This is a genomic window from Pseudomonas sp. UMAB-40 (assembly GCF_900095275.1).
GTDB lineage: Bacteria > Pseudomonadota > Gammaproteobacteria > Pseudomonadales > Pseudomonadaceae > Aquipseudomonas > Aquipseudomonas mandelii_B.
Map to the genome: position 1 here is coordinate 1 of NZ_LT607553.1, position 57,180 is coordinate 57,180.

Here is a 57,180-nt window from a genome sequence, read left to right on the forward strand (position 1 = left end):
ACCCCTATCTGCGTATGCAGGTAGGGGTTTTGTTTTGTCCGCAGGAAAGTCTCCTCAAGTTACAACACAATTTTGCACAGTTATTTTCGACTCATGACACTAGAATAGGTCCAACTTTTTCGGAGCCAGAGCCCTTATGCCAGATCCGGTTGACGCCCCCGGGCTGTCAGAATTACCGCTGGACGACTTGGTGGCGTGCCATGAGTGTGACTTGCTGATGCGCAAGCCCGAACTCGCCCATGGCGAGAAAGCCCTGTGCCCGCGCTGCGGTTACGAACTCTACGCCCATCGGCACAACGTAGTGCAGCGCAGTCTCGCGTTGGTCATCGCCGCGCTGTTGTTGTACATCCCGGCGAACTTTTTACCCATCATGCAGCTCAATCTACTCGGGCAATCGTCGCAAGACACCGTCTGGACCGGCGTTGTCGGTCTGTTCGATACCGGCATGCAAGGCGTCTCGGTGATTGTGTTCCTGTGCAGTATGGGAATCCCGTTGCTCAAGCTGCTCTGCCAATTGGCCGTGCTGTTGAGCATCCGGTTTGATATCGGACGCAGCTATGGTTTGCTGCTTTACCGCATTTATCACCATCTACGGGACTGGGGGATGCTCGAGGTTTATCTCATGGGCGTACTGGTGGCGATCGTAAAACTGGCAGATATGGCAGCCATTACCGTAGGTCTTGGTTTGGCCTGCTTTATCAGTTTGTTGTTGGTCCAGGTCTGGCTGGAGGTCGTGATGTCGCCTCATCAGGTCTGGCAGGCTTTGTCAGGAGAGGATGCCCATGCGGGCGATTGATGCAGGCATTCTGATTTGCACCGAATGCCATGAATTGAACAAGCAGGAAGCCGACACCGACGAGCAGTCCTGCACCCGTTGCGGTGCGCTGGTGCACGCCCGTCGCCCGAACAGTGTCATACGGACCTGGGCGCTGCTGGTCACCGCAGCGATTCTCTATATCCCGGCCAATGTGCTGCCGATCATGACCGTCAGTTCATTGGGGCAGGGCGATCCCAGCACCATCATGTCCGGCGTTATCCAGCTGGTTCAACACGGCATGATTCCCATCGCCGCCGTGGTTTTTATCGCCAGTATTCTGGTACCCACTTTCAAGCTGGTGGGCATCGCGCTGCTGCTGTTTTCAGTACAACGCCGCCAGCCACTCTCGGCACGCCAACGAATCTGGATGTACCGCTTTATCGAGTTCATCGGCCGCTGGTCGATGCTGGACATCTTTGTGATCGCCATCCTGGTGGCGGTTGTGAATTTCGGACGGCTTGCCAGCGTCGAAGCCAATCTTGGCGCCATCGCTTTCGCCAGTGTGGTGATTTTGACGATGCTTGCTGCAGTTACTTTCGATCCCCGACTGATTTGGGATAACACGGAGTCGGACGACGACCATGACTGATTTGCCTACAGCTAAAACCCGACCGGCTTCGAACTGGTCTGCCATCTGGGTGTTGCCCCTGATCGCCTTGATCATCGGCGGCTGGCTCGGCTGGCGTGCCTACAGCGAAACTGGCATCGAAATACAGGTGCGTTTCGAAAGCGGAGAAGGCATTCAGGCCAACAAGACTGAAGTCGTCTACAAGGGTATGCCAGTCGGCAAGGTGAAAACCCTTAAGCTCGATGACGAAGGCAGCTCCAAAGGGGTGATCGCCACCGTCGAGATGAATAAGGACGTTGAGCAATACCTCAAGACGAGCACCCGTTTCTGGCTGGTCAAGCCGAGCGTGACCCTGGCCGGTATCACCGGACTGGAAACGCTGGTGTCCGGCAATTACGTGGCCATCAGCCCCGGCGAGGGCGAGCCTACCCGCAAGTTCAAGGCTCTGGCTGAAGAACCACCTCTCTCGGACTCCCAGCCCGGTCTGCATCTCACCATCAAGGCTGATCGTCTCGGTTCACTGAATCGCGGCAGCCCGGTGTTCTACAAACAGATCAAGGTCGGCCAGGTCAAAAGCTACTTGCTGTCGGAAGACCAAAGCACAGTCGAACTCAAAGTGTTCATTGAGCCTACCTACGCCAATCTGGTGCGCAAACACACACGTTTCTGGAACGCCAGCGGCATCAGCATCGACGCCAACCTGTCCGGCGTGAAAGTGCGCAGCGAGTCTCTGGCCAGCATTGTTGCCGGTGGTATCGCCTTCGCGACGCCGGAGAACCGCAAGGACAGCCCGCCCACCGATCCGAGTCTGCCATTCCGTCTCTATGAGGATTTCGATGCAGCGGCCGCCGGTATTCGGGTCAAGGTCAAACTCAGCGACTTCGAAGGAATGCAGGCCGGTCGCACACCGGTTATGTATAAAGGCATCCAGGTCGGCAATCTGAAAGCGCTCAAGATCGATCCAGATCTATCCAGTGCCACCGCCGAATTAACCCTCGATCCACTGGCAGAAGATTATCTGGTTGAAGGCACTCAGTTCTGGGTGGTCAAACCCTCGATCTCGCTGGCTGGTATCACCGGTCTCGAAGCGTTGGTCAAAGGCAACTACATCGCCGTGCGTCCGGGAGACAAGGGGGCCGCACCGCAGCGCGAGTTTGTGGCACGGCCGAAGCCACCGCCGCTCGACTTGCGCGCACCCGGATTGCACCTGGTGCTGTTCACCGAAAACCTTGGTTCACTGGAGGTCGGCAGCCCGATTCTCTACAAGCAGGTCAAGGTCGGTTCAGTCCAGAGCTATCAGTTTTCGCGTACCAAAAAACAGTTGGTGATCGGTGTCCACATCGAGAAGGAATACGAGGGTCTGGTCAATGCCTCGACACGCTTCTGGAATGCCAGTGGCATCACGCTCACCGGCGGGCTGACCGGTGGAATCCAGGTCAAAAGCGAGTCGCTGCAAAGCCTGATGGCCGGCGGCATCGCCTTTGAAACACCGGAAGCCAAAGCCCCGCTGCAAAAGAAGATCCCGCGTTTCCGTCTGTTCGCTAACCATGACGAAGCCAATCAGAAAGGCACCGTGGTCACCATCAAGGTCGAGCGCGCCGATGGCTTGCGCAGCGGCACCCCCGTGAGATTCAAAGGCCTGGATGTCGGCAAGATCGAAGATGTCGACCTCAGTGATGACCTTCAATCGGTGATGCTCACCGCACGAATCACCGAAGTGCCGGAGCGCATTGCCCGGGTTGGCAGTCAGTTCTGGGTGGTCAAGCCTGAGTTGGGCCTGATCAAGACCTCTAACCTGGAAACGCTGGTCACTGGCCAATACATCGAAGTGCAGCCGGCAGCGAAGAATCTGGGTCCGCAGAAGAACTTCGTCGCCCTGGCCACACCACCGGAATCAGCCAGGCAAGAAGCCGGTTTGAGTCTGGTGTTGAGCGCCGCTCGCCGTGGTTCACTGAAAACCGGTGTGCCGGTGACGTACCGCGAGGTCACCGTGGGCAAAGTGACGGGTTATGAATTGGGCCAGACCGCTGACCGTGTGTTGGTGCACATTCTGATCGAGCCGAAATACGCGCCATTGGTGCGCAGCGGCACGCGTTTCTGGAACACCAGCGGTTTCGGGTTCGACTACGGCTTGTTCAAAGGCGCGACGGTCCGTACCGAATCGCTGGAGACGCTGATTCAGGGCGGCATTGCCTTCGCCACCCCGGACGGCGATCGCATGGGCAGCCCGGCGCGGGCTGAGCAAACCTTCCCGCTGTTCGACAAGTTTGAAGATGAATGGCTGACCTGGGCGCCGAAGATTTCTATAGGCAAGTAGTTTATTGGCGTCTTTCATGGCGCCTTCGCGGGCAAGCCCGCTCCCACAGGGATGTATGGTGTCGCATAAACTGCATTGACACCGCAGATCCTGTGGGAGCGGGCTTGCTCGCGAAGAGGCCCTGAAGTCCACTACAAATCCCACGCTATGAAAAAGGCCGCGATCCATTGGATCGCGGCCTTTTTCGTATCTGACGGTTTAACTCAAACCGCATCCAGCTCCGGCTCGTCCGCTTCAACGTTAACGGTAGCCTTCACCTCATCATGCCGGCGAATGTACTTCCAGTCCGCCTCGTCAATGTAGATCCCGTTCGGCCCGCTGCCACCTTCCAGGTCAATCGCCACACTGGCGCAAACCTGCGGCTTCACACTCGCCAGGATCGGCACGAAGCCCAGTTGCAGGCTGGTTTCCAGCAACGCTGCCTGGTTCTTCTCGTCGATGTCCGCCGCCTCGTCGAGGTAGTACGGCAAACGCACGCGACCAGCCTGGTCGCGGTCCATCAAGTGCAGCAACAAGTACATGTTGGTCAGCGCCTTGATGGTCATCGTGGTGCCGTTTGAAGCCGCACCGTCGATGTCGGTGTGGATAACTGGCTGGCCATTGACCTTGGTGATCTCGAAGGCCAGTTCGAACAAGTCCTTGAGGCCGAGCTGGTTGTGGTTCGCCGCCACCAGCCGCGCCAGGTACTCCTTGGCTTCTTCGTTCTTGTTGTCCTGATCGGCGCTTTGGCTCAAGTCAAACACGGAGAGGGTTTCGCCTTCTTCGTACTGGCCGGCGCTGTGGATGATCTGGTCGATGTGCTTGAGCGCTTCTTTGTTCGGCGCGAGCACGATGCGGAAGCTCTGCAGGTTGGAGACCTGACGCTTGTTGATCTCGCGGTTGAACAGTGCCAGTTGATGCTCAAGGCTGTCGTAGTCGCTGCGGATGTTGCGCAGGGTCCGGGCGATGTCAGTGACCGCCGCACGGCGCGCCTTGCCGAGGGTCAGGGCTTCGTCGGTGCGGTGTGCGTAAGCGTTGATCAGCAGTTGCAGGCGACGCTCCATGTCGTCTTCGCTGTCGAACTTGGCCACGCCCTTGAGACGAACCTGCGCGTAAAGCGCCTCGATCTGGCCATCGCTGCGCTGCAAACCCTGCCAGCTGTCCTGATAGTCGTTGAGCAACGGCAGCAGGTTGTCCATGGAATCGTCGATCGGGTCCATGAACGGCGTGCCGAACGGCAGGTCTGCCGGCAACAGCTGACGGCGGCGCAGGGCGTCGTCGAGGGTGCGCTGCTTGGCTTCCATGTCGCCGATCTGCCGGCCGACCAGTTGCAGCTTGGCCGACAGTTGCTGGACGCGCTCGGTGAAGGCATCGCTCGAGCGTTTCAACTCGTCTTGCGCCGCTTCCATCTGCGCCAGTTGTTCCAGCTTGTCGCCTTCCTCGGCGCTCAGGGTTTGCGCGCGCCGGAAATCTTCCAGGGCTTTCTGCGCATCCAGCACTTGCTGGTACAGCGCTTCGGTCTGGGTCTTGCTCGCCGCGCGGTCGGCGACCACGGCAGCCTGGGTTTTCAGTTGCTTGAGCTCTTTCTCCAGGCGGTCTTTCTGATCGCGCAATGCCGCGCGGTCGGCCAAGGCTTGCAGGGCTGGTGGCTCAATGTGCGAGATGTCGATGGCCAGACCTGGTACTTCGAAGCGCTCGCCTTTGAAGCCGTCGAGGATCAGCTCCAGGGATTTGACCCACTGACCATCGTCGTCCAGCGTGATGCCATGCTCGCCCAGCGGCAAGCTGAACAGCGCGCTGTTGAACAGGCGCATCAGGCGCTCGACGTCCTGTTGCGAGAACTCTTCACGCAGTCGGGCGTAGCTGTTGTTGTCGGCGTGATCGAGTTGCTGCTTCACCGACTTCAGACGTTTTTCCAGATCCCGCAGACGTTCTTCAAGGTCTTCGGCGCTGAACTGCCGCGACTGGGCCAGCGCACCGGCCAGTTCGTCGTGCGCGTCCTTGGCCGCGAGCAGTTGTTGCTCCAGCACTTTGACGTCATCGACCAAAGCGAAGCGATTCTTCAGCGCGGACAGTTCGCCAAGCCAGCGCTGGATGCCGGTGATTTCCCGTTCCAGGCGCATCAATTCCTGAGTGCCGCCGCGCTGATCGTTTTGCAGCGCGTCCTGCTCGTTGCGGTAGTGCTCGGCCTGAATCGTCAGCTCTTCCTTGCGCGCACTGGCGTAGTCCGACCAGGTGCCAAGCAGGGAATCGAGAAGCGGCGAGATGCGGTGCAGTTTGCCGCGCAGGATATTGCGCTGAGTCACGCCGGCTGCAAGGGCTTCAACCAACGGGCCGGCAGTGACCAGCGAGTTGTAGTCCTGCTCCATGCGGCGTACATCGCGGAACGCTTCTTCGCACGCAGCGATGTAATCGACGCTGCCGGAACGCAGGCTGTGTTCAAACGCATCGAGGAACAGCTGCTTGAGCTTGGCGGCGGTAATTTCGCGCATGTGCAGCAAGTTGATAAACAACGCGCGGAAAGTCTTCAGGCTCTGCTCGCTGGTGGAGCGCAGCGGGATCAGGGTCAGGTCCAGCGGAATCGACGTGTGACCGCCGACCAGCAAGCGACGCAGTTCATCCGGCTTGAGCTCGTAGGCTTTCAGGCCTTCGCGCTCAAGGTTGGTGAACAGCTCTTTCTGCCGCAGGCAGGTGTCGTTCTTCTGGTAATGCGCCAGATCCAGTTTGCCGGCGTAGGCAAAGAACTGGTGACCGAAACCACCGCCCGGACCACGGCCGACCACGCCGATCACGTGCGGACCGTGGGGCAGCGAAACCTCGACCAGGATGTAACTGGTGTCCGAGGCGAAGTAGAAACGACGGGATTGTTCCAGGCTGTACTTGCCGAAACTCATGTCCGACATGCGCGCCAGGATCGGGAACTGCAAGGCGTTGATCGAGGCGGATTTACCGAGGTTGTTCGCGCCGTAGACCGACAGCGGTTCTTCCAGCGGAAACAGACCGAGGCTGTAACCGGCGGTGTTCAAAAGGGCAAAGCGGCGAATGCCGTAGCGTTCCTTGCTCATGCGTCGGTCTCCTGTTCTTCGGCAATGGCGCGGGCCATGGCGTCTTCTTCGCTTTCTTCTTCGAAGTCGCTCAGATCGAGCGGATCATCGGTTTGCAGCAATTTTTCGTCGCTGTCGTCGTCGATCAACACCGGGACTGGCAGAGGCAGCACGCTGTGCAGGCTGGCCGCCAGATCGCGATCCTGCTGGACCGACAGGCAGACATCGAGGAAACGGTGCATCGGCGGCAGGAAACGGTAGACACCGTTTTCTTCACCGGCAAAACCGAGTTGAGTCATGCGGCGCATGATTTTTTCTTCGAGTTCTTCGACGGTCTGCACTTCGGCCTGGATGAACAGGTCGCGGTATTTTTCCAGCAAGGACGGCAATTCATCGCGGCCAAGGCTGCCACCATCCAGCACGGCGACCGGGTCTCGGCCCTGATCCGCCAGATGCTCGACGAGGATGAAGGTGAACAGCGCCAGACGCTGCGCTGTCTTGTTCACCGCCGCAGCGGCCAGGTCCGGCACGAAGTAGTAGAAACCACGGGTGTCGCAGACCAGCTCATAGCCCAGCGCCCTGAACAGCGTGCGGTACTGGTCCTGGAAGTTCGACAGTTGCGCGTACAGCTCCGGATCGCGGCGGCTGACGTGGTAGCCCTTGAACAGTTCGCGGAAGATCGGCGCAAGCTGGGACAGTTCGGATAGATCAAGATGCATGTGGGATGCTCGCAGAATCCTCGGCGGCGGTGTCGCGGGCCGAGAGCAGGGCGAAGGAGCGCAGGCTGACCTGATGCTCGTGAGTGTGGTAATCGCGGCGTTCCAGACGCTCGCGTTTGAAGCGTTTTTCCCGAGACAGGCGCGAGAACCAGTACAGCAATTCGTCGGTGGCGCCGTCCGGTTCCTGCTCCAGCAGCCAGGTCATCAGGTCCGGCATCGGCAGGGCGTCTTCGCAGCGTTCGAGCATTTCGCGAACCGTGCGTGGCGCGCGCGGGGCTTCGCCTTTCTGAGTCTTGTGGGCTTTGGGGAAGCGCGCCGGTTTCGGTTCGAATCGGGCCAGCGCATAAACGTAGGCTTCGACCTGACTGGCGCTGCCGAGGAACGTGCTTTGTGGCCGAGTGAACATCGGCATCGCCGCTTGCGGCACCGCATCGATGCCTTTGCGACGTATGGCCGACAAGGCCAGCGCCGCGCCACGGGTCACGGCGTTATGCCGACGGGCCTCTTCACGCAGCGGCAGCAACAACTCGCGGGCATGGCGCAGGGTCAACTGGGCGCTGGTCTGCATTTCGAGGATGCGCGCGTGGGTGCGCAGCAGCATGTCGTCATCGACCAGGTGACCGAGGCGCTGTTGTTCGGTGAGCATGCGCAGCAGCACATTCTCGACCTTGCGCACGCCTTGCTCGAAGGCGCCGTCGGCGTTCACCAGCTGAATCATCGGCTCGACGTATTCGTCCCAGGTCGCCAGTACTTCGGCGTAACGCTGACGCAGCGGGATCTGCCGGTCGCTGGTCTTGGCACGTTCGGCGACGGCCACCAAGGCCTGTTCGTCGTTGGCCAGTTTCTTCAGCACGTCGCGCACACGCATGTCGAGCAGGCGCAATTGCCGCGCCAGGTCGTGGCCGTCGCGGATGTCGAAGGCGTCCTGGATGTAACCGGCCAGGCGTTCGAGGTGGCGCAGATAGGCTTCGATCTCCAGGCACAGGCCCAGACGGTGCTCACGGCGCAAGTAAGCGAGGAAGTCGTGGATTTGCGCGTTGAGCTCGAAACGGTTCGGGCTTTTCGCCACAGGAACCAGAATGTCGAGGCGGATCCACACGTCCAGCAGGCTGGTGATGTCCTGCGGCGTACTGTCGAGTTGCTGGGCGGCCAACTGTGAACGCAGTTCGTTGAGGCTCAATGTGCCTTGGTCGAAGTGCTCGCACAGTGGCTCCAGAAGTGCCCAGTGTTCAGCGAGGGCGCGCAAGACGCGCTTGGGTTCGATCATCGGAATGGCCGGCTGGTTGGCGATTAAAAGCCGCGATTGTACTGCATCAGGACCGATGCGATTCACTCTCGGGACGGGCTGTAGCTGTTTCTAAGGGAAAGAGTATCGATCAAGCGCGGGCGATCTTGAGCGAAGGGCGGTAGAATCAGCGCACTTTAGTTATCCACAAGTGGCCGACCTTTGCTAATCGAGTCCCGTCGCCGCGCTTATTTGACTGCCATGCAGGTGGTCAACTGGCTGCCGCGCACCGAATTGCCCTTTGCTGCGCCCTCGCGTCCCGAGCTGCTGGAGGTGCCGGAACCGCTGGTCGTCGCGCCGGTGGTGCCTGCTTCTGCGCCAGCGCCTGCCGCCAACGCCGCCGCTGCGCCGGTAGTGACGCCGACGGAACGGGTGAAAATCGAGGTGCCGCGCCCCTCGTTGGCCAGCACGCGCACGAACGCCAAGGTCGAAGAAGAGGCCGCGCCGGTCGTCGCCAAGGCTGTGCAAGTGCCGCCACCGCGTTTTTCCCTGCAGTTGCTGAGGGCTGGGCGTTGCCTGCTGCTGGTCGAGTTACCCACAGGCGAAACGTTCCAGACCCGCGATCCTGCTTATCTGCTGCTCAAGGACATGCTGCGCGCCGCCGGTCTGCCGGACAGCCCGCAGATCATCGGTGAGCCGGTACGCTGGCCGCTGCTGGTCCGGGGCACCATGGATCAAGGCCCGGAGGCTGCTCGGGATTTCGTGCAAGGTTTTCTCTCGGCCCGACTGGAAGACGCTCCGTGCGTCTGCGTGTGGCTGATCGGCCTGCCAGCGGTGCGTTTTGCCGGTGAAGCGAACGCCGAATCCTTCAACCGTGAACTCCAGGTCGAAGGCCTGGGCTCGGTCTGGGCCCTGCCGGGCCTGGAATTATTAATGGAAGAGCCACAGCGTAAGGCTGATGTCTGGCAAGCCATGCGTCGGCTGATGGCGCGCTGGAAAGAATCGAATGAGTGACGCTGTATCGTTCCGCCCGATGACCGAGGCGGACCTGGACGCTGTACTGAAAATCGAATACGCGGCGTACAGCCACCCCTGGACCCGCGGGATTTTTCTGGATGGGCTGGGCAAGTACCAGATCTGGCTGATGTTCGAAGGTCAGCAACAGGTCGGGCACGGCGTGGTGCAGATCATTCTGGATGAAGCGCATCTGCTCAACATCACCGTCAAGCCCGAGAATCAGGGTCGTGGCCTGGGGTTGACGCTGCTGGAACATTTGATGTCCCGGGCGTATGACGCCAAGGCGCGGGAGTGTTTTCTGGAAGTGCGCGACAGCAACCGTGGCGCGTTCAGGTTGTATGAGCGTTACGGGTTTAACGAGATTGGGCGTCGTCGGGATTATTACCCTGCCGTTGGTGGGCGAGAAGATGCCGTGGTCATGGCCTGCACCTTGGTTGACTGAGTCGCTTTAAAAGCATCGCGGGCAAGCCTGCTCCCACAGTGGATCGGCGTTGTACACAAACTCTGTGACCGACACAAAAACCTGTGAGAGCGGGCTTGCCCGCGAAGGCGTCCTGACTGACATCACCGATTACCGATTACCGATTACCGATTACCGATTACCGATTACCGATTACCATCCATCGGATCCTTCCGCGCCAGTTCCTCTTCATCCAGCCCATTTCCCCCGCCAATATCGTCTTCATCGACAATGCTCAAATCCCAATCCGCCTGATTGCCTTCACCGGCCTCATGGGCATCCCGCGCACCGTCTTCACGGATCAACGTTTCCGGGCTCATGTCATCATCGGTAGACTCATGGTCATCGGTCGAGGCCCCCGTCATGCCCGCTTCACGCACACGCTCCCGAGGCATCAGCCGTTCGCGCTCGTTTTCCGGCAGTTCGTCGCCAATTTTCGCGCTGGGTTCTGCCTCGTCGAAATCCAGCTCGTGCATCGAACCCATGCGGTCTTCGTTGTCGTCGATGGGCTCGGGTTGCACCGCATCGAAAGGACGTCGTGAATCAGTCATGGCAATTCCTCATACTGTGGGCCTTACTACGGTGGACCCACCGAACCCCTGAGAATTCCACCGGCACTACTTGCATCAAGCGCGTGACCCCGACGGGCGGTTGTCTGTCAAACCAGCGCATCATTCTTGAGGCTTTACAGCATGAACGAATTACAAGATCTGATTGATAACAACGAACGCTGGGCCGAGGCGATCAAGCAGGAAGATCCGGACTTCTTCTCCAAGCTGGCTCGCCAACAGACGCCAGAATACTTGTGGATTGGCTGTTCCGACGCCCGGGTGCCTGCCAACGAGATCGTCGGCATGCTGCCCGGCGACCTGTTCGTCCACCGCAACGTGGCCAACGTGGTGCTGCACACTGACCTCAACTGCCTGTCGGTGATTCAGTACGCGGTCGACGTGCTCAAGGTCAAACACATCCTTGTCACAGGCCACTACGGCTGCGGCGGTGTACGGGCTTCGATGCAAGATCGCCAATTGGGCCTGATCGACGGCTGGCTGCGCTCGATCCGTGACCTCTATTACGAAAAGCGCGAAGAACTGGCCGAGTTGCCGACTGAAGAAGAGCGGGTCGACCGTCTCTGCGAGCTCAACGTGATCCAGCAAGTGGCCAACGTCGGCCATACCAGCATTGTGCAAAACGCCTGGCATCGCGGGCAGAACCTGTCGATCCACGGTTGTATCTATGGCATCAAGGACGGTCGCTGGAAAAGCCTGAACACGACCATCAGCGGTTTTGAGCAATTGCCGCCGCAGTACCGACTGCGTCCGGTCGAAACGCTGTAAAACGGTTCAACAGAGGCTGCGCCGACGCCAGTGGTGGAAATACAACTGGCCGTCGGCGTTCGGCGATTCGTCGTAGCCGCAGATCCAGCCTCGACACGACGGGGACCCGCACTGACAGGCGAACTGGCGCAGCAGTTTATCTTCGGTCGTGGCGTAATCCATCGTCAGGGTGTCGCCTTTCTTAATATCCGTCAGTGCCCACAACCAAAGTTCGCTCATGTCGAAAAAGACATTGGCGTCGCAAGAGTGACTCAGCAGCCCGCTGAAGTGTGGGTCGTAGACGTGGATACCAGGCGCCAGTTGCCGGGTATGTCGATGGCGATAAGGCAGGAGATGCCCCGACACGCGGCAGATTCGGCTGATCTGTGGAAATTCGCGCAGAGCTACGATGGCCACCGCCAATCCATTCGCGTTGTAGATAATCTCGAAATCGACCCGTGAGGGGAATCCAAGGCTCAGCGGTAGCTCCGGGAAGGGATAGATTCCATCGGGAGGTTGCGTTGTTTGTCTATGCAGGGGATGAGGTTTCATAACAATCCTTGTCGGCAGCGCGTTGCGACTTCCCAGACTGACGTCCTGTCAGCCTGCAGCACTGGGGTTTACCTCAAGATCTCGCAAATGATACGACGGGTCTACTGTCAGAACTGACAGGAGGAAAGCGCGCTTTTGCGCGTAAGCCTTCGCTCACGCGCAAAAGTGCAAAGCCGATTACAGCGCAGGTGCCGGAGCCGCTGTCACAGGTGCCGGGGCTTGCAGCTGTTTGAGCTCAGACTGGATCGGCGTCGTCGCGCACTTGGCCACGGCTTGTTCAGGCGTCAGGTTGCGGATCGAGGTGTAGAACAGCTCGCAGGTTTTTTCTTTCTGGGTCACTTGCCACGTCTGTGTACAGCCTTTCAGCTGAACGGTCGGGTCAGTCCCGGGTTTGCTGCCCATACCGGCCTGCCAGCAGGCGGCGCTCAAATCCTGGCCCATGACTTTCAGGCCCGCGGCGTCGGCCTTGGCCTGAGCATCGTCGCCGGTGTAGCTCTCCGGGTTGGCGGCGTACCAGATGTAGCTTGGGTGGTTGGAGCCCAGCACCGGCACTTTCACCCCGGCGCTCGGGCTGATCGTGGCCAGACCCAGCACGTTCACGGTCGGCCCGTATTGCTGCTTGATCCAGTTACGCACCGGCGCGCCGAACGCGACCATCGGCAATGCGGCACCGCGAGCGTTCTGGCTGACTTCCTTGACCATGGTGGTCTGGTAGTCCTTGAAGTAGTCGTAGACGCCTTCCAGATCCTTGCCCGCACTGGCCGGCGCCGCAATCGGCGCGATATCAATGATGGTCTGGTAACCCGGCGTCTGATCGGCGGGGATACCGTTGTCCGTCAGCAGCGTGGCCCAGCGATCCGTGGTGGCGGAGCGCAGGTAGTCCTGGGCCTGTGTCAGCGAGTAATCCGGCGGGAAATGCAGCAGCTCGACGCTCTTGCGGTTTTCCAGGGCCATGCCCAGCGGCAGGAACAGATACCAGCTGTAAGCCCACTTGCCATCTACGTTGAGCTTTTTGGCACCCGTATAGGCCAGATCACCGGCATTGAGCAGCGCGGCCAACGGTTTTTCGTAACCCTTCGGCACGCCGCTGATGTCGGCGTAGAGCTGACCGTAATCGGTTTTGACTCGCACTTTCGCGGTGCTGTAGCCATCGCGCTGCACGCTTTGGGTCAGGTAGTGCTCGACGGTTTGCTCAAGCGTCCAGTTACGGAAGCAGATCACGTTGCAATTGTTGGGATAGGCGAATAGCCGGGTGACGCGTTCGGTGCTGCCCAGCTTCAGATCGACATCGGCGTGGGCGGCGGCACTCAGGGTGAGGGCCGCGAGGGTAAGTCCTGTCAGTTTGAACATGCTCAGATCCTTTTCAGCGTGGGTCCGCGTTGATCGCGGGCGATAGTTACTTAAGCAGATCGGCCGGCAATCGCTCACCTGAACATCAAATGCGTGAGGTGATACTCCGGGAAATACATCCGGCGCACGAAGATGACGCCGACCATCACCAGCAAAAACACCAACTGCAACGGACTGAAGTGCGTCCAATGCAGCGCGGTCAGCCATGGACGCCGGGCGGCCAGTTCAGGCGCGAGCTGACCGATTCGGCGCTTGTGCAATAGACCGATCAGCATGAAACCGACATAAGTCGCCATGCCCGGCCAACCCAAGAGAAGCCCAAACAGCAGCGTGAGGACGGCTTGCGGAACACCGTGTCGCATCACTAGCCAGCGGGTATCCGGGTTCCAGTGTCGGGGGACCAGTCCTTCGGTCAGCCACAGGTCCTGGACAATGACATGCGAGACGATCGGAACCCACCAGCTCATGGCGAAACGGAGGAACCAGACCGGCACGCATGCGAATGCAAACGGGATGAATATCATCGGGATGCTTATGCTGAAACCCTTGGATTTGTATTCAGTCGGGAAATAAAACAAAAACAGCGCCAGCGCGATGCCCGCCCAGACGCGCACCCAGGTTTCGTCGGCGATCGGGCGCGGCAGGAAACGTCGCCAGTGAAAAACATCGGCGTGGGGCAGCCTTAAACGCAATTCCGGGTAACGCCACTTAAGGGTTTGCGCTAGGTCATGACAGGCCTGCCACTCGTTCTGGCCAAAGCCGTCGATCATTTTCTTCTGTTGCCCGGGCTTCATCGGGTTCATCAGCAAATGGGCGGCCTGAACGTCAGCGGCCCAGGTCCGGCTGTCTTGCGCCTTGGCCTGCAGGCTTGCGTAGAAGCTTTCCTGATTGCAGCGCTCGATCAGTGCCTGCCAGAGCGACGCCGGTTCAGGATGAATGCCTTTTTTTTCGTCCCAGCCAAACACCTGACCGACGCGGTCGAACAGCGGCAGGCTCCATTCGGTGTCGTTGAACAGTTGCAGGAGGATTCGCTGCCACTCCTGACGTCGATCGAACACCTGCAGCCAAGGTTGTGCGGTGTAGCTTTTGAGCAGGGAGAGAAAGTCACGTTCTTTCTTGTCTTCGAGCAACTCCTGCAGCGCCTGCCGATAATCTTGCAGCAAACCACTGGCCAGAGCGTCTTGCTGCCAATCGGTCATTTCGACGTTTTGCCAGGGCGCGAGCCAATCGAGGTGCTGGACCGCCCAGGCGGCAATCGAATTGCGCAGGCCCGGATGATCGAAGCACAACGCCAGCAACGACTGCTCAAACGCCTTGGCGCAGTGCTGTTGTTGCGCCTGCGCCCAACGCTCGGACAGATTCTGCTCGGAGAGCCCGTCGAGCAAGGCACGCGCTGCCAGTTCGTCCGGCGCAGCAACCGGTTCGTGCAGGGGCTCGGGGTTGGACGGTGCAAGGTTCAGCGAGCGGAGAGGGGGCGGGCTTTCAAGGTTCAAGGGCCGAAGTGGAGGCGGACTTTGAAGGCTCAACGCACGCACGTCGAGCACATCGGACCCTGCCTGGAGGTCGGTGTGATTGGGCTTTTCGACAACGTCGGCCATTGCGACTTCACGTTCTTCGGCGGCGTTTTCGGCCCGCCATTGCGCCACACTCAGCGCCTCCTCATAAGCCTCGCGCACACGCTGAAAGCCTTCGGGATCTTCATCGGGGCGGAAGGTTTTCAGCAGCCGCGCGTAGCTTCTTTTGATAGTGCGCGCATCAGCGTCTTCGGGCAGTTCCAGCACAGACCAGCAATCCATGTTGCCGCTCCTCAGTGCCAGAGGCCGTTGTCCAGCGTGCCCAGTTGCTGGATCAGTTCGCTGCGCGCTTCACGGATCCGCCGTTCGTCCTGAGAATCAAGCACGTGCTGAAACTGTTTGGCCCAATGAGCGATCTGCTCACGCATCTGCCCCAGACTTTCCTGATAGAGACGCTCAAGACGTGCGGTCAACACCGTATTGACCTGCTGATCGCGCGGATGAATCTTCAACAGCGCCAGGCCCTCCAGTCGCTGCTGGATCTCCTCGGGTGTGAGCACGCCGGGATTGTTCTCGATGACCAGCGAATGCTTGTCGCCCGTCAGCGGGATGACCACTTGGGCTTCGAGCAAACCGTTGTTGTCGTAGGTGAAACGCACGTCGAGGGCGACTTCGCCGGCCTTGCGTTTCGGCACTTTGATGTCCAGTTCGCCCAATGCCACGTTGTCTTTGACCAAACGGCTTTCGCCCTGAAAGATCTTCAGCAGCACGTGCTCTTGGTTATCTTGCAGTGTATACACCGTCTTGACCCTGCTCACCGGCACGATGCTGTTGCGCTCAATAATCGGCAGGTAATGCCCGCTTTCGTACTGCTGGCCGATTTGAGTCGTCGTCTCGATGCCCAATGTGTAAGAACAGACGTCGGTCAGCACCACTTCTTCCAGCGCGGCGGAGCGTGCTTTCAAGGCTGCCTGGATCGCCGCACCGTGGGCCACGACTTCGTCCGGGTCGAGACTGATTGAAGGGAAACGCCCAAACAGGCCGGCCGCGAGTTTGCGCACCAGCGGCATGCGCGTCGTACCGCCCACCAGCAGGATTTCGTCGAGGTCACTGACCCGAATCCGCGCGTCTCTCAGCGCCCGTTCGATTGGCGTGCGCAGGCGTTCGAGCAGCGGCGTGTAGAGCGTGGCCAGTTGCGCTTGGGTGATGGTTTGCGTCCATTGCTGGCCGTCGACCCGCAGGCTGAATTCGGCGCTACTGTCCTGGCCCAGGGCTTTGCGCACACGCTCGGCCTCGCGACGCAACGGCTGGATGATGCTGTTGCGGTCAGGAAAGTTGTCGGTGTTGCGATGGTGCTCAAGGAAATGCTCAAGCAGCACGCTATCGAAATCCTCGCCGCCCAGGAAGTTATCGCCGGCGCTGGCGCGCACTTCCATGACCCCATCGAACAGCTCCAGAATCGACACGTCGAAGGTGCCGCCACCGAGGTCGAACACCAGGAACGAAGTTTCCTTGTCCCGTTGATGCAGCCCATAGGCCAATGCTGCCGCGGTCGGCTCGTTGATCAGTTTTTCAACCTTCAGACCGGCCAGCTCACCGGCAATCCGCGTGGCCTTGCGCTGGGCATCGCTGAAGTAGGCCGGCACGCTGATCACCGCTTCCTGCACGGTTTCGCCAAAGGCCCGTTCGACGTCTTCCTTCAGGCTTTTGAGCACCAGCGCGGAAAGCTCCTCGGGGCGGAATGATCTGTCTCCCAGGCGCACTTCCGTGGCGCTGCCCATGTGCCGCTTGAACAGCGAAGCGGTCTGGCGCGGATGGGTGTGCAAACGCTCGCGGGCGGCCTGGCCCACCAACACGCGGCCTTGATCATCGAGACCCACCACGCTGGGGGTGAGAAACTGGCCCAGAGCATTGGGCACCAACTCGCTGGACTCCCCCCGCCAGACGGCGACGAGGCTGTTGGTGGTCCCCAGGTCAATCCCTACGATCATTGCGATGAACTCCCTTTCCGGCCTGCAAAAAATTGAAACAGATAATATTCGGGCAAGGATATTACCGGAGCAGCGGGGCGGTAAAGGAAAGTAGTGGCACTGAGCTATTATTTGCGACGGGACGCAGTAGCCCTTAGGCAAAGACGGACTACTGCTTTGAATACAGTGGGATTCTCAATGTAGGAGCGAGCCTGCTCGCGAATGCGGTGGTTCAGTCAACATCATTAGTGACTGATACGCCGCTTTCGCGAGCAGGCTCGCTCCTACAGTAGTTTTGCGGTGTTCTTTAGAGGGTTTACGGCATCACCGGCGCCGTATACGTCAGCGTCGTCCCCAGCGCCCACAGCAAAAACAGCACCAGCGGCGTGTGCACCAGCAGTTGCACGAACGAAAAGCCGATCAAGTCCCGGGCCTTCAACCCGAGTACGCCCAGCAGCGGCAGCATGTAGAACGGGTTGATCAGGTTCGGCAGGGCTTCCGCCGCGTTGTAGATCTGCACGGCCCAACCCAGGTGGTAATTCAGGTCGGTGGCCACCTGCATGACGTAAGGCGCTTCGATGATCCATTTGCCGCCGCCGGACGGAATGAAGAACCCGAGAATCGCCGAGTAAACGCCCATCAGCAGCGCATAGGTGTCGTGGGACGCAATGCTGACGAAGAAGGTCGAGATGTGGTGGGCCAGGGTCTGCGCGTCGGAGCCTTTGACCGTGGTCATCAGCGCGGCGATCGAGCCGTAGAGCGGAAACTGGATCAGCACGCCGGTGGTGGTCGGCACCGCACGAGACACAGCATCGAGGAAGCTGCGCGGGCGCCAGTGCAGCAGCGCGCCGAGCATGATGAACAGGAAGTTGTAAGTGTTCAGGCCCGAGATCGCGCTGATCGCCGGTTTAGTCGAAAACTCGTGGAACAGCCATCCCGCTGCCAGTAGCACCAGCAAAATCGTCAGCAACGGGCTGTGCTCCAGCCATTCACCGGGACGGGTGCGCGGTTGCAGTGGTGGCAGGTTGAAGCTCGGGTCGATGCCGCAGGCTTCGGCGTCGCGGGCTGTTTTCGGCCCCGGCGCGGTGGCGTAGGCAATGATCAGCGAAATCACGATCAGTGCCAGCAACATGACGCCGGACTGCCAGAGAAAAATGGTCTGGGTGAAGGGAATGACGCCGGTGATCGACAGAATCGACGGCGGCAGGCTGGCCGGGTTGGCCTGCAATTGCGCGGCGGACGACGACAGGCCCAGGGCCCACACGGCGCCAAGGCCCAGATACGCGGCAGCACCGGCGGCGCGGTAATCCATTTTCAGGTCGGTGCGGCGAGCGAGGGCGCGCACCAGCAGACCGCCGAATACCAGCGACAGGCCCCAGTTCAGCAGCGACGCCACCATGGAAATCAACGCGACCCAGGCCACGGCCGAGCGACCGTTTTTCGGGATCCGGGCCAGGCGGTCGATGAGTTTCACTGCGGGCGGGGAACTGGCGACCACATAACCGCCGATGACCACGAACGCCATCTGCATGGTGAATGGAATCAGGCTCCAGAACCCATCACCGAAAGCCATGGCCGCGTCAGTGGGTTTGGCGCCCATGGCCATGGTTGCCACGGCCACGATGATCACCGCCAGGGCGGCAAATACCCAAGAGTCGGGGAACCAGCGTTCGGCAAAACTTGAGCAGCGCAGGGCAAAGCGGGCGGAGCGGGTATCTTCGATATCAGCGGCCACGGGAGTACCTCGAATTTTTATGTTTATTGTGGTCTTTGGGGCGGCAAAGGCCCGTCTGGACAGGTGCCAACAGTAAATCAATCAGTCATATTTTGTGACGAAGATTAACCAGACTGAGACTTTGGTCTAACGGGTTGTCGGTGGACGCGTTTGCGTAGACCATGGGCGCCTTGGTTTTTTGCCCGTGCCAGAGTTCTTTTCATGATTGCCAACACCGATTCGCGCCCGGCGCCGTTCAGCCGCTCGGACTACAAGACCCTTGGCCTGGCGGCCCTTGGCGGCGCGCTGGAAATCTACGATTTCATCATTTTCGTCTTTTTCGCGCTGACCCTCAGCCAGTTGTTCTTCCCGCCGGACATGCCCGAGTGGCTGCGCTTGCTGCAAAGCTTCGGGATCTTCGTGACCGGCTATCTGGCGCGCCCATTGGGCGGGATTCTGATGGCGCATTTCGCCGACCGGCTGGGGCGCAAGAAGGTTTTCAGCCTGAGCATCCTGATGATGGCGCTGCCGTGCCTGCTGATAGGGATCATGCCAACCTACGCCCAGATCGGCTATTTCGCACCACTTTTGCTGTTGATCCTGCGAGTCCTGCAGGGCGCTGCGGTCGGCGGTGAAGTACCAAGCGCCTGGGTGTTCGTCGCCGAGCACGCGCCGGCCGGGCATCGCGGTTATGCCCTGGGTTTCCTGCAGGCCGGGCTGACCTTCGGCTACCTGATCGGCGCTTTGACCGCGACTTTTCTGGCACAAGCGTTCACCCCGGCGGAAATCCTCGATTACGCCTGGCGTTACCCGTTCCTGCTGGGCGGCGTGTTCGGGGTGATTGGCGTCTGGCTGCGCCGCTGGCTCAACGAAACCCCGGTATTCATGGCGATGCAGGCGAAGCGTGATGCAGCGGTAGAACTGCCGCTGCGCACGGTCTTGCGTGAACATCGCCTGGCGATATTGCCGGCGATGATCCTCACCTGCGTACTGACATCGGCGGTGGTGGTGTTCGTCGTCATCACCCCGACCATGATGCAGAAAACCTTCGGCATGACCGCCAGCCACACCTTCGCCTTGAGTGCCTTGGGCATTGTGTTCCTGAACATCGGCTGCGTACTTGCCGGGCTGCTCGTCGATCGCTTCGGTGCCTGGCGCACGGTCATGCTTTATAGCTTGCTGCTGCCGCTGGGCATCGGTGTGCTCTATACGTGCCTGATCACTGGCGGCCAGTGGATTGGCCTGGCGTACGCGATTGCCGGACTCGGTTGCGGGGTCGTCGGCGCGGTGCCGTCGGTGATGGTCAGCCTGTTTCCGGCGCGGATTCGCGTCTCGGGGATTTCCTTCACCTACAACATTGCCTACGCCGCGTGGGCGAGTGTCACACCGCTGTTGTTGATCGGTCTGATGCCATGGAGTCCATGGATTTGCGTGATATTCAGCGCAGTAATGGGCGCAGTGGGCGTGAGCAGCGCGGCGTATTTCGGTACACGGATGCCTCGGGTTGAACACTGCCCGGCCGCTGGCGCGGCGTGAATAAATAGCCTGATAGGCGTGCCGAAACTATTTTTGTAGGACAACCCTGAAACAGGCTTCAGAAAATATCCGCAAGGCCGATGGCTAGGCTGCATGCCGCTTTCTATCCCTGTCCATCGGTGCTTTCCATGTTCAACAAACGCTTGAAGCAGGAGCTGTCGGCTCTTCGCGAAGAACTCTCCAGCCTTCAGCAAGTGAAGGACAGTCTGGAAAGCGAGATGCTGGTCCTGACCCTGGATCCTGATGGACGGATTCAATCGGTCAACCAGAACTTCCTCGGAGAGATGCTCTACAAGAGCAGCGACCTGATTGGCCGGCACATTGAAGACATTGTCCCGCCCCATGTGAAATCGGACGAATTCCACCACCGCTTCAAGGCTGCGCTGACCCGCCGCGAGCACTTCGCCGGCGCCGTGCGTTTGCTGCGGGGCGATGGCCAGGAAGCCTGGTTGCGTTCGATTGTGCAGCCCGTGTTGTCCTCGGAGGGGCGGATCAAGCACTTCTCGATTTATTCCAGCGACCTGACCCGCACCATCGAGGCGTCCCGCGAGCATGAAAACCTGATCGGCGCGCTGGTGCGTTCGACGGCGGTCATTGAGTTTGATCTCAATGGCAACGTGTTGGCGGCCAACGAGCGGTTCCTCAGCGGCATGGGTTACAGCCTGGCGCAAATCAAGGGCAAACATCACCGTACATTCTGCGAACCTGAGGATTACAGCAGCGCGGAATATCAGAACTTCTGGCGCCGCCTGAATGCGGGCGAGTTCGTGGCGGGCCGGTTCAAGCGTGTGGACAGCCATGGTCGTGTGGTCTGGCTGGAGGCGTCCTACAACCCGGTGGTGGACGCCAACAACACGCTCTACAAAGTGGTGAAATTTGCCACGGTGATTACCGATCAAGTCAATCAGGAGCAGGCGGTCGCCGAAGCGGCCAACATCGCCTACAGCACCTCCCAGCAAACCGATCAAAGCGCCCAGCGCGGTACCGCCGTGGTGACTCAGGCGGTGGACGTGATGCGTGACCTGGCCCGGCACATGCAAACCGCCGGCGAAGGCATCGAAGCATTGAACGAGCAGTCGTTGGTGATTGGCACCATCGTCAAAACCATCAGCGGCATTGCCGAACAGACCAACCTGCTGGCACTTAACGCGGCCATCGAAGCGGCGCGCGCCGGTGAACAGGGCCGAGGGTTTGCCGTGGTGGCGGACGAAGTCCGGCAGCTGGCGTCCCGTACCAGCCAGGCCACCGATGAAATCGTTGGCGTAGTGCGTCAGAACCAGGACATGGCGCGCAATGCCGTGGCCCTGATGACCGACGGCAAACTCCAGGCTGAACAAGGCCTGGCGCTGGCGGCGGAAGCGGGCACGGTGATCGTCGAGATTCAGGACGGCGCGCAGAAAGTGGTCAACGCGGTCGGGCAGTTTGCCAATCAACTGGCGACTTGATACCTGACCTCCTGGCGGAAATCGCTACAATCGGCGTTTTCCCCAGGAGCAGCCCTCATGAGCGTTTCTCACCGCCGTCCGGTTCCCTTGTCCAAGGCTTATCGCTTGCTCAATCACGGGCCGACCGTGCTGGTCAGCGCGGCGCATGACGGCCAGCGCAACATCATGGCCGCCGCCTGGGCGATGCCTTTGGACTTCGAACCTCCAAAAATCGCCGTGGTGCTGGACAAGTCGACCTGGACCCGCCAACTGCTGGAAGCGTCGGGCACCTTCGTGCTGAACGTTCCCTGCGCGGCCCAGGCCGATATCGCGCAGACCGTAGGCTCGACGTCGGGCCTGGAGTTGACTCAGGGCCAGGGCCTGGACAAGTTTCAGGTGTACGGCTTGCAGACGTTCAGCGGCGAGCTGATCGATGCGCCGATGCTTGAAGGTTGCGTCGCCTGGCTGGAGTGCCGGCTGCTGCCGGAGCCCGACAACCATCAGCAATACGACCTGTTCGTGGCCGAGGTGATTGCCGCCCAGGCCGATGAGCGCGTGTTCAGCGAAGGCCGTTGGCATTTCGAAGGGCACGATGCTTTACGCACCCTGCACCATGTTGCGGGCGGGCATTTTCTGACGATCGGCGATCCGGTGGAAGGCAAGACCTTGCAGCCGTAAACCGGCTGCCTTTCACACCCACACGTCATTCTGCGCCGTGCGTTCGCCACGCTCACTGCCCGTGTTCAGTACACCCTTGGGCTCGATCAGCAGCAGTTTCACTTCCTGTTCGGCGCAGGGTTTGTGCTCGACCCCCTTGGGCACCACATACATTTCGCCCGCGTTCAGCAGGACGTGGCCATCGCGAAAGTCGATGCGCAACTGCCCTTCGAGCACGATGAAGGTCTCGTCGGTGTCCAAGTGATCGTGCCAGATGAAATCCCCCAGCAGTTTCACCACTTTGAACTGGTAGTCGTTCATTTCGGCGATGACCCGAGGGCTCCAGTGCGAGTCGATCCGGGCGATTTTTTCAGCGAAGTTCAGGCTTCGATAGGCATTCATGAAACAAGCTCTCGTGGTTGATCGTGAATCCACGATAGTCAGCACGGCAGCAGGTTTCTTGTACGATTGTGCGTGGCTTAGCGGCGGTGCATTTTCATCCAGCGAGCCGGTGACAGGCCGTAGGCCTTGCTGAATTGCCGGGTCATGTGGCTCTGGTCGGTGAAGCCGGCGATCAGCGCGGTACTGACCAGAGACTGGCCCTGGATCAGCAGTGCGCGAACCAGGTCCAGGCGACGCATCGTCAAGTATCGATAAGGGCTGGTGCCGAACAACAGGCGAAAATCCCTCGACAGACTCCAGCGATCCCGACCGCTGTGCTGCGCCAGTTCTTCCAGCGTCACCGTGCGATCCAGGGCGCTGTGGATGAACTCCCGCGCGCGCTCCGCCGCCACGTAGTCGAAGCGCTGGCGTTTACCGGGCGCGCCGGAGACGGTGCTCAAGGCCTGTGCCAGATCGAACAGCGCGTCCTGTTCCTCCAATGGGTCGAGCGGGCAATCCAGGCTTCGCAGCAGCACGTCGGAGGCGGCGAACAGGCGTGGGTCGGTCGACAATCCGGTCTTGATGAACGGCAGCGGTTGTCCGCCGAGTATCTGCTGGATCAGCGCCGGCTCGATGTACATCATCCGGTATTTGAACCCGGCCTCGGTGCCGGCCTCGCCATCGTGGACCTCGTCCGGGTGCAGCACCAGGGTCCCGCCGGGCAGACTGTGGCGCCAGCCGCCGCGGTACTGAAAACTCTGCACGCCGGCCAGGGTCCGGCCGATTGCGTAGGTGTCATGGCGGTGAAGGTCGTAGCCGTGGCCGGCAAAAAACGCCTCGAAACGCTGAACCCCGCCCACGTCGGGGGCGCGATGGAACCAGTCGATGGGAGGCGTGTGCTTGGCCATGGTGTCGTTGTCTTGAGCTCAATGTCGATCACGGTAACCCAGGGACTGGCCACCTGTCTGCTGGCCGACAAAACCCATGGGGCTGGTAGAAAACCGCAAACAAATGTAGCAAGGTATCGAGCATTCTCTGCACCCTGTAAGCCATCGAGGCGCGGGTGCGTTTGATCGTTCGTCGAGGTGTCTGGTATGAGCAAACTGCGGGTAGGGATTATTTTTGGTGGTCGTTCGGCGGAGCACGAAGTGTCGCTGCAATCGGCGAAAAACATCGTCGATGCGCTGGATCGGTCGCGCTTCGAACCGGTGCTGATCGGTATCGACAAGCAAGGCCATTGGCACCTTAATGATCCGTCGAACTTCCTGCTCAACCAGGAAAATCCGGCCCTGATCGCCCTCAACCAGTCCAATCGGGAACTGGCCGTGGTGCCAGGCAAGGCCAGCCAGCAATTGGTCGAAACCTCCGGCCAGGAACTGCTGGGCCACGTCGATGTGATCTTCCCGATTGTGCACGGCACGCTGGGTGAAGACGGTTGCCTGCAAGGCCTGTTGCGCATGGCGGATTTACCGTTTGTCGGCTCCGACGTGCTCGGCTCGGCGGTGTGCATGGACAAGGACATAAGCAAGCGCCTGCTGCGTGATGCCGGGTTGGCGGTCACGCCGTTCGTGACCCTGACCCGCGCCAGTGCCGCGCGCACCGGGTTCGCCGAGGTCCACGGCAAACTCGGTCTGCCGCTGTTCGTAAAACCGGCGAACCAGGGTTCGTCCGTGGGGGTGAGCAAGGTCAGCGACGAAGCCGATTACACGGCGGCAGTGGAACTGGCTCTGGGTTTCGATGAAAAAGTATTGATCGAATCCGCCGTCAGCGGCCGCGAGATCGAGTGCGCGGTGCTGGGCAACGAGGACGCCATCGCCAGCGGTTGTGGCGAAATCGTGGTGCGTAGCGGCTTCTATTCCTACGACAGCAAATACATCGACGCTCAAGCCGCGGAGGTCGTGGTACCGGCCAAGATCAGCAGCGAGGCCAGTGAGCGCATCCGTGCCTTGGCTGTCCAGGCGTTTCAGGTACTGGGCTGTTCCGGGCTGGCGCGGGTCGATGTGTTCCTGACCGACAGCGGTGAAGTGCTGATCAACGAAATCAACTCGCTGCCCGGCTTCACCCGCATCAGCATGTACCCCAAGCTCTGGCAGGCCACCGGCATGACGTACAGCGAGCTGGTCAGCCGCTTGATCGATCTGGCGCTGGAGAAGCACAAGGCACGGCAAGCGCTGAAGATCACGCGCTGAGCGGCCCTGATCCAAGGCTTGCCTCTTGGTAGGCCTTTTCCACCTCTGTAGGAATCAATCCCCCAACGCCTCCCCCTCACGCCGAGGGTCGGCCCCGCCCGCCAACGAAGGCTTCCCCTGCGCATCCTTCACCCGAACAATCGCCTGGGTGCCGCTGGTCATGTCGATCTCGCTCACGCTGTGCCCTTTGTCCTTCAGCGCCTGAATCAGCCCGGCGCTGAACTGGCCTTCTTCCAGTTCCGTCGGTCCGTTGCGGCTACCGAAGTTGGGCAGGCTGATGGCAGCTTGCGGGTCGAGGTTCCAGTCGAGCAGGCCGATGGTGGATTTGGCGACGTATTCGATGATTTGCGAACCGCCCGGCGAGCCGATGGTGGCGAGAAATTCGCCGCTCTGGCGATCGAAGATCAACGTCGGTGCCATGGACGAGCGGGGGCGTTTGCCAGGTTCAACGCGGTTGGCGACTTTCTGCCCGTTTTCTTCGGGGATGAACGAGAAGTCGGTCATCTGATTGTTGAGCATGAAGCCTTGCACCATCACGTGCGAGCCGAACGCGGATTCGACGGTGGTGGTCATGGACACCGCGCCCCCTTCGTCATCGACCGCCACCACTTGCGAGGTGGAGATGCGCAGCGGCGAGCGATCCGGCGCATAGGCGACCTTGATGCCCGGCGGTGTGCCGGGTTTGGCCGTGCCCATGCTGCGGTCGCCGATCAGGGCGGCGCGGCTGGCCAGATAGGTTGGGTCCACCAGGCCATTGACAGGGACGGGCACGAAGTCGGCGTCGGCCAGATAAAGCGCGCGGTCGGCGTAAGCCAGACGCTCGGCTTCGGCGATCAGGTGCACGGCTTCTGGCGTCGGCTCGGTGCCGGCGGGTTTGTCGGTCTTGACCGGTTTCATTGGGGCCAAGGCAAAACGCTGATCGCGAACTTCCAGCGCCTGGAGTGTGCCAAGGATCTGCGCCACGGCGATCCCGCCCGACGATGGCGGCGGCATGCCGCACACCTGCCAGCGTTTGTAGTCGGTACACAGCGGCGCGCGTTCCTTGGCCTTGTAGCCTTGGAGATCATTCAGCGACAGGCTGCCAGGGTTGGCGTGGCCCTGAACCTTGGTGACGATTTCTTGCGCAACCGGCCCTTTGTAAAACGCGTCGGGACCTTCTGTAGCGATGCGTTTGAGCACGGCGGCCAGTGCCGGGTTTTTCAGCTGAGTACCGGCCGCTTTCGGACTGCCATCCGTGTTCAGAAAGTACGCCATCATGTCTGGCGAGCGACGCATGGAGGAATCTGAAGCGATCAGCTGATGCAGGCGCGGCGAGATGGCGAAACCTTGCTCCGCGAGTCTGATGGCCGGTTCGAACAGCTGCGCCCACGGCAGACGACCGTGTTTCTGATGGGCCAACTCAAGCGCCCGCAACACACCGGGCGTTCCCACTGAGCGACCCCCAATCTGCGCCTGGGTAAAGGCCATCGGTGTGCCGTCGGCCTGTAGGAAAAGCTTCTCTGTGGCGCCGGCCGGTGCGGTTTCGCGACCGTCGTAAGTGCGCACGTTCTTGCCATCCCACAACACAATGAACGCGCCGCCCCCGATGCCCGAGGATTGAGGTTCTACCAGCGTCAACACCGCTTGCATGGCAATCGCGGCGTCCACCGCCGAGCCGCCCTGACGCAGCATCTCCCGCCCGGCTTCGGCTGCCAGAGGGTTGGCTGCCGCCGCCATGTGTTTCGCGGCGTGCCGGGTTTGCAGGTCGGTGCGATAGCCCGAGGCGACTTCCGGCGCGATCGGCAATGTCGACGTGGGTGGGGCGTTGCACGCTGCGAGGGTCAGCGCGGTGGCGATCAGCGAAAAAGCTGACAGGCGATAGCGGCTCAAGCGGAAGGCTGAGAACACGTTGGGCACTCCGTCCGTGGGAAAAGATCAGGGGACTTTATCGGCCGACTGGGCGTGGTGCAAACCACGGATGACAACCAAGACGCTTTTGCCCTTCATGAGTTGACGGATTTTCTGTAGGGTCGAGGGCATCAGACGGGTCAGAAAATCAACAAGAGGCAGCCATGCAGACCGAGTTTCCTACGCAGCCGAGTTATCGCACGCAACGTGAGCAGTTCCTCGCGGCAGCGACCTCGGCCGGAGCGACATTGACTGAATATCCACACCCGCTCAAAGGACCCTTCGGCGAGCCCTTGAGCACCGATGTGGCGGTATTAGGCGATCCGGGTGCCAAGCGATTGCTGATCGCGTTGAGCGGCACCCATGGGGTGGAAGGTTTCTATGGCTCGGGATGTCAGATCAAGTGGATGCAGGAGTTGGGCAAGCGTTCACTGCCGGCCGATGTCGCGGTGGTGATGATCCACCTGATCAATCCCTGGGGAACAGCGTGGCTGCGTCGGGTCAACGAAGACAACATCGACCTGAACCGCAATCACCTGAATTTCCAGCGTCCGCTGCCGGACAATCAGGCTTACGCAGCGCTGCATGACATCTATGCCTTCACTGAGTTGCGAGGCCCCGAACGTGACCGCGCCGACGCCCTGCTCGAGGGGCAGATTCGCGAACACGGCTGGCCAGCGGTGATGTCGATTGTCGAGGGCGGCCAGCACAGTCATCCCGATGGCCTGTTTTATGGCGGGCTGGCGCCGAGCTGGTCGAACCGCACGCTGCACGAAATCCTGCAAAAGCATATTACCCACGCCGAGGTCGCGATGTGTTTCGACTTGCACACCGGCGCTGGCGAGTACGGTCATCCGATGTTGCTGACCATCACCGAGGCCGCTTATCCCGCGCTGCCCGATGCACAGGCCATCTACGGTCCTTGGCTCTACACGCTCCTGACCGGTGCCGACACCTTGAGCGAAACCGGCGTGGCGGCCACCGCGACGGGCTACACCTCGCAGGCACTGATCACTGCGCTGCCGCAGGTCAAACTGATGCCGTTCGTGATCGAGTGCGGGACGTATCCGGGGCCGGACGTTCATCGTCATTTGCGCGATGACCACTGGCTGCATCTGCACGGCAATCCAAGTGATGCGGTGGGACGTGAAATCAAACTGAATCTTCTGGAGCAGTTCTATCCTGCCGACAGCGACTGGCAGGCGATGGTCTGGCTGCGGACCTGGCAGATTTGGGAGCGCGCGTTATCGGCGTTGCCGACGGTTCGTTTTTGAGGTGCTGTTCGGGGCACTTTTCTCGAGACATAAAAAAACGGCCTACCTTTCGGTAAGCCGTTTTTAGTACTTGGTGGCTACACAGGGACTTGAACCCCGGACCCCAGCATTATGAATGCTATGCTCTAACCAACTGAGCTATGTAGCCAAGTGGCGCGCATTATTCACCGGTAATGCAGATGCGTCAAGCGTAAATCCAAAATATTTCTCTACGCTTTCAACCGCTTATCCACCTGAGCCGAAAATCCGGACCGGGGGAGGGTGTCAACTGAGCTGAAATCTCCCGGTATTGGCACTCAAGGCCTTGCTGCCCTGGCTCAAGGTGTCCGCCGCCAGGTTCACCGCCCGCGCGCCTTCGAGCAACCTTACGGCTGCCTGATCGACTTGCTGGATGTTGCCGCTGACTTCATCAGCGGTGCAAGCCTGCTCCTCAACGGCCGTGGCGATCTGCGCCAGGGTGTCGGTGACGCCTTGCACCGCGTGGGCGATTTCCCCAAGGCGCTCGCCCAGGCCGGTGACCGACTGGGCATCACTTTGCGCTTGGCTACAGGCCGCTTCCATCAGGCTGACCGCCTCATTGACCGTGCTGCGCAGGCTGTCGACAGTGCCGGCGATCTGCGCGGTGGAGGATTGGGTACGTTGCGAGAGGCTGCGCACTTCATCGGCCACCACTGCGAAGCCGCGGCCTTGTTCGCCCGCGCGAGCCGCCTCGATCGCCGCGTTGAGCGCCAACAGGTTGGTCTGCTCGGCTACGCCGCGAATGGTGTCGACCACCAATTGAATCTGCTGGCCTTGTTCGCTGACCCGGCCAAGTGCCGCCGCTGTATCGTTCAAGCGCTGGTTGAGCTGCTGAATGCTCGCTGTGGTGCGCTGACTGTCGCGGCTGCTGTCGGCCGCAATGCGTTGGGTGTGTTGAGCGCTGCCGGACGCCTGTTCGCAACTCTGGGCGACACCTTGAGAGGTCGCGGCCAACTGCGTGGCCGCAGCGGCGATCTGGCTGATCTGCAATTGCTGCGCTTCAACTTCGCCCAAGGCGCCGCTGGAGTGATGGTTGAGGGTGCGCACCGCGTTGCTCACCTGCAAGGTTTCGTGATCGACCCCCAGCAAACTGTTGCGCAGCTGCACCACCGCGACATTCAGCGCGGTGCTGATGGCCGCCAGTTCGTCGCGCCCCTGCACCGGCACTTGCAGGCTGAGGTTGCCGTCACGCAAGGCTTCGGCCAGCAGGGTGATGCCGCTGGCGCTGCGCCGGATCGAGGCCTGCAAGCAGATGAACAGGTACAGCGCCGCCAACAGCAGGCAGCCAAAGATCGTCGCCACCAGAATGAACTGGCTAATCGCCGATCCGTGGTAGTAATCCAGACGTTGATCCAGCGAAACCAATGACTGCTGACGCAGTGAGGCGAGGTCGGTGAGCAGGCTGTCGAGGCTGCGCTCGAATTCTTCCGGCTTGAGCTTGATGCTGCCACCGAAGACGCCGTCATCGAGGACTTTCAGTTCAGCATCCAGATGCTTGAGGCTTTCCTGGTATTGCCCGGCCCAGCTTTGCAACGCGCTGGGCAAGCGTGCTTCCAGGAGGCTGGCGGTTTTCGCCAACTGTTCCCGGGCATCGCCGATACGTCCGCGTAAATCGCGCAATTGCAGACGGCTTTGCAGGGTGAACTGCCCGGATACCACCGACGCCTGCCCGACGCTGGCCAGACGGCCAACCCGCTCAATCAGGTCCGGCGCATGTTGCGTCGAGATTTGCGTCAGCAGGTAGGTTTCCAGCCATGGCGCGAGGGTCAGGCGATTGTCCATGGCGATCTGCTCGCGCAAGGCTTGCAGTGCACTCAAGGCATTGGTGAAACGATCATAGCCATCCGGCCACCAACCGACGCTGCTCAGGCTTTTCGAGTCGAGGCCGTTGAGGGCGGTTTGCAGGACCTGATAACGGGCCAGGGTTTCGCCCTCGGCGCCTTCGGTTTTCAGCGCATTACCGAGGTCCGAGGTGGCTTGGGCGACGGCGGGTTGAACCGCATCGAACGCGGCCATCGCGGCAAGGGTCGCAGGGGTTGGCTGGCGATTGGTTTCCGTCGCGCGCCAGCGGGCAGCGCGGTCACGTTGGGCGGCGAGCAGGTTATCGAGTGCATCCAGGGCGAGCAGTTGACGAACACCGGCACGTTCGCCGGAGATCAAATTAAGTTTGGCGCGATAATCCTGACCAATCATCAACAGGCTGCCCGCCAGCGGCAGGATAAACAGCAGAAACAACAACTGAAATTTGCGTGCGAAGCCAAAACGCCCCAGCAATCCGATCCCCGGTGATAAAAAAGCCTGCATGCCCCATGACTCCTCTGGACACCACGCACCATTGGCGTGCGCCGGGGTCGTTGCGACCGCGACTTGTGCCCTTTTAAAAGGCCTCGAAAGTTCACCCTTGTCAGCTCTGTAGGCCGACTCTGTGGCGAAACTTCCCATTCTCGGTCCCCTTTGTAAGGGGCCGCGTTGAAGCGGATTAACAAGGCAAGATTCAGACCATGGCGTTGCGCTATCACCTTCTTGGCGATGAATGTCGAGGTCGTTAGCAGGCTAAGGGGATGGCGCTGCTGCACTGAAAAATGGCACATTGACGCACCTGCCCGTGTGCACCCATCCGCTGTACGGAAATTCTCATGGCTATCAGTAACGCTCAGACCGGCGCGACGCCGGCACCCGCGACTTCACAAAGCAGCCCTTTGGTCATGCGCATCATCGGCGCGGTGGCGCTGGCGCATTTGATCAATGACCTGATCCAATCGGTCCTGCCGTCGATTTATCCGATGTTGAAGGCCAACTATGGCCTGACATTTACCCAGGTTGGATTGATCACTTTGACGTTCCAGCTGACAGCTTCACTGTTGCAGCCATGGGTCGGTTACCACACCGACCGCCATCCCAAACCCTGGCTGCTACCGGCGGGAACCGTCTGCACGCTGATCGGCATTCTGATGATGTCGGTGGTCGGCACGTTCCCGTTGATTCTGCTGGCGGCGGGGTTGATTGGCATCGGCTCGTCGACCTTTCACCCGGAAGCTTCTCGTGTGGCTCGACTGGCCTCGGGCGGGCGCTTCGGCCTGGCGCAATCGACCTTTCAGGTCGGCGGCAATGCCGGCTCGGCCTTCGGTCCATTGCTGGCGGCGGCGATCATTATTCCCTTTGGCCAGGGCCATGTGGCCTGGTTTGGATTGTTCGCCGTGTTTGCGCTGTTCGTGCTTTATCGGATCAGCCGCTGGTACGCCAACCACTTGAACCTGTTCAAGCTCAAACAAGGTCAGGCGGCGACACACGGCTTGTCGAAACGCCGAGTGATCAGCGCGCTGGTGGTGCTCGGGCTGCTGGTGTTCTCCAAGTATTTCTACATGGCCAGTTTCACCAGCTACTTCACCTTCTACCTGATCGAGAAGTTCGACCTGTCGGTGGCCAGTTCGCAGCTGCATCTGTTCCTGTTCCTGGGCGCTGTGGCGGCGGGGACCTTCTTCGGTGGCCCGATCGGCGACAGGATCGGGCGTAAGGCGGTGATCTGGTTCTCGATCCTTGGCGTTGCGCCGTTCACCTTGATCTTGCCGCATGTTGACCTGTTCTGGACCAGCATTCTCAGCGTGGTGATTGGCTTCATCCTCGCGTCAGCCTTTTCGGCCATCGTGGTGTACGCCCAGGAATTGGTGCCGGGTAATGTCGGGATGATTGCCGGGGTGTTCTTCGGATTGATGTTCGGTTTTGGCGGGATTGGCGCGGCGTTGCTCGGGCACTTGGCGGATGTCCACGGCATCGAATACGTGTACTTCCTGTGCTCGTTCTTGCCGTTGTTTGGCGTGCTTGCGATCTTCTTGCCTCGGACGAAGAAATCCTGAGGCAACGCAAAACCCTGTGGGAGTGGGCTTGCCCGCGAAGACGGAGTGTCAGTCGACATTTCTGCAGCTGACACAATGCCTTCGCGGGCAAGCCCGCTCCCACAGGGATCTTTATTGTTCGCTGGAAAGACACCGGGCACAAAAAAGCCGCGTATCAAACGCGGCTGTTTCTTGTGCGGCTGCTTCGTTCTGAAAACTTACACGTTGAAACGGAAGTGCATCACGTCGCCGTCTTTAACGATGTAATCCTTGCCTTCCAGACGCCATTTACCGGCTTCCTTGGTGCCCGCTTCGCCCTTGTACTGGATGAAGTCGTCATAGGCGATGACTTCGGCGCGGATGAAGCCTTTTTCGAAGTCGGTGTGGATCACGCCAGCGGCTTGTGGTGCGGTAGCACCGACGCGGACGGTCCAGGCGCGGACTTCTTCGACACCGGCGGTGAAGTAGGTCTGCAGGTGCAGCATCTCGTAGCCGGCGCGGATCACGCGGTTCAGGCCAGGTTCTTCGAGGCCCAGGGCTTCGAGGAACATGTCTTTCTCTTCGCCGTCTTCAAGTTCGGCAATTTCAGCTTCGATCTTGTTGCAGACCGGAACCACCATGGCGCCTTCTTCTTCGGCGATGGCCTTGACGATGTCCAGCAGCGGGTTGTTCTCGAAACCGTCTTCAGCGACGTTGGCGATGTACATGACCGGCTTGGTGGTCAGCAGGTGGAAGCCACGGATCACTGCTTTATCGTCGGCGCCCATGGTCTTCATCAGGGTGCGCGCTGGCTTGCCGAGGGTGAAGTGAGCGATCAATTGCTCCAGCAGGCCTTTCTGGACCACGGCGTCCTTGTCACCACCTTTGGCGTTACGGGCGACTTTCTGCAGTTGCTTCTCGCAGCTGTCGAGGTCGGCGAAGATCAGTTCCAGGTCGATGATTTCGATGTCGCGTTTCGGGTCGACGCTGTTGGAAACGTGAATCACGTTCTCGTCTTCGAAGCAGCGGACCACGTGGGCGATGGCATCGGTTTCACGGATGTTGGCGAGGAACTTGTTGCCCAGGCCTTCACCCTTCGAGGCGCCGGCTACCAGGCCAGCGATGTCGACGAATTCCATGGTTGTCGGCAGGATGCGTTTTGGATTGACGATGGCTGCCAGGGCTTCCAGACGCGGATCCGGCATCGGCACGATCCCGGTGTTCGGCTCGATGGTGCAGAAGGGGAAGTTCTCGGCCGCGATCCCGGATTTGGTCAGGGCGTTGAACAGGGTGGACTTACCGACGTTAGGCAGGCCGACGATGCCGCAATTGAATCCCATGGTGTTTCCCCTTGGATAAGAGTCAGGCCTTCTGGCTGTGCAGGTTTTTCATCGCGCGGTTCCATTCCCCGGCGAGGATATCCGGCAGCACGCCGAGGGCAAAGTCGATGCTGGCATCGAGTTTTTCCTGTTCGGCGCGTGGCGCACGACCCAGGACGAAATTTGAAACCATACTGGCAACGCCCGGGTGGCCAATGCCAAGCCGCAAGCGGTGAAAGGTATTCTGATTGCCCAGTTGCGCGATGATGTCGCGCAACCCGTTGTGACCGCCATGGCCGCCGCCCTGTTTGAGTTTGGCAACGCCCGGTGGCAGGTCGAGTTCGTCATGCGCCACGAGGATTTCTTCAGGCGTTATGCGGAAGAAACCGGCGAGTGCCGCGACGGCCTGGCCGCTGCGGTTCATGTACGTGGTGGGAATCAGCAGACGAACATCCTGACCCTGATGCGAATAGCGCCCGGTCAGGCCGAAATATTTGCGATCGGCCACAAGGTTTACGCCTTGCGCGATTGCGATGCGCTCAACAAAAAGGGCCCCTGCGTTATGCCGGGTCTGTTCGTATTCAGCGCCTGGATTACCCAGGCCAACGATCAGTTTGATGGCAGTCACGATAGGGGCCCTTCCTTGGAGTGGTGGATAACATCGCCGCAATCAGTCAGTGCGGCGAAAGTGGACGACAAGTGCTCATTTACCATTATGTAAACTCCGCGTTCTCGCCCGCTTTCTCGCTACGTTCCAGTCCGCGATGTTACTTGATCACTCCGGCATGACAGAGTGAATTACTCTGCTGCGCCTTCTTCAGTAGCTTCTGGAGCAACACGTGGAGCGTGGACGTTGGCAACAGCCTTGTCATCGCCGTGTGCCAGAGCAACAAACTCAACGCCTTTAGGGGCTTTGAGGTCGGACAGGTGAATGATCGAACCGACTTCGGCGTTAGCCAGGTCGACTTCGATGAATTCAGGCAGGTCTTTTGGCAGGCAGGTCACTTCGATTTCCGAAACAACGTGCGAAATTTCGCCGCCTTTCTTGATCGGGGCTTCTTCACCAACAAAGTGTACAGGCACGATAGCGGTCAGTTTCTGGCCGGCTACAACGCGCACGAAGTCAGCGTGCAGTACGTGGCCTTTGGCCGGGTGACGCTGCAGAGCTTTGATGATGACGTTTTGCTTGGTGCCGCCAACATTCAGCTCGATGATGTGGCTGTAAGCCGCTTCGTTTTCGAGCAGCTTGGCAACTTCTTTAGCCAGCATGCTGATGGATTCAGGGGCTTTTTCGCCACCGTAAACTACAGCTGGAACCAGGCTTGCGAGACGACGCAGGCGGCGGCTCGCACCTTTCCCCAGGTCGGAACGCACTTCAGCATTCAGAGTAAAATCGTTCATGTTGTATCTCCAAAATAACCACATTCGCCCCAGCGGTTGCGACCAGCGCTAAAGGCGATATGGGCAAAAAAGCCCCGCCCCGACAGGAATGCCGGGGCGGGGCGCTTTTCGTCAACGACGATGATCGAGAAGGGCAGGGCCCTTAACGGAACATCGCGCTGATCGATTCTTCATTGCTGATGCGGCGGACCGCCTCGGCAACGACCGGCGCGATATCCAGTTGACGGATACGCGAGCAGGCTTGAGCAGCAGCGGACAACGGGATGGTGTTAGTCACCACCAGTTCGTCCAGCATGGAATTTTCAATGTTTTCGATCGCCCGACCGGACAGCACAGGGTGTGTGCAGTAGGCGAAAACCTTGGCAGCGCCATGCTCTTTCAGGGCCTTGGCCGCGTGGCACAGAGTGCCGGCGGTATCGACCATGTCATCGACCAGAATACAGGTACGCCCTTCGACATCACCGATGATATGCATCACTTCAGAGTGATTGGCTTTCTCACGGCGTTTGTCGATGATCCCGAGATCCACGCCCAGGGATTTGGCAACAGCACGTGCACGCACGACGCCGCCAATGTCCGGGGACACGATCATCAGGTTTTCGAAGCGCTGATCTTCAATGTCATCCACCAATACTGGGGAGCCGTAGATGTTATCTACCGGAATATCGAAGAAACCCTGGATCTGGTCAGCATGCAGATCAACCGTGAGAACACGGTCGATGCCGACTACGGTAAGCATGTCAGCCACGACTTTCGCGCTGATAGCCACACGTGCGGAACGCGGACGGCGATCCTGACGGGCATAACCAAAGTAAGGAATAACAGCAGTGATACGAGTAGCCGAGGAGCGGCGGAAGGCATCAGCCATCACTACCAGTTCCATCAGGTTATCGTTGGTCGGAGCGCAAGTCGGCTGAATAATGAAGACATCTTTACCGCGGACGTTTTCATTGATCTCGGCAGTAATTTCGCCGTCGGAGAACTTACCGACAGAGATGTCACCGAGAGGGATATGCAGCTGACGTACAACACGCCGAGCCAGATCGGGGTTAGCGTTCCCCGTAAAGACCATCATCTTGGACACGCGCAGTACCTGAAGGCTGAGGGTAACCTGGATGAGTATAGGAAAATGGCAGGGGCGGCTGGATTCGAACCAACGCATGGCAGGATCAAAACCTGCTGCCTTACCGCTTGGCGACGCCCCTGTATCTGTTGCAACGATTACCCAGTAATCGATTCCTTTAGAGCAGATTTTGTAGCTTGCGATGCAACATCGAAACGTTGCTTCCTTTTGCTACAAACCCTGTAAGGGTCTCTGTAAGAAGGGCCGAGACTTTATCAGCTTCAGCTTTGCTTGGGAAGCCCCCAAACACACAACTTCCAGTTCCGGTGAGTTTTGCTTCGGTAAATTTACCTAACAAATTCAATGCGTTACGTACATCTGGATAACGCCTTGCTACCACCGGTAAGCAGTCATTTCGACTGTTTCCCTTGGGAACGGGGCGCACTTTAATGGGAGAAGAGTTACGTGTCAACAACGGATCTGAAAAAATTTCTGCTGTACTTACAGATACTTGCGGCACAAGCACGAGATACCACGGTTCTTCGGGGTCTACAGGGGTGAGTTTCTCCCCTACGCCCTCGGCGAAAGCCGCGTGCCCACGCACGAAAACCGGGACGTCGGCGCCAAGCGTCAGGCCCAGCACGGCCAGTCGATCCTCATCCCAACCCAGTTGCCAGAGATGATTGAGGCCGAGCAAAGTCGTCGCGGCATTTGAACTGCCGCCACCGATTCCACCGCCCATGGGCAGGATTTTTTCGATCCAGATGTCGATGCCGAGCGAACAACCGGATTGCTCCTGAAGTTTTTTCGCGGCTTTGACGATCAGATTGCTGTCGTGAGGAACGCCATCGAATTCGGTATGCAGCCGAATCACGCCGTCGTCGCGCACGGCGAAGGTGATTTCATCGCCGTAATCAAGAAACTGAAAAATTGTCTGCAACTCGTGATAACCGTCTTCACGGCGGCCGAGGATGTGCAGCATCAGATTGAGTTTGGCTGGGGAGGGCAGCGTCAAGCGCGCAACGGTCATGTTCACTGCCCCAGTTTGCGTGGTTGCCATTCCTTGATCACCAGCGTGACATCAAGGTCGGTGCCGTGCAGTTTGATCCGCTCGGGCAGCCAATAGCCGTTTTGCTCGGCATAACTGAGGTATTCCACTTGCCAGCCGTCCTGCTCGAGATTGGCCAGCCGACTGTCGGCATCCAGGGTCAGGCGACTTTTGCTGTCCGGGGCCGGAAGCCCGCGAACCCACCAAGCCAGATTGGACACCGGCAGCTTCCAGCCGAGCTGTTCTTCAACCAGCGCTTCGGGCGTCGTGGCGTCAAAACGGCCCTGATTGGCCACTTCCAGCGAGACTTTGCCAGGGCGACCGGTCAGGCGAGCCGCGCCGCGACCCAGCGGGCCGGAAAGGCGGATGTCGTAGTAGTCCTGTCGCTGCAGCCAGTACAGCGTGCCGCTACCCGAATCCTTGGGTGCGCGGATGCCGATCTTGCCGTTGATCTGCCAGCCATCGAGGCCGGTCAGCTGTTGTTTGTACTCGCGCCATTGGGCCGGGTTGCCTTGGCCCTGGACCGATTCGCGGGCGCCGAAGCCCGCGCAACCGGCGAGCAGGGCGATGAAGCTGAAAACAATAAGGTGGCGCAAAAACATAATCTTAAAGAGTCTCTGATCCGGTCAGGCGCTTGATGGTGCTGCGCAGGATGGGGCTGTCGGGTTGTTCCTTGAGGAACTTGCTCCAGACTTGTTTGGCTTCCCGTTGCTTGCCATTGGCCCACAGGACTTCGCCCAGGTGAGCGGCCACTTCCTGATCGGGAAAACGATCCAGGGCCTGACGCAGATAGCGCTCGGCTTCATCGAGATTGCCCAGGCGGAAGTGCACCCAGCCGAGGCTGTCGAGTACCGCCGGGTCTTCCGGGTTGATCTGGTGCGCTTGTTCGATCAGGGCCTTGGCTTCGGCGTAACGCGTCGTGCGATCCGACAGGGTGTAGCCGAGGGCGTTCAACGCCATCGCGTTGTCCGGGTCGCGCTTGATGATCAGACGCAGGTCTTTTTCCATCTGCGCCAGGTCATTGCGTTTTTCCGCCTGCATGGCGCGGGTGTAAAGCAGGTTCAGATCGTCCGGGTATTTTTGCAGCGCCGTTTGCAGAACCTTCCAGGCCTTGTCGGGCTGATTGTTGGCAGACAAGGTCTCGGCTTCGATCAGGTACAACTGAATCGCGTAATCGGGTTGCTCGTCGCGTTCCGTCGCCAGACGGCTTTGGGCTTCGGCGGTCTTGCCGTTGTTGATCAGAATGTCGGTCTGACGCAGTTGCGCCGGCAGATAGTCATTGCCCGGGCCAACCTGGGCGTACTCGATCAGCGCGCCTTGAGGGTCGTTGCGCTCTTCAGCAATACGACCGAGGTTCAGGTGCGCCGAATCGACGTGGCTTTCCCGGGCAATCAAGTCTTCCAGGTAACCCTTGGCCTCGTCCCAGGCCTTGGCTTCCAGGCACACCAGCGCCAGGGAATAACGCAGTTCGTCGTCCTCCGGGTATTGCTGGACCAGGCTTGAGAACTCGACCTTGGCGTCGTCCATGCGGTCCTGTTCAACCAGCATGCGTGCATAGGTCAGACGCAGGCGTTTGTCGTCCGGGTATTTCTTGATGCTTTTTTGCAGCAGCGGCAAGGCTTCATCGCCACGGTTGAGCCCTTGCAGCAGGCGCGCGCGCAGCAGGATCGGGGCAATTTCGCCGTCGTCCGGCGGATTGTCTTCCAGCAAGGTCAGCGCGCCTTTGACGTCACCGTCCTGTTGCAGCAGCAAGGCCTTGCCGAAAATCAACTGGCTGTTGTTCGGGTGGCGCTGCAACAAACGGTCAAAGCTTTTCATCAGCCCGTTGCGTGTGTCCTGGTCGGTATCGGCTGCGGACAGGGCGAGGAAGTCGAAATGCGTGTCGCCCTTGCCGAGCAGGACTTTCTCCATATAGACCATGGAATCGTCATAACGCCCGGCGCGCGCCAGCTGCACGGCAGCCGCGCGTTGCGCCTCGAGGTCGTCCGGGGCGTTTTTTGCCCAGATCAACGCGGTATCCAGGGCAGCCTGATCGGCGCCCAGGTATTCGGCAATGCGGAAAGCCCGCTCGGAGATGCCCGGATCCTGAGTGTTGATGGCCTGGGTGACGTAGTTGTCCAGGGCAATGTCGAAACGATTGCGCTGGCCAGCCAGCTCGGCGCTCAACAGGCTGAAGACGGTTTCTTCACTGAATGAGCTGTAAACCTTGGGCTTTTCAGGGGCTGGAGTGCTGTCTTCGACCGGCGGCGTACCGTCCGACGAAACGGGTGCCAAGACCTGGCAGCCGCTGAGGAAGACAAAAGCGAGGAGCAACGCGGAGGATCTATTCATATAGGAAGAGGACGACTAACCTGCGGTCGGATCATCATGACACAAGCCTTCGGCCAAACATAACCGAGTCTCGATGGATGCCTTTATAGAGGCAGGTCATTGGGACAATAGTCAGCGGTAGTTGTTCTGGCACTGTCGAAGTAGGACAATTGCCGGCTTCACGTCACCATCAGCGACCTTGAATGGCCTTCCTTGCACTCGGTATCAACCACAAGACTGCTTCAGTAGACGTCCGCGAGCGCGTGGCCTTTACCCCTGAGCAGCTGGTGGAGGCCTTGCAGCAGCTCTGCCGACTGACCGACAGCCGCGAAGCTGCGATCCTCTCCACCTGCAATCGCAGTGAACTCTATATAGAACAGGATCACCTTTCGGCTGACATCATCTTGCGCTGGCTGGCCGATTATCATCATTTGAGCCTCGAAGAGCTGCGCGCGAGCGCTTATGTGCACGAAGATGATGCGGCAGTTCGTCACATGATGCGGGTGGCCTCCGGGCTCGATTCGCTGGTGTTGGGCGAACCGCAGATTCTCGGTCAGATGAAATCGGCCTACGCCGTGGCGCGTGAGGCCGGCACCATTGGTCCGCTGCTTGGACGCTTGTTTCAAGCGACGTTCAACGCCGCCAAGCAAGTGCGCACCGACACCGCCATCGGCGAGAACCCGGTGTCCGTGGCGTTTGCTGCGGTCAGCCTGGCGAAACAGATTTTCAGCGATTTGCAGCGCAGCCAGGCCTTGCTGATCGGCGCGGGCGAGACCATCACCCTGGTCGCCCGTCATCTGCATGAACTGGGTGTGAAGCGCATCGTGGTCGCCAACCGTACCCTGGAGCGCGCGAGCATCCTGGCCGAGCAGTTTGGCGCCCATGCCGTTTTGCTCTCGGACATCCCGGCAGAGCTGGTGCGCAGTGACATCGTGATCAGTTCCACCGCCAGCCAGTTGCCGATCCTGGGCAAAGGCGCCGTGGAAAGCGCCTTGAAACTGCGCAAGCACAAACCGATCTTCATGGTAGACATCGCCGTCCCTCGGGATATCGAGCCGGAAGTCGGCGAGTTGGACGACGTTTACCTCTATAGCGTCGACGATCTCCACGAAGTGGTCGCCGAGAACCTCAAGAGTCGGCAGGGCGCTGCCCAGGCGGCGGAAGAGATGGTCTCGGTCGGCGCCGAAGATTTCATGGTCCGTCTGCGTGAGCTGGCGGCGGTGGATGTGCTCAAGGCCTATCGCCAACAAAGCGAGCGCATGCGCGACGAAGAATTGCAGAAGGCCCAGCGCATGCTGGCCAACGGCAGCAGCGCCGAAGAGGTGCTGGTGCAATTGGCGCGAGGCCTGACCAACAAACTCTTGCACGCCCCGAGTGTGCAGTTGAAAAAGCTTTCTGCCGAAGGCCGCCTCGATGCGCTGGCCATGGCCCAGGAACTCTTTGCCCTGAATGAGGGCTCATCGGATAGCTTTTCGGATAAGAAACCGCAATGAAAGCGTCACTGCTCAATAAGCTGGACATCCTCCAGGACCGTTTCGAGGAATTGACCGCCCTGCTTGGCGATGGCGAAGTCATTTCCGATCAGAACAAATTTCGCACCTATTCCAAGGAATACGCGGAAGTCGAACCGATTGTCGCCACCTATAAACAGCTGCTCAAAGTGCAAGGCGACCTAGAAGGTGCCCAGGCACTGCTCAAGGACAGCGACCCGGACATGCGCGAAATGGCCGTGGAAGAAGTTCGCGAAGCCAAAGAGCAACTGATCGACATCGAAGCCAGCCTGCAACGCATGTTGCTGCCCAAGGACCCGAATGACGGGCGCAACGTATTCCTCGAAATCCGTGCCGGCACCGGCGGTGACGAAGCGGCGATTTTCTCCGGCGACCTGTTCCGCATGTATTCGCGTTATGCCGAGCGGCGCGGCTGGCGGGTGGAAATTCTCTCGGAGAACATCGGTGAGCACGGCGGCTATAAAGAAGTCATCGCCCGGGTTGAAGGTGAAAACGTCTACGGCAAACTGAAATTCGAATCCGGCGCGCACCGCGTGCAACGGGTTCCGGCCACCGAATCCCAAGGTCGCATCCACACCTCGGCCTGCACCGTGGCGGTGTTGCCCGAGCCGGATGAGCAGGAAACGATCGAGATCAACCCGGCAGATCTGCGGGTCGATACCTATCGTTCCTCAGGTGCCGGCGGCCAGCACGTCAACAAGACCGACTCGGCGATCCGCATCACGCACTTGCCGTCCGGTATCGTCGTCGAATGCCAGGAAGAACGTTCTCAGCACAAGAACCGCGCCCGGGCGATGTCCTGGCTGTCGGCCAAGCTCAACGATCAGCAGACCAGCGCCGCCGCGAACGCCATCGCCAGCGAGCGTAAGTTGCTGGTCGGTTCGGGTGATCGCTCCGAGCGCATCCGCACCTACAACTTTGCCCAGGGCCGGGTCACCGACCACCGGGTCAACCTGACGCTGTATTCCCTCGATGAAATCCTCGCGGGCGGCGTCGAGGCGGTGATCGAACCGTTACTGGCCGAGTTCCAGGCCGATCAATTGGCAGCGATAGGTGAGTAAATGACGATCATTGCCAGTTTGTTGCGCGCCGCCGATTTGCCCGACTCGCCCACGGCGCGTCTGGATGCCGAATTATTGCTGGCCGCGGCCTTGGGCAAGTCCCGCAGTTTTCTGCACACCTGGCCGGAACGCATTGTGCCGAGCGAAGCGGCGCTAAAGTTTGCCGAGTACCTGCAACGTCGTCGTGGCGGTGAGCCGGTGGCCTACATTCTGGGGCAGCAAGGGTTCTGGAAGCTTGATCTGGAAGTTGCGCCGCACACGCTGATCCCGCGCCCGGATACCGAATTGCTGGTGGAAGCGGCGCTGGAATTGCTGCCGGCCACACCGGCCCAAGTGCTCGATCTTGGCACCGGCAGCGGCGCCATTGCCCTGGCTTTGGCCAGCGAGCGTCCGGCGTGGAAAGTCACAGCGGTGGATCGCGTACTCGAGGCCGTGGCGCTGGCCGAACGCAATCGTCAGCGCTTGCACTTGAACAACGCCACCGTGCTGAGCAGCCATTGGTTCAGCGCCCTGGAAGGCCAGCGTTTTCAGTTGATCATCAGCAACCCGCCGTACATCGCCTCCGCCGACCCGCATCTGGTGGAAGGCGATGTGCGTTTCGAACCGGCCAGCGCCCTGGTCGCTGGCGTCGACGGGCTTGACGATCTGCGCCTGATCGTCGCCCAGGCGCCGGATTATCTGGACGCGGGTGGCTGGCTGATGCTTGAACACGGTTACGATCAAGCTGAAGCCGTTCGCGACTTGTTGCTGAGCCGCGGCTTTGAAGAAGTCCACAGCCGCACCGATCTGGGCGGTCACGAACGTATCAGCCTGGGGCGCCTGCCGTGCTGAATGATCAGGAATTGTTGCGCTACAGTCGGCAGATTCTGTTGCAACACGTCGACATCGACGGCCAGTTGCGACTGAAAGAAAGCCGCGTGTTGATCGTCGGCCTCGGCGGTCTCGGCTCACCGGTTGCGCTGTATCTGGCCGCGGCCGGTGTCGGCGAACTGCACCTGGCGGACTTCGACACCGTCGACCTGACCAACCTGCAACGCCAGATTGTTCACGACACCGACAGCGTCGGCCTGAGCAAAGTCGATTCGGCGATCCGCCGTTTGAGCGCAATCAATCCCGAGATCCAATTGATCGCCCATCGCACCGCGCTGGACGAAGACTCCCTGGCCGCCGCCGTGGCTGCAGTGGATTTGGTGCTGGACTGCTCCGACAATTTCTCCACCCGCGAAGCGGTCAACGCTGCGTGTGTCGCCGCCGCCAAACCGCTGGTCAGTGGCGCTGCGATTCGACTGGAAGGGCAGTTGTCGGTGTTCGACCCGCGCCGCCCGGAAAGCCCGTGCTACCACTGTTTATACGGTCACGGCAGCGAAGCCGAATTGACCTGCAGTGAGGCCGGCGTTGTCGGGCCACTGGTTGGGCTGGTGGGCAGCCTCCAGGCGCTGGAAGCCCTGAAACTGCTGGTGGGTTTCGGCGAGCCGTTGGTGGGGCGTCTGTTGCTGATCGATGCTCTGGGTTCGCGCTTCCGTGAATTGCGGGTCAAGCGTGATCCGGGCTGCAGCGTCTGTGGTTCGAAACATGCGTGAAGCGCCGATCGGCGTGTTCGACTCCGGCGTCGGTGGGCTCTCGGTGCTGGCCGAGATCCAGCGGCTGCTGCCCAACGAGTCTCTGCTGTACGTCGCCGATTGCGGGAATATTCCCTACGGCGAGAAAACTCCTGAGTTCATCCAGCAACGTTGCAGCGTGATGGCCGAATTTTTTCAGCAGCAGGGCGCGAAGGCCTTGGTACTGGCCTGCAACACGGCGACCGTTGCCGGTGTTGCGGACTTGCGGCGCGATTACCCTGAGTGGCCCATCGTCGGCATGGAGCCCGCCGTCAAACCCGCCGCGGCCGCCACCCGCAGTGGTGTGGTCGGCGTACTCGCCACCACCGGCACTTTGCAGAGCGCCAAGTTCGCGGCGTTGCTCGATCGTTTCGCCACTGATGTTCGCGTTATCACTCAGCCGTGCCCCGGCCTGGTGGAGTTGATTGAAAACGGCGATCTGCACAGTGAGGCATTGCGTCAGTTGCTGGCCGGGTACGTCGGGCCGCTGCTCGGCGCCGGGTGCGACACAATAATTCTCGGCTGCACGCATTATCCCTTCCTAAAGCCATTGCTTAAGCAGATGATCCCCGATGACATCAGCTTGATCGACACTGGCGCCGCTGTAGCGCGGCAACTTCAGCGCCTGTTGGCCGAGCGTGAATTGCTCGCCGAGGGGCCTGTGCGTGCTGCGCAGTTCTGGACGAGTGCGGATCCGGAACATTTCAGAAATATCTTGCCGATCCTGTGGAATACCGCTGGTGTTGTGCGAAGCTTCAAGGGGTAAACAAAAACCGGGGGCAAACGGATAATTGGGCTGAACTTCTGATTAAGCGTCGACTTCTATAGCGGTGAGCAACAAAAAAACCTTACGAAATCGTTCGGAAAAGGATGTTTCTAATGAAGCGACTATTCTGCTTGGCCGCGATTGCGGCCGCACTGATGGGGCACAGTTTTACTGCGCAGGCAGCAGGCGTGGAGTTCGCAGTCGGCCAGACCAGCGATTCAACCATGACCTATCGACTGGGCATGCAATTCGATTGGGACAAGAGCTGGCTGCAGAGTGATATCGGTCGTTTGACCGGGTACTGGAGCGGCGCCTACACCTACTGGGACGGCGACGAGGCCTCCAGCAATCACAGCCTGTCGTTCTCGCCGGTACTGGTTTACGAGTTCGCCGGCCAGACCGTCAAGCCCTACGTGGAGTTGGGCGTTGGCGTCGCGGTGTTCGCCAATACCGAAGTCGAAAACAATCAACTTGGCAGTGCCTTTCAGTTTGAAGACCGGTTCGGTTTTGGCCTGCGTTTTACCGGCGGACATGAAGTCGGCATTCGTGCGACGCACTATTCCAATGCCGGGATCAGTAGCCCGAACGACGGTGTAGAAAGTTACGCGCTGCACTACACGATGCCGTTGTAAACACACTACCTGTGGGAGCGAGCTTGCTCGCGATTGCGGTCTGACATTCAGCTTATTTGTCGACTGACACTCTGCCATCGCGAGCAAGCTCGCTCCCACAGGGGCCAATTTTTTTCTCGATCAGCGATACGCCGTGCTAATCCCCTGGCGTTCATCAATGCATTCCGGTGCGCCCATCTCGAACTCCCGGCAGATCAGCGGGCGTTTTTCGTAGATGGTGCACATCATGCTGTTGCGATCCAGCGCAGCGCACCAGCCGTCATCCAGACGCAGCATGACTTCCCCGCCCCAATCATCGGTATCGATAAAACGTTCAGGCACGCCCGTGTCGGTGATCAGCATGACTTCGAGCTGGCAGCAGCAAGCTGCACAGGTCGAGCACGTGACGGCCGGTTCGGTGATTTGCGTGTGGGGAATGGTTTTCATGGCGGGCAGTGTAAGGCAGTGCGCCCTGGCTGTGTTAAAGGCCTGACGGACGCTTGACCGCAATGTCCGCCGCCAGCCGTTGAGCCATGAAATGCAGGGTGGGAAACAGCACGGCCCAGAGCAGGCTGATGCCCAGCAGCGTGGGCACCTGACCGTAAGGAAACTGCACGCCGGCCAGTTGTCCACCGGCGTAATACGACAACGGCCCACCCACGGCGCCCAGCAGGCTGCCGAGCCACCAAGGTGTGGCGGTCCATTGCAGGCAGTGGCGCAAAGTGGTTGCCAGTAACGCCCACAACAGCATCAGCCACAGCGGGATCAAGGGCGCGACGTCGGCGAAATCGAACACACCAAGCCAGCGCAACGAACTGTCGACGGTGGTGCCCAGCAGCACAACGCTGAGAATCAGTCGGCCTTCATCCGCCCAGCGACTTATCCACAGCAGATGAATCACCAGTGCCGCCAACGCCACCAGCAACCATAAACTGTCGCCGCCCATCACACAGGCAAACCAGCCGAGCTGAAACAGTGCGGCATTGGCCAAACGCTCACGCATCGAAGCGCCCCAGCAGCGGCGCGGGCATTGCCGACGGTTTGGCCAGCAGCATTTGCGCGGTGCCAATGGTGCGCTCCAGAAATCCCCCTTCGCAGTAGCACAGATAAAACTCCCACAACCGCAGGAAATAATCGTCGTAGCCCAACTCGCTCAAGCGCCCCTGGGCTCGGCGAAAATTCTCATGCCACAGGCGCAGGGTTCGGGCGTAGTGCAGGCCGAAATCCTCCATGTGCAGCAAATTCATGTCGGTGTCGCGGCCGATGACTTCCAGCATCTTCTGCACACAGGGCAGGGCGCCGCCAGGAAAAATGTAACGCTGAATGAAGTCGACGCTGCCCTTGGCCTGTTCGTAGCGCTGTTCGCGGATGGTGATCGCCTGCAACAGCATCAAGCCGTTGCTTTTGAGCAACTGCGCGCATTGCTTGAAATAGACCGGCAGGAAGCGGTGACCAACGGCTTCGATCATCTCGATCGACACCAGTTTGTCGTACTGCCCGGTGAGGTCGCGGTAATCCTTGAGCAGCAGCGTGACCTGGTCTTGCAGGCCAAGGGCTTCGATGCGTTGGGCGGTGAACGCGTACTGTTCTTTGGAAAGCGTGGTGGTGGTGACCTTGCAGCCGTAATGCTGAGCCGCGTAAAGCGCCATGCTGCCCCAGCCAGTGCCGATTTCCAGCAAGTGATCACTGGGTTTGAGCGCGAGTTTCTGGCAGATCCGTTCAAGCTTGTTCAACTGTGCCTGTTCCAGGCTGTCTTCGTCCGTCAGGAACTGCGCGGCGGAATACATCATGGTGGGGTCGAGAAACTGTTCAAACAGGTCGTTGCCCAGGTCGTAGTGGGCAGCGATGTTTTTCTGCGAACCCTTGCGCGTGTTGCGATTGAGCCAGTGCAGCGCTTGAACGAAGGGGCGGCCGAGTTTCGCCAGGCCACCTTCCAGCGCATCCAGTACCTCAAGGTTGCTGACAAACACGCGAACCACCGCGGTCAGGTCCGGTGAACTCCAATAACCGTGGATAAACGCTTCGCCAGCGCCGATCGAGCCGTTACCCGCCACCAGTCCCCACGCGGCCGCGTCGAGGATAAGGATCTCCCCGATCAATGGGCTGCCTGCAGTTCCGAAGACATGCCGTTCGCCGTTTTCGACGACCACCAATTGTCCATGTTTGAGCTGCGTCAGTTGCCGCAGTACACCACGGCGCAGCAACGATCCGGTCAGGCCGTTGGTGCTGAGCAGATTGACTTTGGCCGAGGCGCTAGAGGATTTCATGATGGTGATCCTTGGGAGGAACGATGGCGGTTTGAACGCTGCCATCGGCAGCCTGATGAGCAAATATCGGTGCGCGCTTGAGCAGTAGGCGCAGGGCCTGCCAATAGATCGCCAGGCAGGTTTTCGCCGTCATCCATGGAAAGCGCCGCAAGTAACGGTGCAGGCTGGTGCGATCCAGTGCCTGGCGTTTCAGGTTGAGCGTGGCGTCAAACAGTTTCAGTTCGCCCTGCCAGTCCGCCATGTGCACGCCGAGCTTTTTCGCGGCGGGGCTGAAACTCATGCGGTATTCCAGGTCCATCGGCAAAAACGGCGAGACGTGAAACGCCTTCGCCACCGCGAAATGCTGATGGAAATCGCCCAGATTCACCGGGGCCTTGGCCGGCAATACATAGTGATGACGCTCGCGCCACGGGGTGTTGGTGACTTCGCAAAGAATCGCCGCCAGTTGCCCGTCAGCCTCATGGCAGTAGAAAAAACTCACCGGGTTGAACGACACGCCCCAACTGCGCGGCTGGGTCAGCAGGCAGATCGAACCTTGGGGCGCATGACCGATGGCCTCGCCGACGAGCTGGCGCACCGCGTCAATCAGGCGCATGCCGCTGCCGGTATAGGCCTTGAGGTAATCGCTCTCGCGAAACGAGAACGCTGCGAAGCGACTGTTGCCCGAGAACGGCGACAGGCCGAGCACGGCCTCCTGTTCGTCGAGGTCCAGGTACAACAGACCGATCCGGTAACGGAAGGCATGAGGCTTTGGGGCGAACCGCCGATGGGCGATCCAGCCGCTGTAGAGGGCGCTGTTCACAACACTTCACCAAACGAGCGCGCAACGCGCAACGCGCTGACCACGCCGTCCTCATGAAAACCGTTGGCCCAATAGGCGCCGCAGTAATAAGTGTGTTGCGCGCCGTCCAGTTCCTCCCAACGGCTTTGTGCGGCGACGGCTGCCAGGCTGAATTGCGGATGGGCGTAAGTGTATTTGGCGAGCACTTTGAAAGGGCTGATGCCGGCGCTCTGGTTGAGGCTGACGCAGAACGTGGTGTCGCTCTGGATGCCTTGCAGGATATTCATGTCGTAGGTGACGGCGGCCCGTGTGTGGCCCGGGCCACCGAGGCGGTAATTCCAGCTGGCCCACGCGAGTTTTCGGCTGGGCAGCAGGCGTGTGTCGGTGTGCAGCACCACTTCGTTGTCGGCGTAGGGCAGGGCGCTGAGGATCGATTGTTCGGTATCGCTCGGCCTGGCCAGCAGTTTCAGGGCCTGATCGCTGTGGCAGGCAAACACCACTTTGTCGAATCGCTCGCTGCCGGCGGCGCTGTGGATAACGACGCCTTCCTCATCGCGCTCGACCCGGGTCACCGGGCAGTTGAGACGGATTTTCTCTTTGAAGGTTGCCGTTAAAGGCTCGATATAAGCACTCGAGCCGCCTTCGATCACCCGCCATTGCGGGCGATTGCTGACGGACAGCAGGCCGTGATTCTTGAAAAACCTGACGAAGGATTGCAGCGGGAAACCGAGCATGTCGGCCATGGACATCGACCAGATCGCCGCGCCCATCGGCACGATGTAATGCAGGATGAAGCGTTCGCCATAGCGGCCGTTTTTCAGATAGTCGTCCAGCGTGGTGTCGGCGGCGATCCGACCCTCGGCCAGGTCACGCTGCGCTTCTTTGTTGAAGCGCTGGATGTCGCGCAACATGCCCCAGAAGCCGGGTGACAACAGATTTCGACGTTGGGCGAACAGGCTGTTGAGGTTATTGCCGTTGTATTCCAGGCCCGAGTCTGGATCCGTCACTGAAAAACTCATTTCAGTCGGCTTGGAGCCCACGCCAATCTGGCCGAGCAGACGAATGAAATTTGGGTAGGTCCAGTCGTTGAACACAATGAAACCGGTGTCAACGGCGTAGCGCTGGTCATCCACGGTCACGTCCACGGTGTGGGTGTGCCCGCCGATCCAGTCGCTGGCCTCGAACAGGGTGATCTCGTGCCTGCGATTGAGCAGGTAGGCGCTGGTCAGCCCTGAAATTCCGCTGCCGATGATGGCAATGTTCACGGCACATCCCGGATCGGTGGGCTGCTGCGTACCATGCGTTTGCCGATCGCCAGTTTCACGCAATTGGGCATTTTTGACAGGGGCCAGAGGGCCGCCATGAACAGCCCCGGGAAGGCAATCTCCAGGGGGCGGTTCTTGAGTTTGGCGAAGATGTGCCGGGCGGCTTTGGCAACGGGCCAACTGAGTGGCATCGGGAAATCGTTTCTCGCCGTCAGCGGTGTTTCGACAAACCCCGGGCTGACCACCGTGACTTCGATGCCTTCCGGCGCAAGGTCAATGCGCAGGGATTCGAACAGATAACGCAGCCCGGCCTTCGACGCGCCATAGGCTTCGGCCCGTGGCAGCGGCAGGTAAGTTACCGAGCTGGCGACGCCCACCAGGTGCGGTGCGGTGCCTTTGCGTAACAGGGGCAGCGCGGCCTCGATGCAATAGGCGCTTGCGAGCAGGTTGGTGCGCACCACGTGCTCGACGATCGACGAGTCGAACTGCTGGACGTCGACGTATTCGCAGGTGCCGGCATTGAGAATCACCGTGTCCAGCGACCCCCAGGCATAGGCGATTTGTTCGCCGATTTCGCGCACCGTCTGGCTGCTGGTCAGATCGCCAGGCACGACCAGCACTTGCCCGGGATAACGCAGGGACAAGACTTTCAGCACCGCTGTGGAGCGCGCGCTCACGGCCAGATGAGCACCGGTTTTCAGTATTTCTTCGGCCAGCGAAGCGCCAATACCGCTGCTGGCGCCCGTCAACCAGTACCGCCGTGGAGGTGTAAGGCTCATCCCATTCTCCTTTTCAGCCAGGCAATCGCCCGGCCCAATACGGGTAAATGTTCGTAAAGCAGTGCCCCGGCATCGAAGTAATCCCGGTGGCGATAAACCTTGTCCCGCCAGAGCAGGTGCGAGCAGCCGTCGACGTGAATCAACTGGCCGCCGCTCAGGCGCGGATGGCGGTAACTCATGACCCAGCGCAGATACCCTTCGCCTTCACCGATCTGGTCGAAGCCATGAAAATCAAAACGCAGCTCGGTGACGTTGGCGTAGAGCTCGGCGAAATAACCGCGCAACTGTCCGAGCCCTTGCACTTCGTGCAGCGGATCGGTGAAGTGCACATCTTCGGCGTAGAGCTCATCGAGGCGTTGTAAATTGTCTTTGTTCAACTGTGCGAACTGCCCGGCAAAACGCTGCAGGAAATCACTCATGGGCGCCTCCCGCATCGTGTCGCGATGGCAGATTCTTGAACGCGGCCAATGCACGTTCGCGGGACTTACTTAGATTGACGATTGGCGATGGATAATCCGCCACGCCGAACAGACCGCCGACGTTCGCCGGGTTGTGCACATCTTTTTTGTTCAGTCCGGCCAGTTGCGGCAGCCAGTGCTTGATGAACACGCCTTCGGCGTCGAATTTCTCCGATTGGCTCAGCGGATTGAAAATACGGAAATAAGGGGCCGAGTCAGTGCCCGTGGACGCACTCCACTGCCAGCCGCCGTTGTTCGCCGCCAGGTCGCCGTCGATCAAGTGGCGCATGAAAAAGCGTTCTCCTTCGCGCCAGTCGATCAGCAGGTTCTTGGTCAGGAACATCGCCACCACCATGCGCAAGCGGTTGTGCATCCAGCCGGTTTCGAGCAATTGGCGCATCGCCGCATCGATGATCGGCAGGCCGGTACGGGCTTGCTGCCAGGCCAGCAGTTCTTCCGGGGCGTCGCGCCAGGCCAGGGCTTCGGTCTCCGGGCGGAAGGCGCGGTGACGCGAGACCCGTGGGTAGCCCACTAGGATGTGTTTGTAGAACTCGCGCCACAGCAACTCGTTGATCCAGGTTACCGCGCCCACCTTGCCGCTTTCGAACTCGCCTTGATTGCTGTGCAGGGCGGCGTGCAAACACTGGCGTGGGGAAATCACTCCGGCGGCGAGATAAGCCGAGAGCTGGCTGGTGCCGGGTTTGGCCGGGAAGTCGCGCTCGCTTTTGTAGTAGTCGATGTGTGCGTCGGCGAAGGTGTCGAGACGGCGGCGGGCTTCAGCTTCACCGGCTGGCCAGAGCGTGCGCAGGCTGTCACTGGGCGTTTCGAACCCTTCAATGCTCGAAGGAATGTCGTCACTACTTATGGGCAGTGGACCCTGTACCGCCGGTGCTGGCACCCGTCCCGGAAGAGAGCGGTGCAGACGTTCGTAACAGACTTTGCGGAACTGACTGAAGACCTGAAAGTAAGTACCGGTCTTGGTCAGCACGGTGCCCGGTTTGAACAGCAGTTGATCGAGGTAGCTATAGAAGTCGATGCCATCGGCCTTCAACGTTTCGGCGACCGCCGTATCGCGACGGCTTTCATGAACCCCGTACTCCTCGTTGACGTGCAACGCCTCCACGTTCAACTGCTGACACAGATTGAGCAGAACTTTCGGCGCGTCATCCCAGCGAGGGGCGTGGCGAACCAAAAGGGGAATGTTCAGTTCGCCCAGCGCGTCGCTCAGTTCACCCAGATTGCGCAGCCAGAAATCCACTTTGCACGGCGCGTCATCGTGTTCCAGCCATTGCGCCGGGCTTAACAGGTACACCGCCACCGTCGGGCCGCGAGCGGCGGCAGCCGAGAGGGCGGTGTTGTCGTGCAGGCGCAAGTCGCTACGCAACCAGATCAATTGCATGGAAGTGTCCATTAAATAAGCCCACGCTTGACCAGTTCCTGGTGAGCCGATAACGGGTCCTCAGCCAGAAACAAATCAACACTCTCAGACGTTTTTGCGGACAGCTCGGCGTGGTGAATGCATACCGTTGGCCCGGCAATTATTTTTGGGCAGCTGACGCCATTCAAAAGTTTCGGCAGCTGCGAAAGATTCATGGCTTTGCTGGAATACAGCAGTATGCCGCGGGCTTGCAGGTGATCGACCGCCAGCGCGAGTTCGCCCGCCGGCAGCGGCCAGTCGAACACTTCGACCGGGCAATCGGCGCTGCTGATTAGCCACGCGGTCAGCCACAGGCAAGGTTCCAGTGGCAGGTCTGAATGGTTGATCAACAACAATGGCGCGGAGCGTAACTGACGGTTGTTATGGTAGATGCGTGCACCGAATTTGCTGCGCAGCCAGGAAAAGAAAAACACCCGCTCCATCTGCGCGCCAAACTGGCCCTGCCAGCGTTGCTCCAGTTCCGCCAGCAACGGCATCAGCAGTTGTTCGCACAAGGTGCGCGGCGGATACAGCGCCATGGCTTGATTGACGGTGTCATCCAGCGTGCGTTCATTGAGTTGGGTCACCGCTTGCAGCAGCGTTTGGCCCAGCACTTGCCAATCGTTTTCGACTGTTTCGGTAAAGGCCTGTGGGGTGTCGAGCAGTTGCTTGACCTGGCTGACGGCCACGCCGCGATTGAGCCAGGTAAGGATGGTCAAAATCCGTTGCACATGTTCGGCAGAGAACAGGCGATGCCCCTTAGGCGTGCGCTGGGGCACGATCAGCCCGTAGCGTCGTTCCCAGGCACGCAGGGTCACGGCGTTCACGCCGGTCTGGCGCGCCACTTCGCGAATCGGCAACCAGCCTTCGTCCAGGGCTTTCTTGAAGTCGGCGCCGAGGTCTTCGCTGGCACTGGTGTCGATTGGGCTTTTCATTAGATGGCGTTTCGCAGGCTGAGGTTTTCCGGGTGCGGCTGAAGGTAAACCTGCTGCGCGATATACGGATCCGGGTGTTGGCGGAAATAGTGTTTGAGCAGCGTCAGAGGCACCACCAGCGGCACGATGCCGTGTCGGTACTGGCCGATGACGTGCTGCATTTCCTGCTTGTCTTCAGGGCTGATGACTTGCTTGAGATAACCGCTGATGTGCTGCAGGACGTTGGTGTGGGTGCGGCGCGTGGCGCATTTTTTCAATGCCGCCATCAGCTCGCTGAAATAACGCGGGCCGAGTTCCGCAGGATCGGTCTGGCCCATGTTGCCCAGCAGGTTGCCCAGGGTTTTGTATTGCACCGGGTTATGGGCCATCAGCAGGTATTTGTAGCGCGAGTGAAAGTCCGTGAGGCCGCGTCGTGTCACCCCCTCTCGCAATAATTGCTGCCAGGCGCTGTAGGCGAACACGCGGGTGAGGAAGTTTTCGCGCAACACCGGGTCGTTGAGGCGGCCATCTTCTTCCACCGGCAAGTCGGGGTGCAGGGCGCAGAAGGCCTGGGCGAAGATGCCGCGCCCACCTCCGTCCACCGGCGACCCGTTGGCCTGGTAGACCTTGACCCGCTCGAGCCCGCAGGAAGGGGATTTCTGCATGAAGATGTAGCCGCAGATATCGTCCAGCTCCGCAGCCATTTTCTGACCGTACTCGGCGAGCGGCGCGGTGACGTTGGTCTCGCGGTTGATGGTGCCGACTGCTTCGGGATGTTCGGGGTCGCCGATCAGGCGGATCGGTTCGCGAGGAATGCCCAGGCCAATGGCGACTTCCGGGCACACCGGTACGAACTCGAAATAGTCGGTGAGGGTTCGGCTGCACAGGCGCGATTCCTTGTGCCCGCCGTTAAAACGCACTTCCGCGCCCATCAAGCAGGCGCTGATGGCGATTTTCGGTAGAGTCGCTGGCTGTACATGCATCGGAACACCTCGAATCCAGACCTGTACAGAGTGGTAGCTCTGTACAACTTTATCTTCATCATAGATTCAAAGGTGTACAAGTCAAATTGTTTGTATAGGTTTTCGAGGGGAATGCATTCCCTTGTGGGAGCGAGCCTGCTCGCGATAGCGGTAAATCAGGCGATACAAGGGTGGCCGACACACCGCATTCGCGAGCAGGCTCGCTCCCCCAGGAACTATTTCCAGCCGAGTATCCAGCCGTCGCTATCTTTCAGCGATTGCCATGGGAGACGCTCACTGCGTTGGGTCAGCACCGCCTGCAACTCGACGTCCAGCACCGTGCCTTCCTCATCCCGGAACAGCTCGGTCACCAGAAAATGTTTTTCGCGGTTTTGCGGGTGGGCTGCTGTCCATTTCGACAGCAGCAATTTACTCGGATTGATTCTATTCACTGCAAGTGCTCATGCAACCGTCGTGCTGCTTCCTGGCCACTGAGCCAGGCGCCTTCGACACGCCCGGACAAGCACCAGTCGCCACACACATACAAGCCCAGATCGGCATCGGCCAGAGCCCCCCATTCGTGACTGCTGGCGGGACGGGCGTAGAGCCAGCGGTGGGCGAGGCTGAAAGTCGGGGCGGGCATGGCGCTGTGCAACAGCTCGGCGAACGCACCGTGCAGTTGTTCGATCACCGCCTCTTTGGGCAGGTCGATATGTTGTCGGCTCCAGGCGCTGGTCGCATGCAGCACCCACGTGTCCAGGGTGTTGTCGCGCCCGGGTTTGCTGCGGTTTCGCGCCAGCCAGTCGAGCGGGCTGTCCTGCACGAAGCAGCCTTCCATGGGGGTATCCAGCGGCGTATCGAATGCCAGCGCCACCGCCCAGGTCGGCTCCATTTTCACTCCGGCGGCGGCCCCGGCGAGTTTCGGTGCGGAGGCCAGCAGTGCCGTGGCTTGAGGCGCCGGTGTAGCGATCACCACGTGACTGTACGGACCATGGGTGAAGCCCTCGGCGTCTTGCAGGTGCCAGTGTTCTTCACCGCGATACACCTCGGTGATCCGGCAGGCGAAATGCACTTCCAGGTCGCCGAGCAGGCCGCGAGTGATAGCGCTCATGCGCGGTGTGCCGACCCAGCGTGTCTGTTCGTCCGGCGACAAGTTGAGCTGGCCGCCGTGGAAGGTGTAGAGCTGCGGCGTCCACTCGGCGACCCAGCCGTTGGATTGCCAACGCTGGACCTCGGTGACGAAACGACGGTCGCGGGCAGTGAAATACTGCGCGCCCATGTCCAGAGCACCCGCATCGCTGCGCTTGCTCGACATGCGTCCGCCACTGCCGCGACTTTTATCGAAAAGTTGAACGATGTGCCCGACTTCTGTCAGGGCCTGGGCGGCTGAGAGCCCGGCGATGCCGGTGCCGATGATTGCGATGGGTACAGTCATAGGGGCCTCGTTTACCTTTCTGTACAGACTACGCCGTGGTTTAAACCTGTACAATATTATTTTTTGGTATAACTTTTAGCGTTCTCGATCTGACAGCTTGGCCTATTGTTAAACACAGACACTGCCCGATATCAAAGATCCCTGCTTATAAAAATAGACTAGTGATCAGGGTAAAACGCCACGCGAGGAAGAAGTCATGCACATATTGCTGACCGGCGGTACTGGTTTGATAGGACGTCAACTCTGCCGACACTGGTTGAGCCAGGGACATCGACTGACTGTCTTGAGTCGCTCACCGGAAAAAGTCGCGAAAATCTGCGGTGCCCAGGTTCGTGGCATCGCGTTGCTCGAAGACCTCGGGCAAGAACCGGTGGACGCGATTATCAACCTGGCGGGCGCACCCATTGCCGACCGGCCGTGGACCACCAGACGCAAAGCCTTGCTCTGGAGCAGTCGCATCACCCTGACCGAAACCTTGCTGGCCTGGCTCGAGACCCGCCAGCAGAAACCACAGGTGTTGATCTCGGGTTCTGCCATTGGCTGGTACGGCGACAGTGGTGAGCGGGAGCTGACCGAATCGTCTCCTCCATCCATTGATGATTTCGCCAGTCAGTTGTGTATTGCCTGGGAAGAAACCGCCCAGCGTGCCGAGGCCATGGGTATTCGGGTGATTCTGATTCGAACCGGTTTGGTGCTGTCTGCCGAGGGCGGCTTTTTGTCGCGGCTGTTGCTGCCGTTCAAACTGGGGCTGGGCGGGCCTTTGGGCAGTGGTCGGCAATGGATGCCGTGGATTCATATCAACGATCAAATCGCCCTGATTGATTTTCTTCTGCATCGCAATGACGCGAGCGGTCCATATAATGCCTGCGCGCCTAAACCGGTGCGCAACAGCGAGTTCGCCAAGACCTTGGGCGGCGTGCTGCACCGGCCGGCGTTCATGCCGATGCCGGCCCTGGCCTTGAAAGTGTGCCTGGGCGAGTTATCACTGTTGTTGCTGGGTGGCCAGAAGGCCGTACCGGCGCGCTTGCTGGAAGCGGGTTTCACTTTCCAGTTCACCGATTTGCGCGCGGCCCTGGACGACCTGTCCAGCCGCCTCTGAAATAGGACGTTGCATGACCGATCACGCATTGCTTCTGGTTAACCTGGGTTCACCTGCCTCCACGTCGGTGGCGGATGTGCGCAGTTACCTCAATCAATTTCTGATGGATCCCTACGTGATCGACCTGCCATGGCCGGTGCGACGCTTGCTGGTGTCGCTGATCCTGATCAAGCGTCCTGAGCAGTCGGCGCACGCCTATGCGTCGATCTGGTGGAAGGAGGGCTCGCCGCTGGTGGTGCTCAGCCGTCGCCTGCAGCAGGCCATGACTGCGCAGTGGACCCACGGGCCGGTAGAGCTGGCGATGCGTTACGGCGAGCCGTCGATTGAGACAAAACTGCTCCAGCTGGCGGCCCAGGGCCACAAAAGCATCACCCTCGCGCCGCTTTATCCACAGTTCGCCGACAGCACTGTGACCACGGTGGTCGAAGAAGCCAAGCGGGTGCTGCGCGAGAAAAACCTCAATGTGCAGCTCTCGATTCTCCAGCCGTTCTACGATCAACCGGAATACCTTGATGCCCTGGTGGCCAGTGCCAAGCCGCATTTGCAGCAGGATTACGATCACCTGTTGCTGAGCTTCCACGGTTTGCCGGAGCGGCACCTGAAGAAGATCGACCCTACCGGTCACCATTGCTTCCAAAGCGATAATTGCTGCCAGAACGCTTCGCCAGAAGTATTGGCGACCTGCTATCGCGCCCAATGCCTGCGCACGGCGTCGGAGTTTGCCAAGCGCATGGGGCTGGCGGACGGCAAGTGGTCGGTGTCGTTCCAGTCGCGTCTGGGTCGGGCCAAGTGGATCGAACCCTACACCGAGGCGCGCCTCGATGAATTGGCCGGAATGGGCGTGAAGAAAGTGCTGGTGATGTGCCCGGCGTTTGTTGCCGATTGCATCGAGACGCTTGAGGAAATCGGTGATCGTGGGAAGGAATTGTTCCGCGAGGCGGGGGGCGAGGAACTGGTGCTGGTGCCGTGCCTCAACGATGATCCGCAGTGGGCGCGGGCGTTGAGTGCCTTGTGCGAAAGGGCGCCGTTGGCGCTTTAAACTGTGGTGAGGGGGCTTGCCCCCTCACCACTGGGTGAGTCGTCTGTTACAACAACGGCTCATCCGCCTTCTTGTGCTTCCAGCTGTCATTGCCCGGCAGCAGCAGATTCAGCCCGATCGCCACCACCGCGCACAGCGCGATGCCTTTGAGGCCGAAGTCGTCGGGGCCGGTGCCTGTGCCGACCAGCACACCGCCAATCCCGAACACCAGCGTCACCGAGACAATCACCAGGTTGCGCGCCTCGCCCAAGTCGATCTTGTGGCGAATCAGCGTGTTCATCCCCACCGCAGCGATCGAACCAAACAACAGGCACAGAATCCCGCCCATCACCGGCA

Annotated in this window: 52 protein-coding genes, 2 tRNA genes and 2 pseudogenes (1 of these 56 only partly in view); 21 read left to right on the forward strand and 35 right to left on the reverse strand. The window is 59.9% G+C overall.

From position 1 onward, the window contains the following. Positions 1-136: 136 nt before the first annotated feature. Genes K0F88_RS04665 through K0F88_RS04675 form a run of 3 tightly spaced genes read left to right on the forward strand, consistent with a single transcriptional unit; the run spans position 137 to position 3,702 of the window. Entirely contained in the window at positions 137-796 is a 660-nt protein-coding gene (locus K0F88_RS04665) for a paraquat-inducible protein A (protein WP_219094302.1), read from the forward strand. Further along, complete coding sequence (locus K0F88_RS04670) at positions 783-1,406, forward strand: paraquat-inducible protein A (RefSeq protein ID WP_219094304.1); 624 nt, start codon at positions 783-785, stop codon at positions 1,404-1,406. The genes K0F88_RS04665 and K0F88_RS04670 overlap by 14 nt, the downstream gene beginning before the upstream one ends. Then, on the forward strand, positions 1,399-3,702 hold the full coding sequence (locus tag K0F88_RS04675; RefSeq protein ID WP_219094306.1) for a PqiB family protein: 2,304 nt from the start codon (positions 1,399-1,401) through the stop codon (positions 3,700-3,702). The genes K0F88_RS04670 and K0F88_RS04675 overlap by 8 nt, the downstream gene beginning before the upstream one ends. 203 nt (positions 3,703-3,905) lie before the next feature. Here the strand turns inward: K0F88_RS04675 and mksF are convergent, their stop codons facing one another. The 3 genes from mksF to mksB are packed head-to-tail and all read right to left on the reverse strand — an operon-like array spanning position 3,906 to position 8,711. Beyond that, positions 3,906-6,746, reverse strand: a complete 2,841-nt coding sequence (gene mksF, locus K0F88_RS04680) for an Mks condensin complex protein MksF (RefSeq protein WP_219094308.1) — start codon at positions 6,744-6,746, stop codon at positions 3,906-3,908. Continuing rightward, entirely contained in the window at positions 6,743-7,444 is a 702-nt protein-coding gene (mksE, locus tag K0F88_RS04685) for an Mks condensin complex protein MksE (RefSeq protein ID WP_219094310.1), read from the reverse strand. The genes mksF and mksE overlap by 4 nt, the downstream gene beginning before the upstream one ends. Then, complete coding sequence (gene mksB, locus K0F88_RS04690; protein ID WP_219094312.1) at positions 7,434-8,711, reverse strand: Mks condensin complex protein MksB; 1,278 nt, start codon at positions 8,709-8,711, stop codon at positions 7,434-7,436. The genes mksE and mksB overlap by 11 nt, the downstream gene beginning before the upstream one ends. Positions 8,712-8,930: 219 nt before the next feature. Between mksB and K0F88_RS04695 the strand changes: the two genes are divergently transcribed. Then, positions 8,931-9,683: an energy transducer TonB gene (locus K0F88_RS04695; RefSeq protein WP_219094611.1), complete on the forward strand. Its 753-nt coding sequence runs from the start codon at positions 8,931-8,933 to the stop codon at positions 9,681-9,683. Beyond that, on the forward strand, positions 9,676-10,128 hold the full coding sequence (gene rimI, locus K0F88_RS04700; RefSeq protein ID WP_201120507.1) for a ribosomal protein S18-alanine N-acetyltransferase: 453 nt from the start codon (positions 9,676-9,678) through the stop codon (positions 10,126-10,128). Before K0F88_RS04695 ends, rimI begins: the two co-directional genes overlap by 8 nt. A gap of 164 nt (positions 10,129-10,292) precedes the next feature. Here the strand turns inward: rimI and K0F88_RS04705 are convergent, their stop codons facing one another. Then, complete coding sequence (locus K0F88_RS04705; RefSeq protein ID WP_094470643.1) at positions 10,293-10,697, reverse strand: serine kinase/phosphatase; 405 nt, start codon at positions 10,695-10,697, stop codon at positions 10,293-10,295. A 141-nt stretch (positions 10,698-10,838) separates the two neighbouring features. Here K0F88_RS04705 and can point away from each other — a divergent pair, with 141 nt between their 5' ends. After that, complete coding sequence (gene can, locus K0F88_RS04710; RefSeq protein WP_131063236.1) at positions 10,839-11,483, forward strand: carbonate dehydratase; 645 nt, start codon at positions 10,839-10,841, stop codon at positions 11,481-11,483. A 6-nt stretch (positions 11,484-11,489) separates the two neighbouring features. Here can and K0F88_RS04715 read toward each other — a convergent pair whose 3' ends face one another. The 5 genes from K0F88_RS04715 to K0F88_RS04735 form a co-directional block, all read right to left on the reverse strand. After that, positions 11,490-12,014: an SET domain-containing protein-lysine N-methyltransferase gene (locus K0F88_RS04715; RefSeq protein ID WP_094470645.1), complete on the reverse strand. Its 525-nt coding sequence runs from the start codon at positions 12,012-12,014 to the stop codon at positions 11,490-11,492. Between the two features lie 177 nt (positions 12,015-12,191). Further along, positions 12,192-13,364 carry a hypothetical protein gene (locus K0F88_RS04720; protein WP_219094314.1) on the reverse strand — a complete coding sequence of 391 codons (1,173 nt, stop codon included), beginning with the start codon at positions 13,362-13,364 and terminating at the stop codon, positions 12,192-12,194. A gap of 74 nt (positions 13,365-13,438) precedes the next feature. Next, entirely contained in the window at positions 13,439-15,160 is a 1,722-nt protein-coding gene (locus tag K0F88_RS04725) for a J domain-containing protein (protein ID WP_094470647.1), read from the reverse strand. A gap of 11 nt (positions 15,161-15,171) precedes the next feature. Beyond that, positions 15,172-16,869, reverse strand: a complete 1,698-nt coding sequence (locus K0F88_RS04730) for a molecular chaperone HscC (protein ID WP_094470648.1) — start codon at positions 16,867-16,869, stop codon at positions 15,172-15,174. A 295-nt stretch (positions 16,870-17,164) separates the two neighbouring features. Beyond that, positions 17,165-18,583: a short-chain fatty acid transporter gene (locus K0F88_RS04735; RefSeq protein ID WP_219094316.1), complete on the reverse strand. Its 1,419-nt coding sequence runs from the start codon at positions 18,581-18,583 to the stop codon at positions 17,165-17,167. 201 nt (positions 18,584-18,784) lie between these two features. Between K0F88_RS04735 and K0F88_RS04740 the strand changes: the two genes are divergently transcribed. The 4 genes and pseudogenes from K0F88_RS04740 (at position 18,785) to K0F88_RS04750 (ending at position 22,200) form a co-directional block, all read left to right on the forward strand. Beyond that, a complete protein-coding gene (locus tag K0F88_RS04740; protein ID WP_219094318.1) occupies positions 18,785-20,098 on the forward strand; it encodes an MFS transporter in 1,314 nt (437 codons plus the stop codon). 218 nt (positions 20,099-20,316) lie between these two features. Continuing rightward, a pseudogene (locus K0F88_RS32925) lies at positions 20,317-21,003 on the forward strand (PAS domain-containing protein); the annotation flags it as partial. 102 nt (positions 21,004-21,105) lie between these two features. Next, positions 21,106-21,543 (forward strand): annotated as a pseudogene (locus tag K0F88_RS32930) (methyl-accepting chemotaxis protein); the annotation flags it as partial. A gap of 57 nt (positions 21,544-21,600) precedes the next feature. Then, positions 21,601-22,200: a flavin reductase family protein gene (locus K0F88_RS04750; RefSeq protein WP_219094322.1), complete on the forward strand. Its 600-nt coding sequence runs from the start codon at positions 21,601-21,603 to the stop codon at positions 22,198-22,200. Positions 22,201-22,212: 12 nt separating this feature from the next. Here the strand turns inward: K0F88_RS04750 and K0F88_RS04755 are convergent, their stop codons facing one another. Both K0F88_RS04755 and K0F88_RS04760 read right to left on the reverse strand, forming a co-directional pair. Then, entirely contained in the window at positions 22,213-22,581 is a 369-nt protein-coding gene (locus K0F88_RS04755) for a cupin domain-containing protein (RefSeq protein ID WP_219094324.1), read from the reverse strand. 77 nt (positions 22,582-22,658) lie between these two features. Next, positions 22,659-23,468 (reverse strand): AraC family transcriptional regulator, encoded by an 810-nt coding sequence (locus K0F88_RS04760; protein WP_094470654.1) that lies wholly within the window; start codon positions 23,466-23,468, stop codon positions 22,659-22,661. A 186-nt stretch (positions 23,469-23,654) separates the two neighbouring features. On the opposite strand from K0F88_RS04760, the gene ddlA reads away from it, so the two are divergent. After that, positions 23,655-24,749: a D-alanine--D-alanine ligase gene (ddlA, locus tag K0F88_RS04765; protein ID WP_219094326.1), complete on the forward strand. Its 1,095-nt coding sequence runs from the start codon at positions 23,655-23,657 to the stop codon at positions 24,747-24,749. 54 nt (positions 24,750-24,803) lie between these two features. Here ddlA and ggt read toward each other — a convergent pair whose 3' ends face one another. After that, a complete protein-coding gene (ggt, locus tag K0F88_RS04770) occupies positions 24,804-26,636 on the reverse strand; it encodes a gamma-glutamyltransferase (RefSeq protein ID WP_219094328.1) in 1,833 nt (610 codons plus the stop codon). Between the two features lie 164 nt (positions 26,637-26,800). On the opposite strand from ggt, the gene K0F88_RS04775 reads away from it, so the two are divergent. Beyond that, complete coding sequence (locus tag K0F88_RS04775) at positions 26,801-27,910, forward strand: DUF2817 domain-containing protein (protein ID WP_094470658.1); 1,110 nt, start codon at positions 26,801-26,803, stop codon at positions 27,908-27,910. Positions 27,911-27,981: 71 nt separating this feature from the next. Here K0F88_RS04775 and K0F88_RS04780 read toward each other — a convergent pair. Continuing rightward, a tRNA-Met gene (locus K0F88_RS04780) sits at positions 27,982-28,058 on the reverse strand. A gap of 116 nt (positions 28,059-28,174) precedes the next feature. Beyond that, complete coding sequence (locus K0F88_RS04785; protein ID WP_219094330.1) at positions 28,175-30,232, reverse strand: methyl-accepting chemotaxis protein; 2,058 nt, start codon at positions 30,230-30,232, stop codon at positions 28,175-28,177. A gap of 332 nt (positions 30,233-30,564) precedes the next feature. Here K0F88_RS04785 and K0F88_RS04790 point away from each other — a divergent pair, with 332 nt between their 5' ends. Further along, entirely contained in the window at positions 30,565-31,782 is a 1,218-nt protein-coding gene (locus K0F88_RS04790; RefSeq protein WP_219094332.1) for an MFS transporter, read from the forward strand. A 197-nt stretch (positions 31,783-31,979) separates the two neighbouring features. On the opposite strand, the gene ychF is transcribed toward K0F88_RS04790, so the two are convergent. From ychF to K0F88_RS04830, 8 genes are all read right to left on the reverse strand, one after another. Beyond that, positions 31,980-33,080 carry a redox-regulated ATPase YchF gene (gene ychF, locus K0F88_RS04795; RefSeq protein ID WP_008153431.1) on the reverse strand — a complete coding sequence of 367 codons (1,101 nt, stop codon included), beginning with the start codon at positions 33,078-33,080 and terminating at the stop codon, positions 31,980-31,982. Positions 33,081-33,102: 22 nt separating this feature from the next. Beyond that, a complete protein-coding gene (gene pth / locus K0F88_RS04800; RefSeq protein WP_219094334.1) occupies positions 33,103-33,687 on the reverse strand; it encodes an aminoacyl-tRNA hydrolase in 585 nt (194 codons plus the stop codon). Between the two features lie 170 nt (positions 33,688-33,857). Next, positions 33,858-34,460: a 50S ribosomal protein L25/general stress protein Ctc gene (locus K0F88_RS04805; RefSeq protein ID WP_219094336.1), complete on the reverse strand. Its 603-nt coding sequence runs from the start codon at positions 34,458-34,460 to the stop codon at positions 33,858-33,860. 142 nt (positions 34,461-34,602) lie between these two features. After that, the gene (locus K0F88_RS04810) at positions 34,603-35,544 is read right to left on the reverse strand and encodes a ribose-phosphate pyrophosphokinase (RefSeq protein ID WP_003208392.1); all 942 of its coding nucleotides are present in this window, start codon (positions 35,542-35,544) and stop codon (positions 34,603-34,605) included. Between the two features lie 46 nt (positions 35,545-35,590). Further along, positions 35,591-35,665 (reverse strand) — tRNA-Gln (locus tag K0F88_RS04815). Between the two features lie 36 nt (positions 35,666-35,701). After that, positions 35,702-36,553, reverse strand: a complete 852-nt coding sequence (gene ispE / locus K0F88_RS04820) for a 4-(cytidine 5'-diphospho)-2-C-methyl-D-erythritol kinase (RefSeq protein WP_010458280.1) — start codon at positions 36,551-36,553, stop codon at positions 35,702-35,704. A 2-nt stretch (positions 36,554-36,555) separates the two neighbouring features. Then, positions 36,556-37,173, reverse strand: coding sequence for a lipoprotein insertase outer membrane protein LolB (lolB, locus tag K0F88_RS04825; protein ID WP_219094338.1), 618 nt, complete (start codon positions 37,171-37,173; stop codon positions 36,556-36,558). 4 nt (positions 37,174-37,177) lie between these two features. Next, entirely contained in the window at positions 37,178-38,902 is a 1,725-nt protein-coding gene (locus K0F88_RS04830) for a tetratricopeptide repeat protein (RefSeq protein ID WP_219094340.1), read from the reverse strand. Positions 38,903-39,084: 182 nt separating this feature from the next. On the opposite strand from K0F88_RS04830, the gene hemA reads away from it, so the two are divergent. The 6 genes from hemA to K0F88_RS04860 all read left to right on the forward strand — a co-directional run bounded on the left by hemA (position 39,085) and on the right by K0F88_RS04860 (position 44,449). After that, positions 39,085-40,374, forward strand: a complete 1,290-nt coding sequence (gene hemA, locus K0F88_RS04835; RefSeq protein WP_145310069.1) for a glutamyl-tRNA reductase — start codon at positions 39,085-39,087, stop codon at positions 40,372-40,374. Next, the gene (gene prfA / locus K0F88_RS04840; RefSeq protein WP_219094342.1) at positions 40,371-41,453 is read left to right on the forward strand and encodes a peptide chain release factor 1; all 1,083 of its coding nucleotides are present in this window, start codon (positions 40,371-40,373) and stop codon (positions 41,451-41,453) included. Before hemA ends, prfA begins: the two co-directional genes overlap by 4 nt. Then, a complete protein-coding gene (gene prmC / locus K0F88_RS04845; protein ID WP_219094344.1) occupies positions 41,454-42,284 on the forward strand; it encodes a peptide chain release factor N(5)-glutamine methyltransferase in 831 nt (276 codons plus the stop codon). Beyond that, complete coding sequence (locus K0F88_RS04850; protein WP_219094346.1) at positions 42,278-43,033, forward strand: molybdopterin-synthase adenylyltransferase MoeB; 756 nt, start codon at positions 42,278-42,280, stop codon at positions 43,031-43,033. The genes prmC and K0F88_RS04850 overlap by 7 nt, the downstream gene beginning before the upstream one ends. Then, a complete protein-coding gene (gene murI / locus K0F88_RS04855; RefSeq protein WP_094470671.1) occupies positions 43,026-43,817 on the forward strand; it encodes a glutamate racemase in 792 nt (263 codons plus the stop codon). Before K0F88_RS04850 ends, murI begins: the two co-directional genes overlap by 8 nt. A gap of 113 nt (positions 43,818-43,930) precedes the next feature. Further along, complete coding sequence (locus tag K0F88_RS04860) at positions 43,931-44,449, forward strand: acyloxyacyl hydrolase (RefSeq protein WP_094470672.1); 519 nt, start codon at positions 43,931-43,933, stop codon at positions 44,447-44,449. Between the two features lie 120 nt (positions 44,450-44,569). On the opposite strand, the gene K0F88_RS04865 is transcribed toward K0F88_RS04860, so the two are convergent. The 12 genes from K0F88_RS04865 to K0F88_RS04920 form a co-directional block, all read right to left on the reverse strand. Beyond that, on the reverse strand, positions 44,570-44,875 hold the full coding sequence (locus K0F88_RS04865) for a YkgJ family cysteine cluster protein (protein WP_219094348.1): 306 nt from the start codon (positions 44,873-44,875) through the stop codon (positions 44,570-44,572). A 34-nt stretch (positions 44,876-44,909) separates the two neighbouring features. After that, positions 44,910-45,431 carry a DUF2878 domain-containing protein gene (locus K0F88_RS04870; protein ID WP_094470674.1) on the reverse strand — a complete coding sequence of 174 codons (522 nt, stop codon included), beginning with the start codon at positions 45,429-45,431 and terminating at the stop codon, positions 44,910-44,912. Next, the gene (locus K0F88_RS04875) at positions 45,424-46,695 is read right to left on the reverse strand and encodes a cyclopropane-fatty-acyl-phospholipid synthase family protein (RefSeq protein ID WP_219094350.1); all 1,272 of its coding nucleotides are present in this window, start codon (positions 46,693-46,695) and stop codon (positions 45,424-45,426) included. Before K0F88_RS04875 ends, K0F88_RS04870 begins: the two co-directional genes overlap by 8 nt. After that, complete coding sequence (locus tag K0F88_RS04880; RefSeq protein WP_219094352.1) at positions 46,682-47,497, reverse strand: DUF1365 domain-containing protein; 816 nt, start codon at positions 47,495-47,497, stop codon at positions 46,682-46,684. Before K0F88_RS04880 ends, K0F88_RS04875 begins: the two co-directional genes overlap by 14 nt. Then, the gene (locus tag K0F88_RS04885) at positions 47,494-48,741 is read right to left on the reverse strand and encodes an NAD(P)/FAD-dependent oxidoreductase (RefSeq protein WP_219094354.1); all 1,248 of its coding nucleotides are present in this window, start codon (positions 48,739-48,741) and stop codon (positions 47,494-47,496) included. The genes K0F88_RS04880 and K0F88_RS04885 overlap by 4 nt, the downstream gene beginning before the upstream one ends. Next, positions 48,738-49,520, reverse strand: a complete 783-nt coding sequence (locus K0F88_RS04890) for an SDR family oxidoreductase (RefSeq protein ID WP_219094356.1) — start codon at positions 49,518-49,520, stop codon at positions 48,738-48,740. Before K0F88_RS04890 ends, K0F88_RS04885 begins: the two co-directional genes overlap by 4 nt. Then, the gene (locus K0F88_RS04895) at positions 49,517-49,939 is read right to left on the reverse strand and encodes a nuclear transport factor 2 family protein (protein WP_094470679.1); all 423 of its coding nucleotides are present in this window, start codon (positions 49,937-49,939) and stop codon (positions 49,517-49,519) included. Before K0F88_RS04895 ends, K0F88_RS04890 begins: the two co-directional genes overlap by 4 nt. Then, complete coding sequence (gene phrB / locus K0F88_RS04900) at positions 49,932-51,377, reverse strand: deoxyribodipyrimidine photo-lyase (RefSeq protein ID WP_219094358.1); 1,446 nt, start codon at positions 51,375-51,377, stop codon at positions 49,932-49,934. The genes K0F88_RS04895 and phrB overlap by 8 nt, the downstream gene beginning before the upstream one ends. An 11-nt stretch (positions 51,378-51,388) precedes the next feature. Further along, a complete protein-coding gene (locus tag K0F88_RS04905) occupies positions 51,389-52,330 on the reverse strand; it encodes a MerR family transcriptional regulator (RefSeq protein WP_219094360.1) in 942 nt (313 codons plus the stop codon). Next, positions 52,330-53,292 (reverse strand): DUF523 and DUF1722 domain-containing protein, encoded by a 963-nt coding sequence (locus K0F88_RS04910; RefSeq protein WP_219094362.1) that lies wholly within the window; start codon positions 53,290-53,292, stop codon positions 52,330-52,332. Before K0F88_RS04910 ends, K0F88_RS04905 begins: the two co-directional genes overlap by 1 nt. A gap of 215 nt (positions 53,293-53,507) precedes the next feature. Beyond that, on the reverse strand, positions 53,508-53,723 hold the full coding sequence (locus K0F88_RS04915; RefSeq protein WP_094470682.1) for a TIGR02450 family Trp-rich protein: 216 nt from the start codon (positions 53,721-53,723) through the stop codon (positions 53,508-53,510). Continuing rightward, positions 53,720-54,706 (reverse strand): NAD(P)/FAD-dependent oxidoreductase, encoded by a 987-nt coding sequence (locus K0F88_RS04920; protein ID WP_219094363.1) that lies wholly within the window; start codon positions 54,704-54,706, stop codon positions 53,720-53,722. Before K0F88_RS04920 ends, K0F88_RS04915 begins: the two co-directional genes overlap by 4 nt. Positions 54,707-54,902: 196 nt before the next feature. Between K0F88_RS04920 and K0F88_RS04925 the strand changes: the two genes are divergently transcribed. Together K0F88_RS04925 and hemH are read left to right on the forward strand one after the other, a co-directional pair. Then, complete coding sequence (locus tag K0F88_RS04925) at positions 54,903-55,805, forward strand: TIGR01777 family oxidoreductase (RefSeq protein WP_219094365.1); 903 nt, start codon at positions 54,903-54,905, stop codon at positions 55,803-55,805. Between the two features lie 13 nt (positions 55,806-55,818). Further along, a complete protein-coding gene (gene hemH / locus K0F88_RS04930; protein ID WP_219094367.1) occupies positions 55,819-56,844 on the forward strand; it encodes a ferrochelatase in 1,026 nt (341 codons plus the stop codon). 46 nt (positions 56,845-56,890) lie between these two features. Here hemH and K0F88_RS04935 read toward each other — a convergent pair whose 3' ends face one another. Next, positions 56,891-57,180, reverse strand: the end of a protein-coding gene (locus tag K0F88_RS04935; RefSeq protein WP_131059474.1) for a uracil-xanthine permease family protein. The gene runs 985 nt beyond the window's last position; the window shows 290 of its 1,275 coding nt (coding positions 986-1,275); its start codon lies off the right edge, out of view; its stop codon occupies positions 56,891-56,893.

Coding starts and splice junctions, on each gene's coding strand:
- K0F88_RS04665 (WP_219094302.1), top strand. CDS start 137: ATGCCAGATCCGGTTGACGCCCCCGGGCTGTCAGAATTACCGCTGGAC.
- K0F88_RS04670 (WP_219094304.1), top strand. CDS start 783: ATGCGGGCGATTGATGCAGGCATTCTGATTTGCACCGAATGCCATGAA.
- K0F88_RS04675 (WP_219094306.1), top strand. CDS start 1,399: ATGACTGATTTGCCTACAGCTAAAACCCGACCGGCTTCGAACTGGTCT.
- mksF (WP_219094308.1), bottom strand. CDS start 6,746: ATGAGCAAGGAACGCTACGGCATTCGCCGCTTTGCCCTTTTGAACACC.
- mksE (WP_219094310.1), bottom strand. CDS start 7,444: ATGCATCTTGATCTATCCGAACTGTCCCAGCTTGCGCCGATCTTCCGC.
- mksB (WP_219094312.1), bottom strand. CDS start 8,711: ATGATCGAACCCAAGCGCGTCTTGCGCGCCCTCGCTGAACACTGGGCA.
- K0F88_RS04695 (WP_219094611.1), top strand. CDS start 8,931: ATGCAGGTGGTCAACTGGCTGCCGCGCACCGAATTGCCCTTTGCTGCG.
- rimI (WP_201120507.1), top strand. CDS start 9,676: ATGAGTGACGCTGTATCGTTCCGCCCGATGACCGAGGCGGACCTGGAC.
- K0F88_RS04705 (WP_094470643.1), bottom strand. CDS start 10,697: ATGACTGATTCACGACGTCCTTTCGATGCGGTGCAACCCGAGCCCATC.
- can (WP_131063236.1), top strand. CDS start 10,839: ATGAACGAATTACAAGATCTGATTGATAACAACGAACGCTGGGCCGAG.
- K0F88_RS04715 (WP_094470645.1), bottom strand. CDS start 12,014: ATGAAACCTCATCCCCTGCATAGACAAACAACGCAACCTCCCGATGGA.
- K0F88_RS04720 (WP_219094314.1), bottom strand. CDS start 13,364: ATGTTCAAACTGACAGGACTTACCCTCGCGGCCCTCACCCTGAGTGCC.
- K0F88_RS04725 (WP_094470647.1), bottom strand. CDS start 15,160: ATGGATTGCTGGTCTGTGCTGGAACTGCCCGAAGACGCTGATGCGCGC.
- K0F88_RS04730 (WP_094470648.1), bottom strand. CDS start 16,869: ATGATCGTAGGGATTGACCTGGGGACCACCAACAGCCTCGTCGCCGTC.
- K0F88_RS04740 (WP_219094318.1), top strand. CDS start 18,785: ATGATTGCCAACACCGATTCGCGCCCGGCGCCGTTCAGCCGCTCGGAC.
- K0F88_RS04750 (WP_219094322.1), top strand. CDS start 21,601: ATGAGCGTTTCTCACCGCCGTCCGGTTCCCTTGTCCAAGGCTTATCGC.
- K0F88_RS04755 (WP_219094324.1), bottom strand. CDS start 22,581: ATGAATGCCTATCGAAGCCTGAACTTCGCTGAAAAAATCGCCCGGATC.
- K0F88_RS04760 (WP_094470654.1), bottom strand. CDS start 23,468: ATGGCCAAGCACACGCCTCCCATCGACTGGTTCCATCGCGCCCCCGAC.
- ddlA (WP_219094326.1), top strand. CDS start 23,655: ATGAGCAAACTGCGGGTAGGGATTATTTTTGGTGGTCGTTCGGCGGAG.
- K0F88_RS04775 (WP_094470658.1), top strand. CDS start 26,801: ATGCAGACCGAGTTTCCTACGCAGCCGAGTTATCGCACGCAACGTGAG.
- K0F88_RS04785 (WP_219094330.1), bottom strand. CDS start 30,232: ATGCAGGCTTTTTTATCACCGGGGATCGGATTGCTGGGGCGTTTTGGC.
- K0F88_RS04790 (WP_219094332.1), top strand. CDS start 30,565: ATGGCTATCAGTAACGCTCAGACCGGCGCGACGCCGGCACCCGCGACT.
- ychF (WP_008153431.1), bottom strand. CDS start 33,080: ATGGGATTCAATTGCGGCATCGTCGGCCTGCCTAACGTCGGTAAGTCC.
- K0F88_RS04805 (WP_219094336.1), bottom strand. CDS start 34,460: ATGAACGATTTTACTCTGAATGCTGAAGTGCGTTCCGACCTGGGGAAA.
- ispE (WP_010458280.1), bottom strand. CDS start 36,553: ATGACCGTTGCGCGCTTGACGCTGCCCTCCCCAGCCAAACTCAATCTG.
- lolB (WP_219094338.1), bottom strand. CDS start 37,173: ATGTTTTTGCGCCACCTTATTGTTTTCAGCTTCATCGCCCTGCTCGCC.
- K0F88_RS04830 (WP_219094340.1), bottom strand. CDS start 38,902: ATGAATAGATCCTCCGCGTTGCTCCTCGCTTTTGTCTTCCTCAGCGGC.
- hemA (WP_145310069.1), top strand. CDS start 39,085: ATGGCCTTCCTTGCACTCGGTATCAACCACAAGACTGCTTCAGTAGAC.
- prfA (WP_219094342.1), top strand. CDS start 40,371: ATGAAAGCGTCACTGCTCAATAAGCTGGACATCCTCCAGGACCGTTTC.
- prmC (WP_219094344.1), top strand. CDS start 41,454: ATGACGATCATTGCCAGTTTGTTGCGCGCCGCCGATTTGCCCGACTCG.
- murI (WP_094470671.1), top strand. CDS start 43,026: ATGCGTGAAGCGCCGATCGGCGTGTTCGACTCCGGCGTCGGTGGGCTC.
- K0F88_RS04860 (WP_094470672.1), top strand. CDS start 43,931: ATGAAGCGACTATTCTGCTTGGCCGCGATTGCGGCCGCACTGATGGGG.
- K0F88_RS04865 (WP_219094348.1), bottom strand. CDS start 44,875: ATGAAAACCATTCCCCACACGCAAATCACCGAACCGGCCGTCACGTGC.
- K0F88_RS04870 (WP_094470674.1), bottom strand. CDS start 45,431: ATGCGTGAGCGTTTGGCCAATGCCGCACTGTTTCAGCTCGGCTGGTTT.
- K0F88_RS04875 (WP_219094350.1), bottom strand. CDS start 46,695: ATGAAATCCTCTAGCGCCTCGGCCAAAGTCAATCTGCTCAGCACCAAC.
- K0F88_RS04890 (WP_219094356.1), bottom strand. CDS start 49,520: ATGAGCCTTACACCTCCACGGCGGTACTGGTTGACGGGCGCCAGCAGC.
- K0F88_RS04895 (WP_094470679.1), bottom strand. CDS start 49,939: ATGAGTGATTTCCTGCAGCGTTTTGCCGGGCAGTTCGCACAGTTGAAC.
- phrB (WP_219094358.1), bottom strand. CDS start 51,377: ATGCAATTGATCTGGTTGCGTAGCGACTTGCGCCTGCACGACAACACC.
- K0F88_RS04905 (WP_219094360.1), bottom strand. CDS start 52,330: ATGAAAAGCCCAATCGACACCAGTGCCAGCGAAGACCTCGGCGCCGAC.
- K0F88_RS04910 (WP_219094362.1), bottom strand. CDS start 53,292: ATGCATGTACAGCCAGCGACTCTACCGAAAATCGCCATCAGCGCCTGC.
- K0F88_RS04920 (WP_219094363.1), bottom strand. CDS start 54,706: ATGACTGTACCCATCGCAATCATCGGCACCGGCATCGCCGGGCTCTCA.
- K0F88_RS04925 (WP_219094365.1), top strand. CDS start 54,903: ATGCACATATTGCTGACCGGCGGTACTGGTTTGATAGGACGTCAACTC.
- hemH (WP_219094367.1), top strand. CDS start 55,819: ATGACCGATCACGCATTGCTTCTGGTTAACCTGGGTTCACCTGCCTCC.